The organism is Phyllobacterium sp. CL33Tsu, from assembly GCF_900113985.1.
Taxonomy (GTDB): Bacteria; Pseudomonadota; Alphaproteobacteria; order Rhizobiales; family Rhizobiaceae; genus Phyllobacterium; species Phyllobacterium pellucidum.
The window spans coordinates 1,598,796-1,654,136 of sequence record NZ_FORJ01000001.1 but is presented as its reverse complement, the minus strand read 5'-3'; the positions used below and the strand labels follow the sequence as shown (position 1 = coordinate 1,654,136).

General features: G+C 59.1%; 56 protein-coding genes (2 of these 56 running past the window's edge). 30 read left to right on the top strand and 26 right to left on the bottom strand.

Going from position 1 to position 55,341, the window contains the following annotated elements; translation table 11 throughout:
• Positions 1–415, bottom strand: partial view of a GNAT family N-acetyltransferase gene (locus BM074_RS08040; protein ID WP_091947836.1) — the 5' portion only. Its footprint begins 95 nt before the window's first position; 415 of the gene's 510 nt are visible here — the first part of the coding sequence; it begins with the start codon at positions 413–415; its stop codon lies off the left edge, out of view.
• A 529-nt stretch (positions 416–944) separates the two neighbouring features.
• On the opposite strand from BM074_RS08040, the gene BM074_RS08035 reads away from it, so the two are divergent.
• The 3 genes from BM074_RS08035 (at position 945) to BM074_RS08025 (ending at position 2,714) form a co-directional block, all read left to right on the top strand.
• On the top strand, positions 945–1,649 hold the full coding sequence (locus BM074_RS08035) for a DUF899 domain-containing protein (protein ID WP_027231114.1): 705 nt from the start codon (positions 945–947) through the stop codon (positions 1,647–1,649).
• 123 nt (positions 1,650–1,772) lie between these two features.
• A complete protein-coding gene (locus BM074_RS08030) occupies positions 1,773–2,189 on the top strand; it encodes an HD domain-containing protein (protein ID WP_091920970.1) in 417 nt (138 codons plus the stop codon).
• A 213-nt stretch (positions 2,190–2,402) separates the two neighbouring features.
• The gene (locus tag BM074_RS08025) at positions 2,403–2,714 is read left to right on the top strand and encodes a PepSY domain-containing protein (RefSeq protein WP_091920968.1); all 312 of its coding nucleotides are present in this window, start codon (positions 2,403–2,405) and stop codon (positions 2,712–2,714) included.
• 62 nt (positions 2,715–2,776) lie between these two features.
• Here BM074_RS08025 and BM074_RS08020 read toward each other — a convergent pair whose 3' ends face one another.
• A complete protein-coding gene (locus BM074_RS08020; RefSeq protein ID WP_027231111.1) occupies positions 2,777–3,064 on the bottom strand; it encodes a DUF6074 family protein in 288 nt (95 codons plus the stop codon).
• 261 nt (positions 3,065–3,325) lie between these two features.
• On the opposite strand from BM074_RS08020, the gene BM074_RS08015 reads away from it, so the two are divergent.
• The 3 genes from BM074_RS08015 (at position 3,326) to BM074_RS08005 (ending at position 6,048) form a co-directional block, all read left to right on the top strand.
• Positions 3,326–3,754 (top strand): hypothetical protein, encoded by a 429-nt coding sequence (locus tag BM074_RS08015; protein ID WP_091920966.1) that lies wholly within the window; start codon positions 3,326–3,328, stop codon positions 3,752–3,754.
• Between the two features lie 74 nt (positions 3,755–3,828).
• Positions 3,829–4,674: an SDR family NAD(P)-dependent oxidoreductase gene (locus BM074_RS08010; protein WP_091920964.1), complete on the top strand. Its 846-nt coding sequence runs from the start codon at positions 3,829–3,831 to the stop codon at positions 4,672–4,674.
• A gap of 123 nt (positions 4,675–4,797) precedes the next feature.
• Entirely contained in the window at positions 4,798–6,048 is a 1,251-nt protein-coding gene (locus BM074_RS08005) for an aminopeptidase (protein ID WP_091920962.1), read from the top strand.
• Between the two features lie 113 nt (positions 6,049–6,161).
• Here BM074_RS08005 and BM074_RS08000 read toward each other — a convergent pair whose 3' ends face one another.
• Positions 6,162–7,265: a saccharopine dehydrogenase family protein gene (locus BM074_RS08000; protein ID WP_091920960.1), complete on the bottom strand. Its 1,104-nt coding sequence runs from the start codon at positions 7,263–7,265 to the stop codon at positions 6,162–6,164.
• Between the two features lie 122 nt (positions 7,266–7,387).
• Here BM074_RS08000 and BM074_RS07995 point away from each other — a divergent pair, with 122 nt between their 5' ends.
• The 4 genes from BM074_RS07995 to BM074_RS07980 all read left to right on the top strand — a co-directional run bounded on the left by BM074_RS07995 (position 7,388) and on the right by BM074_RS07980 (position 13,382).
• Positions 7,388–7,816 (top strand): Lrp/AsnC family transcriptional regulator, encoded by a 429-nt coding sequence (locus tag BM074_RS07995; protein ID WP_091920958.1) that lies wholly within the window; start codon positions 7,388–7,390, stop codon positions 7,814–7,816.
• An 85-nt stretch (positions 7,817–7,901) separates the two neighbouring features.
• Positions 7,902–8,690 (top strand): ImuA family protein, encoded by a 789-nt coding sequence (locus tag BM074_RS07990; protein ID WP_091920956.1) that lies wholly within the window; start codon positions 7,902–7,904, stop codon positions 8,688–8,690.
• A gap of 13 nt (positions 8,691–8,703) precedes the next feature.
• A complete protein-coding gene (locus tag BM074_RS07985) occupies positions 8,704–10,146 on the top strand; it encodes a Y-family DNA polymerase (RefSeq protein WP_091921562.1) in 1,443 nt (480 codons plus the stop codon).
• Positions 10,143–13,382 (top strand): error-prone DNA polymerase, encoded by a 3,240-nt coding sequence (locus BM074_RS07980; RefSeq protein WP_091920954.1) that lies wholly within the window; start codon positions 10,143–10,145, stop codon positions 13,380–13,382. Before BM074_RS07985 ends, BM074_RS07980 begins: the two co-directional genes overlap by 4 nt.
• 8 nt (positions 13,383–13,390) lie before the next feature.
• Here BM074_RS07980 and BM074_RS07975 read toward each other — a convergent pair whose 3' ends face one another.
• From BM074_RS07975 to BM074_RS07965, 3 genes are all read right to left on the bottom strand, one after another.
• Entirely contained in the window at positions 13,391–13,633 is a 243-nt protein-coding gene (locus BM074_RS07975) for a DUF768 domain-containing protein (RefSeq protein WP_027231103.1), read from the bottom strand.
• A gap of 146 nt (positions 13,634–13,779) precedes the next feature.
• Positions 13,780–13,971, bottom strand: coding sequence for a CsbD family protein (locus tag BM074_RS07970; RefSeq protein ID WP_027231102.1), 192 nt, complete (start codon positions 13,969–13,971; stop codon positions 13,780–13,782).
• A gap of 254 nt (positions 13,972–14,225) precedes the next feature.
• Positions 14,226–16,229: an AI-2E family transporter gene (locus BM074_RS07965; protein ID WP_091920952.1), complete on the bottom strand. Its 2,004-nt coding sequence runs from the start codon at positions 16,227–16,229 to the stop codon at positions 14,226–14,228.
• A gap of 185 nt (positions 16,230–16,414) precedes the next feature.
• Between BM074_RS07965 and BM074_RS07960 the strand changes: the two genes are divergently transcribed.
• From BM074_RS07960 to BM074_RS07950, 3 genes are all read left to right on the top strand, one after another.
• The gene (locus BM074_RS07960) at positions 16,415–16,573 is read left to right on the top strand and encodes a DUF3309 family protein (protein ID WP_036813626.1); all 159 of its coding nucleotides are present in this window, start codon (positions 16,415–16,417) and stop codon (positions 16,571–16,573) included.
• Between the two features lie 254 nt (positions 16,574–16,827).
• Entirely contained in the window at positions 16,828–17,166 is a 339-nt protein-coding gene (locus BM074_RS07955; protein WP_091920951.1) for an ElaB/YgaM/YqjD family protein, read from the top strand.
• A gap of 1 nt (position 17,167) precedes the next feature.
• Positions 17,168–17,635 (top strand): hypothetical protein, encoded by a 468-nt coding sequence (locus BM074_RS07950; RefSeq protein WP_091920949.1) that lies wholly within the window; start codon positions 17,168–17,170, stop codon positions 17,633–17,635.
• Here the strand turns inward: BM074_RS07950 and BM074_RS07945 are convergent.
• A complete protein-coding gene (locus BM074_RS07945) occupies positions 17,615–19,135 on the bottom strand; it encodes an HWE histidine kinase domain-containing protein (protein WP_091920947.1) in 1,521 nt (506 codons plus the stop codon). The genes BM074_RS07950 and BM074_RS07945 overlap by 21 nt on opposite strands.
• 164 nt (positions 19,136–19,299) lie before the next feature.
• Between BM074_RS07945 and BM074_RS07940 the strand changes: the two genes are divergently transcribed.
• Positions 19,300–19,521: a hypothetical protein gene (locus BM074_RS07940; protein ID WP_091920945.1), complete on the top strand. Its 222-nt coding sequence runs from the start codon at positions 19,300–19,302 to the stop codon at positions 19,519–19,521.
• Between the two features lie 32 nt (positions 19,522–19,553).
• Here the strand turns inward: BM074_RS07940 and BM074_RS07935 are convergent, their stop codons facing one another.
• Entirely contained in the window at positions 19,554–20,306 is a 753-nt protein-coding gene (locus BM074_RS07935) for a Crp/Fnr family transcriptional regulator (protein ID WP_091921560.1), read from the bottom strand.
• A 136-nt stretch (positions 20,307–20,442) separates the two neighbouring features.
• Here BM074_RS07935 and BM074_RS07930 point away from each other — a divergent pair, with 136 nt between their 5' ends.
• Positions 20,443–20,859, top strand: coding sequence for a response regulator (locus tag BM074_RS07930; protein ID WP_091920943.1), 417 nt, complete (start codon positions 20,443–20,445; stop codon positions 20,857–20,859).
• Here BM074_RS07930 and BM074_RS07925 read toward each other — a convergent pair.
• Together BM074_RS07925 and BM074_RS07920 are read right to left on the bottom strand one after the other, a co-directional pair.
• Complete coding sequence (locus BM074_RS07925) at positions 20,842–21,393, bottom strand: RNA polymerase sigma factor (RefSeq protein ID WP_027231094.1); 552 nt, start codon at positions 21,391–21,393, stop codon at positions 20,842–20,844. The genes BM074_RS07930 and BM074_RS07925 overlap by 18 nt on opposite strands.
• 11 nt (positions 21,394–21,404) lie before the next feature.
• Complete coding sequence (locus tag BM074_RS07920; RefSeq protein ID WP_036813618.1) at positions 21,405–21,608, bottom strand: NepR family anti-sigma factor; 204 nt, start codon at positions 21,606–21,608, stop codon at positions 21,405–21,407.
• Positions 21,609–21,796: 188 nt separating this feature from the next.
• Between BM074_RS07920 and BM074_RS07915 the strand changes: the two genes are divergently transcribed.
• From BM074_RS07915 to BM074_RS07905, 3 genes are all read left to right on the top strand, one after another.
• On the top strand, positions 21,797–22,591 hold the full coding sequence (locus tag BM074_RS07915; RefSeq protein ID WP_027231092.1) for a response regulator: 795 nt from the start codon (positions 21,797–21,799) through the stop codon (positions 22,589–22,591).
• A gap of 74 nt (positions 22,592–22,665) precedes the next feature.
• Positions 22,666–22,830 carry a DUF1328 domain-containing protein gene (locus BM074_RS07910; RefSeq protein WP_027231091.1) on the top strand — a complete coding sequence of 55 codons (165 nt, stop codon included), beginning with the start codon at positions 22,666–22,668 and terminating at the stop codon, positions 22,828–22,830.
• A 140-nt stretch (positions 22,831–22,970) separates the two neighbouring features.
• The gene (locus tag BM074_RS07905) at positions 22,971–24,452 is read left to right on the top strand and encodes a glycosyltransferase family 39 protein (protein WP_175498929.1); all 1,482 of its coding nucleotides are present in this window, start codon (positions 22,971–22,973) and stop codon (positions 24,450–24,452) included.
• Here BM074_RS07905 and BM074_RS07900 read toward each other — a convergent pair.
• Positions 24,394–25,113 (bottom strand): glycosyltransferase family 2 protein, encoded by a 720-nt coding sequence (locus BM074_RS07900; protein WP_027231089.1) that lies wholly within the window; start codon positions 25,111–25,113, stop codon positions 24,394–24,396. The genes BM074_RS07905 and BM074_RS07900 overlap by 59 nt on opposite strands.
• A gap of 263 nt (positions 25,114–25,376) precedes the next feature.
• On the opposite strand from BM074_RS07900, the gene BM074_RS07895 reads away from it, so the two are divergent.
• The 4 genes from BM074_RS07895 to BM074_RS07880 all read left to right on the top strand — a co-directional run bounded on the left by BM074_RS07895 (position 25,377) and on the right by BM074_RS07880 (position 29,855).
• Positions 25,377–26,747 carry a murein hydrolase activator EnvC family protein gene (locus BM074_RS07895; protein ID WP_027231088.1) on the top strand — a complete coding sequence of 457 codons (1,371 nt, stop codon included), beginning with the start codon at positions 25,377–25,379 and terminating at the stop codon, positions 26,745–26,747.
• Positions 26,737–28,062, top strand: coding sequence for a S41 family peptidase (locus BM074_RS07890; protein ID WP_027231087.1), 1,326 nt, complete (start codon positions 26,737–26,739; stop codon positions 28,060–28,062). Before BM074_RS07895 ends, BM074_RS07890 begins: the two co-directional genes overlap by 11 nt.
• Positions 28,063–28,254: 192 nt before the next feature.
• Entirely contained in the window at positions 28,255–29,304 is a 1,050-nt protein-coding gene (locus BM074_RS07885) for a divergent polysaccharide deacetylase family protein (protein WP_244532749.1), read from the top strand.
• A 32-nt stretch (positions 29,305–29,336) separates the two neighbouring features.
• Positions 29,337–29,855: an RNA pyrophosphohydrolase gene (locus BM074_RS07880; protein WP_091920938.1), complete on the top strand. Its 519-nt coding sequence runs from the start codon at positions 29,337–29,339 to the stop codon at positions 29,853–29,855.
• Between the two features lie 65 nt (positions 29,856–29,920).
• On the opposite strand, the gene BM074_RS07875 is transcribed toward BM074_RS07880, so the two are convergent.
• The 7 genes from BM074_RS07875 to BM074_RS07845 form a co-directional block, all read right to left on the bottom strand.
• Positions 29,921–30,328 (bottom strand): F0F1 ATP synthase subunit epsilon, encoded by a 408-nt coding sequence (locus tag BM074_RS07875; protein WP_027231084.1) that lies wholly within the window; start codon positions 30,326–30,328, stop codon positions 29,921–29,923.
• A gap of 73 nt (positions 30,329–30,401) precedes the next feature.
• Positions 30,402–31,997 (bottom strand): F0F1 ATP synthase subunit beta, encoded by a 1,596-nt coding sequence (gene atpD / locus BM074_RS07870; RefSeq protein WP_027231083.1) that lies wholly within the window; start codon positions 31,995–31,997, stop codon positions 30,402–30,404.
• An 18-nt stretch (positions 31,998–32,015) separates the two neighbouring features.
• A complete protein-coding gene (locus BM074_RS07865; protein ID WP_027231082.1) occupies positions 32,016–32,894 on the bottom strand; it encodes a F0F1 ATP synthase subunit gamma in 879 nt (292 codons plus the stop codon).
• A gap of 22 nt (positions 32,895–32,916) precedes the next feature.
• Entirely contained in the window at positions 32,917–34,446 is a 1,530-nt protein-coding gene (gene atpA / locus BM074_RS07860; protein ID WP_027231081.1) for a F0F1 ATP synthase subunit alpha, read from the bottom strand.
• The gene (locus tag BM074_RS07855; RefSeq protein WP_027231080.1) at positions 34,446–35,006 is read right to left on the bottom strand and encodes a F0F1 ATP synthase subunit delta; all 561 of its coding nucleotides are present in this window, start codon (positions 35,004–35,006) and stop codon (positions 34,446–34,448) included. The genes atpA and BM074_RS07855 overlap by 1 nt, the downstream gene beginning before the upstream one ends.
• A 246-nt stretch (positions 35,007–35,252) precedes the next feature.
• Entirely contained in the window at positions 35,253–35,642 is a 390-nt protein-coding gene (locus BM074_RS07850) for an AGROH133_08824 family phage infection protein (protein WP_091920936.1), read from the bottom strand.
• A gap of 44 nt (positions 35,643–35,686) precedes the next feature.
• Complete coding sequence (locus BM074_RS07845; protein WP_091920935.1) at positions 35,687–37,870, bottom strand: primosomal protein N'; 2,184 nt, start codon at positions 37,868–37,870, stop codon at positions 35,687–35,689.
• 104 nt (positions 37,871–37,974) lie between these two features.
• Here BM074_RS07845 and fsa point away from each other — a divergent pair, with 104 nt between their 5' ends.
• Positions 37,975–38,628, top strand: coding sequence for a fructose-6-phosphate aldolase (fsa, locus tag BM074_RS07840; protein ID WP_027231077.1), 654 nt, complete (start codon positions 37,975–37,977; stop codon positions 38,626–38,628).
• A 144-nt stretch (positions 38,629–38,772) separates the two neighbouring features.
• On the opposite strand, the gene lptE is transcribed toward fsa, so the two are convergent.
• A complete protein-coding gene (gene lptE / locus BM074_RS07835; RefSeq protein WP_027231076.1) occupies positions 38,773–39,357 on the bottom strand; it encodes an LPS assembly lipoprotein LptE in 585 nt (194 codons plus the stop codon).
• The gene (gene leuS, locus BM074_RS07830; protein ID WP_091920933.1) at positions 39,344–41,962 is read right to left on the bottom strand and encodes a leucine--tRNA ligase; all 2,619 of its coding nucleotides are present in this window, start codon (positions 41,960–41,962) and stop codon (positions 39,344–39,346) included. Before leuS ends, lptE begins: the two co-directional genes overlap by 14 nt.
• Before the next feature lie 131 nt (positions 41,963–42,093).
• Here leuS and BM074_RS07825 point away from each other — a divergent pair, with 131 nt between their 5' ends.
• Positions 42,094–42,756: a YggS family pyridoxal phosphate-dependent enzyme gene (locus tag BM074_RS07825; RefSeq protein WP_091920931.1), complete on the top strand. Its 663-nt coding sequence runs from the start codon at positions 42,094–42,096 to the stop codon at positions 42,754–42,756.
• Here BM074_RS07825 and BM074_RS07820 read toward each other — a convergent pair whose 3' ends face one another.
• Positions 42,757–43,293, bottom strand: coding sequence for a YcbK family protein (locus BM074_RS07820; protein WP_091920929.1), 537 nt, complete (start codon positions 43,291–43,293; stop codon positions 42,757–42,759).
• Between the two features lie 294 nt (positions 43,294–43,587).
• On the opposite strand from BM074_RS07820, the gene acs reads away from it, so the two are divergent.
• On the top strand, positions 43,588–45,540 hold the full coding sequence (acs, locus tag BM074_RS07815) for an acetate--CoA ligase (RefSeq protein WP_091920927.1): 1,953 nt from the start codon (positions 43,588–43,590) through the stop codon (positions 45,538–45,540).
• A gap of 35 nt (positions 45,541–45,575) precedes the next feature.
• Here acs and BM074_RS07810 read toward each other — a convergent pair whose 3' ends face one another.
• The 3 genes from BM074_RS07810 to BM074_RS07800 all read right to left on the bottom strand — a co-directional run bounded on the left by BM074_RS07810 (position 45,576) and on the right by BM074_RS07800 (position 47,766).
• Positions 45,576–46,841, bottom strand: a complete 1,266-nt coding sequence (locus BM074_RS07810) for an SAM-dependent methyltransferase (RefSeq protein WP_027231072.1) — start codon at positions 46,839–46,841, stop codon at positions 45,576–45,578.
• Positions 46,842–47,186: 345 nt separating this feature from the next.
• A complete protein-coding gene (locus BM074_RS07805) occupies positions 47,187–47,474 on the bottom strand; it encodes an addiction module antidote protein (protein WP_210186473.1) in 288 nt (95 codons plus the stop codon).
• Positions 47,455–47,766, bottom strand: a complete 312-nt coding sequence (locus BM074_RS07800; RefSeq protein ID WP_091920923.1) for a type II toxin-antitoxin system RelE/ParE family toxin — start codon at positions 47,764–47,766, stop codon at positions 47,455–47,457. The genes BM074_RS07805 and BM074_RS07800 overlap by 20 nt, the downstream gene beginning before the upstream one ends.
• 187 nt (positions 47,767–47,953) lie before the next feature.
• Here BM074_RS07800 and BM074_RS07795 point away from each other — a divergent pair, with 187 nt between their 5' ends.
• On the top strand, positions 47,954–49,354 hold the full coding sequence (locus BM074_RS07795; protein ID WP_244532748.1) for an MATE family efflux transporter: 1,401 nt from the start codon (positions 47,954–47,956) through the stop codon (positions 49,352–49,354).
• On the opposite strand, the gene BM074_RS07790 is transcribed toward BM074_RS07795, so the two are convergent.
• Positions 49,351–49,584, bottom strand: coding sequence for a DUF1674 domain-containing protein (locus BM074_RS07790; protein ID WP_091921556.1), 234 nt, complete (start codon positions 49,582–49,584; stop codon positions 49,351–49,353). The two genes, BM074_RS07795 and BM074_RS07790, sit on opposite strands and share 4 nt — an antisense overlap.
• A gap of 124 nt (positions 49,585–49,708) precedes the next feature.
• Between BM074_RS07790 and htpX the strand changes: the two genes are divergently transcribed.
• Genes htpX through BM074_RS07775 form a run of 3 tightly spaced genes read left to right on the top strand, consistent with a single transcriptional unit; the run spans position 49,709 to position 53,826 of the window.
• Positions 49,709–50,683, top strand: a complete 975-nt coding sequence (gene htpX / locus BM074_RS07785) for a zinc metalloprotease HtpX (protein WP_091920921.1) — start codon at positions 49,709–49,711, stop codon at positions 50,681–50,683.
• Entirely contained in the window at positions 50,680–52,062 is a 1,383-nt protein-coding gene (locus BM074_RS07780) for an RsmB/NOP family class I SAM-dependent RNA methyltransferase (protein WP_091920920.1), read from the top strand. Before htpX ends, BM074_RS07780 begins: the two co-directional genes overlap by 4 nt.
• A 60-nt stretch (positions 52,063–52,122) precedes the next feature.
• Positions 52,123–53,826 (top strand): heparinase II/III family protein, encoded by a 1,704-nt coding sequence (locus tag BM074_RS07775; protein WP_027231066.1) that lies wholly within the window; start codon positions 52,123–52,125, stop codon positions 53,824–53,826.
• Here the strand turns inward: BM074_RS07775 and BM074_RS07770 are convergent.
• Entirely contained in the window at positions 53,823–55,049 is a 1,227-nt protein-coding gene (locus BM074_RS07770) for an aminotransferase-like domain-containing protein (RefSeq protein ID WP_027231065.1), read from the bottom strand. The two genes, BM074_RS07775 and BM074_RS07770, sit on opposite strands and share 4 nt — an antisense overlap.
• A 241-nt stretch (positions 55,050–55,290) precedes the next feature.
• Between BM074_RS07770 and purH the strand changes: the two genes are divergently transcribed.
• Positions 55,291–55,341: the start of a bifunctional phosphoribosylaminoimidazolecarboxamide formyltransferase/IMP cyclohydrolase gene (gene purH, locus BM074_RS07765; RefSeq protein WP_027231064.1), read on the top strand. It continues 1,566 nt past the right edge of the window; 51 of the gene's 1,617 nt are visible here — the first part of the coding sequence; it begins with the start codon at positions 55,291–55,293; the stop codon falls past the right edge of the window.

Sequence of the window (55,341 nt, the reverse complement as noted above, 5' to 3'; positions counted from 1 at the left end):
CAATTGCCTCGTTCATGTAGGTGGCAGTCACAAGTCGCGCTGTGGTCGCGCCCTGTTCCCGCATGGCATTCATCACGGTCGTCATAAGCGCGAGCCCGACGCGTTTGCCACGCAGCTGCGGCTTTACATATAGTTTGTGAACTTCTCCGACGCCGTCACCTTCATCGGTACAGCCCACGCAACCGACGGCCTCGCCGCCAATATGGGCAATGAAGAAATCCGCGCCGTCTTCTGAAAATTTCGCCATGAGGTCCTGCGGTGAAGCGCCGAAATAAGCGGCGACGACCTCGTGGAACGGCATGCCGGCGCCGGAATTGATATCTGTATCCCATGCTCCGAGCGCGCTGACGAACTCCCTTGCGACTTCGAAGTCGGAAATGTCCCGCGCCCGCCTGATCGTTATGTCTGCATCCATCCGTTTTCTCCTGGGAGAGAAGTTATCACGGCCTGCGAAAATCGAAACAGGATCAATTTGGCTGTCCGGCATCCTGGGCTTGCCGTTATACGCCTCCTACGCAGGCATGGATCCTCGGGACAAGGGCCCGAGGATGACGGCGGTGGGTGGATGAAGGTAGTGCCTATTGACCCGCTCTCACCAACGACGTGGTCATATCGCCCCCCGGTTCCCCACGAGATTATAACGCCGCGGGACTGTTTCCAGTGACTTAGACATCAACGACGGATGTGGAATGTGAGCACTTTGATTCCCGACTTCTCCGTTTTTCGTCGCCGTCCTAGGCCTCTGAGCGTCATCCCCGCCCCGTCCCTGCCGTCCCCCTTCGTGCCCTTCCTGCCCGGAACAGATGCGGGCGATCAATGTTTGCCATTTGTGAAATATGTTGATATCAACGTTATTGGGCGGAAACTTCAGCACGGCGGAATGGCATCTGATGCCAGAACTGCCGCAATCCACGCGCAAGGCGCCAACTTCAGAGGATCGAGCCATGAGCATATCCCATTCGCTTACTCCCGCAGCCGAACTCGCCAGCCGCAATGGCGTACGCTATCCCAACGAGAGCGCCGCCTACCGCCAGGCACGCGATGCCCTTCTGGCGGAAGAGATTGAACTGAGGCGCCATATCGAACGCGTCGCCGAACAGCGGCGGGCCTTGCCGCCGGGCGGCGAGGTTGCAAAGGACTATCGCTTTGACAGCGAGGACGGACCCGTCAGCTTTGCCGATTTGTTCAGTGGCAAGCAGACGCTTGTCGTCTACAACTACATGTTCGGACCTGAGCGTGAACGTCCTTGCCCCATGTGCACCTCGCTGCTGAGTGCCTGGGACGGCGAAGCTCGCGATGTCGAACAGCGCGTTGCGCTGGCGGTCGTTGCTCGCTCGCCCATCGAACGCCTTGTTGCCTTCAAAAAGGAGCGCGGCTGGCAGGCTTTGAAGCTCTATTCCGATACCAGTGGTGCGTTCAGCCGCGACTATCATGCCTGGCCGCCGGAAGGCGGGGATGACGCGGCCTTCAATGTCTTCACGCGGCGCGACGGAACGATCCGCCATTTCTGGGGTGGCGAGATGGGCTTCGTTACTGCGGATCCCGGACAGGATCCGCGCGGCGCGCCGGACCTGATGCCGATCTGGACAATCCTTGACTGCACCCCGGAGGGTCGAGGTTCGGACTGGTATCCGAAGTTGAACTACTAGAGCGGGCGGAAAACGCATCGCTCAAATGCGTTCTCTCACAGTGTAATTACAGGGTTTCACGGGTGGAACAGTTACACTCCCGGGCAGTTATGATCTTCATCACAAACGTCCGGGAGTTCTGAAATGCCATCCCTCGAGCAAGCCATATCCATTGCTGCGAGTGCCCATGCTGGTTACCGCACTGAAAATGATGAGCCCTATATTTTGCACCCGCTTCGGGTGATGCTTGGCCTCCACGATGAGGACGAGCGAATCGTCGCTGTTCTCCACGACGTTGTCGAGAAAACCGGTTGGACACTCGACAATCTGCGCAATGAAGGTTTTTCCGAACAGATTATCGCAGCAGTTGACGCGGTGACGCGCCGCCACAACGAGGATTACTTCGATTTCGTGCAGCGTATGCGCAACAACGATCTCGGCAGGCGGGTCAAGATCATGGATTTGAAGGATAATATCGCCAAGGTCAGGAACGATCGCCGATCATCGCAAGCCGAGGAAAAGCTGGCGAAATATGAAGATGCCCTCGTCCGGCTTCAGTGAGCATTTCTGTTATTCAGCCGCCTGCCGGTCGTCGGGGACATATTTCTGACCGTTTTGTGCAGTGCACCTTGCCGCCCCGACCGGCGCCTCTACTACCCGAGGGATTTTTGCGCGGTGGTAGGTTCGTCGCACATGAATGCAAGGAACCACCCCGCAACTTGAACGTTGACTCGCTGAATGGGCGGAACATTCAACAACTGTGAGGGAAGAGTTATGAGAAAACTGTTGATCATTGGAGCGACCGCCTTGGTCGCGCTCACGTCCGCGCCACAGGCATTTGCGCAATCTATCGTAATTGGCCCCGATGGCGTCCGACTGGCTGAGCCGCAGAGGGAACCGGCCTATCGTTCGCGGGAAATTTCCGAACGTGATGCAGTTCGAATCGCGCGAAGCGAGGGTGTTCGCGACGTAGACGATGTAAGGCGCAGAGGTTCGCGCTTCGTCGTGGAAGGCATAGACCGCCGCGGTGACGATATCCGTGTCGATATCGACCGTCGCACAGGTGACGTTGTTGCCGTCAGGTAATCTTAAACAATGAAAATTAAAAGCCCGCCATCGGAATTGGCGGGCTTTTGCTTGTCGGAGATTCAATAGGCCGTTTCGCCGTTGGCGTCGTCAAAGTAAGATAGGCGCGCAAGCTCGCGTTCAACGGCCGAGAAGAAGGCGCCGACCTGTTCGTCCTGCTCCTCCTCGGCGATGCCGATTTTGCTGAGGTGTCTGAAGAGCGTTTCTGCCACCTGGTTTCGATAGGCACCGGCCTGCCGGTCCGAGACCTTTTCGGCGATCCTTGCCGCCACTTCGCGAATCTTCGCCGCCCTCCGCGTAAGCGGAAATGCGATGACCCGGCACGGCGTGGTGGCTTCGGCTTCAAACATGCTCATATTCTTCCCGGTTCCCGCAGGCGCGGTTGGCAATCGATTCGCCTGACGATAGGGGAAATTGTCCTAACAATTTGTTTCCGCAGGCCTTTGGGCCCCTCTCCGATCTCTGTTGGACTGGTTACGTCACGTCCTGTGGGGCAATAGCAGCGGGAACAGTCTGTGCGTAACGGCCTCAAAATGTTGCCCGTCATGGCATGCGGGCCTATCAAGTGAGGGACAAGTGATTCGTTTTCGTTACGGCGCAGACAGTGAGACATGGCACTTAGCAACGCGGAGAGACAGCGGCGGCACCGCGAGCGGCAAAAGCAGAAACTTGCCGCCGCTGCGCCGGATCTGGCAACGCAGTATGAGAACGTCGGTGCAGATCTTCGTGAAAAGCTCTATGCCCTCATCGATGCGGAAAACGCGCATCGCGAACGTTACATAACGGCCCTCTCGCTGGAGCGCATCGACTTCAGCAGGGTCATTCTCGATATCGCTCTCAATGAAGATCGCTCCGGCATTGCCGATACGGCGAGGATTGTCCTCCTGCAGGCGCTGTGCATGGGCGAAAGTACCGAAAAAGAGATTATCGAAGCGCTCCGGCAAAAAGCGCTGGAGGCCGCGCATCAGTCCCATGGCTATGATTCGCAGGATCAGATAGGCCCGCTTGCGCACTATATGCGCGTGCCGAACTTCGGCTGACCGAATGGTTTTACTTCCGTGTCTGGCGTCTGCTAGATTCAGGCTTCGACGCGATCTCATTGGAGGGAAAAGACATGGCGCATCCGGCTTTTTTACCATCCAACGTTGCAGTTATAACAGGAGGCGCATCAGGCATAGGGTTTGCGGCGGCCAGGCGCTTCGCCAGGATGGGTCTCAAAGTCGCAATTGCCGACCTTGCCGGGGAAAAGCTCGAGACGGCCCGCGCCACGTTGGCGACCGAGGCCGGAAGTGAGAATGTCTTGGCCGTTGCGACGGATGTCACGAATGTGCCAGAGCTCGAGCACCTGAGAGAGGCGGTCGACGCCAAATTCGGCGGGGCCGATATTCTGATGAACAATGCCGGCATCCAGCCCGGCAGCAGCGTCTTCGATGCAAAAAACTGGGACAGCATCCTCGCCGTCAACCTCTTTGGCATCATCCGCGGCAGCCAGGTTTTCGGCCCTTCGATGATAAAGCGGCAGAAGCCCGGGCTCATCATCAATACGGGGTCCAAGCAGGGGATCACCACCCCGCCCGGCGATCCGGCCTACAATGTCTCCAAATCCGGCGTCAAAACCTTCACCGAGGCCCTAGAGCACGAGTTACGCAACACAAAGGACTGTCACGTAACGGCACATCTTTTCATTCCCGGATTCGTCTATACGCCGCTCGCCGCAGGCGGTCGAACAGAGAAACCAGCGGGCGCATGGACAGCCGAACAGACCGTCGATTTCATGCTCGAGCGCGTATCCGCCGGCGATTTCTACATTCTTTGTCCCGATAACGACGTGACCCGCGCCTTGGATGAAAAGCGCATATTCTGGGCCGCGCACGACATGATCGAGAACCGCCCGCCGCTTTCGCGCTGGCATCCGGACTATCAGGACAAGTTCACCGCATTTCTGAGGGACACTGACTGATCAGCACAACAGCGCGATCACAGACGGGTTCATGCTGACTGAACTTAATTCGGATCCGTGCCTTGATGCGGCCGTTGGTCCGGTTCTATGCTGGAGCATCGTTTTGATCAGCATGGATTTCCAATGACCTCATCCCCCAAAATCCCGTCCGTCGATCCCGTCAAGCTTGACCGTCTGGCGGAAGTTTCCGTCAAGATCGGCCTGCAGCTGCAGCCGGGGCAGGATCTCTTGATCACCGCGCCGCTTGCGGCGGTGCCTCTCGTGCGCCGCATCACCGAACATGCCTATAAGGCCGGCGCCGGCCTCGTGACGGCGCTTTACAACGATGAAGAAACGACCCTGATGCGCTATCGCAACGCGCCGGACGACAGCTTCGACCGCTCTGCAGGCTGGCTCTATGAAGGCATGGCCAAGGCTTTCTCAGAAAATACCGCGCGGCTCGCCGTGGCCGGCGATAATCCCATGCTGCTTTCTGCCGAGGATCCGGAGAAGGTCGCCCGCGCCAACCGAGCGCAATCGCGCGCCTATCAGCCGGCGCTGGAAAAGATTGCCGGGTTCGACATCAACTGGAACATTGTTTCCTATCCCAACCCCTCCTGGGCCAGGCAGGTCTTCCCGGATCAGGATCCGGACGTTGCGGTCGCGATGCTCGCGGATGCGATTTTCGCCGCATCGCGTGTCGATGTCGAGGATCCGGTCAGCGCCTGGCGCGATCACAACGCCGCCCTGCACCGGCGCACGGCGTGGCTCAACGCCCATGCCTTTTCCGCATTGCATTTCAAGGGCCCGGGCACCGATCTGACCGTCGGGCTCGCCGACGAGCACGAGTGGCATGGCGGCGCTTCGGTTGCCAAGAACGGCATCACCTGCAACCCCAACATTCCGACCGAAGAAGTGTTCACAACCCCGCATGCCCTGCGCGTCGATGGTCACGTATCGAGCACCAAGCCACTCTCGCATCAGGGAACATTGATAGAGAACATCAAGGTTCGCTTCGAAGGCGGCAAGATCGTCGAGGCGAAGGCAACGCGCGGCGAAGAAGTGTTCAACAAGGTGCTTGGCACGGACGAAGGCGCGCGGCGCCTCGGCGAAGTCGCTCTCGTGCCGAATTCGTCACCGATCTCGGCCTCAGGCCTCCTGTTCTTCAACACGCTGTTCGATGAAAACGCCGCCAGCCACATCGCGCTCGGCCAGTGCTATTCGAAGTGCTTCATCAATGGCGACAGGTTGACGCCGGATGAAGTCGCGGCCCGGGGCGGAAACAAAAGCCTCATCCATATCGACTGGATGATCGGTTCGGGCGAGATCGATGTCGACGGCATCAACAAGGACGGATCCGCCGTGCCGGTCATGCGCAAGGGCGAATGGGTCTAAGTAGCGTTTAACGCTGCAGCAAGACGGCAAATCAGTGAGACCCCACCTTTATACAGAACAAGAGGAGCTGGCCGGGGCCAACTCCTCTTTTCTCAGTTCTAGCGCCGAGGTATTTACGCGACGAGACGTCCTGCCGATTCGGCCTGGGCGTACGCCCTGCCGAAGCGGTTGGCGAGGAAAGTGTCGAGCGCGATGTCTTCCTGGCGGATGAAGCCCTGCTGCGGCAGTTCGCCCTTAGCCAGCATGTCGAGCACGGCGCAGATGGCCGATGCCGTCGTGATCTGGATGCCGCTGTAAAGCTGCGCGCCGATATGGTTGCTGTAGACCTTATTGGCATAGGTTTCCTGCAGGAGACGGCCCTTCTTGCGGCCGCTGACGGTGACGAAGATGACGACGACGTCCTGCAGGGTGGACGGCAGCGCATTCTCAAGAATGTCCTTCAGCACATCGCGGCGATCGCGCAGGCCGAGATCGTTCAACAGCGCCTTCATGATGGCCGCATGTCCGGGATAGCGAATGGTGCGATAGTTGAGGGTGCGCACCTTGCCGAGCAGCGATTCGCACAGAGTGCCGAGACCGCCCGAGGTATTGAACGCCTCGTAAGTGACGCCGTCGAGGGAAAATTCCTCGCGCTCTTCCAGCGCCGGAACTTCGATCAACTCGCCATCGACGATGGCTTCGCAAGGCTCGCAATATTCGTTGATAACGCCGTCCGTGCTCCAGGTCAGATTGTAGTTGAGCGCGTTGGACGGATATTGCGGCAATGCGCCGACGCGCATGCGCACGCTTTCAAGCGAGTCGAAACGCTTGGCGAGGTCGTTGGCCACGATAGAGATGAAGCCTGGCGCAAGACCGCACTGCGGGATGAAAGCAGTCTTTGCCGTTGCCGAAAGCTGCCTGACAATGCGGGTGCTGGCGACGTCTTCAGTGAGGTCGAGATAATGAACGCCGGACTTGGCAGCTGCCTCGGCAATGCGCGTGGTAAGGTGGAACGGCGCAGCGCTCAATACAGCGAATTTTCCTGCAAGAACCCCTTCAAGCGCGCCGGCTTCATCGATTTCGATGCATTTCGTTGCAACGTTCGCCGATACGTCGAGCCCATCGAGCTGGGCTTGCGAGCGGTCAACGACGGTGACGCTGTAATCTCCGGTATTGGCGAGGAGATTGGCGATTGTTCCGCCGATTTTGCCTGCACCTACGACAACGATATTTTTCATATGATTCCCCAATGGACAAAATAGCCTCGCGCGAATGTCGCAGGCTTGTTCGGCGGAATGAAGTATGTAAACTGACGATATGACATGCTATTTTTTAGCATTTCGACGAATGGATTAGTAATATGCTGACAGACGCCGATCATGCCCTGCTCTCCCTGCTGCGCGAGAATGCAAGGGCTTCCACCGCCGATCTCGCCCGCAAGCTCGGCGTTTCGCGCACGACGGTGCAAAGCCGCATCGAACGACTGGAAAAGCGCGGAATGATCCGCGGCTATGGCGTGCAGCTTTCGCCGGAATATGAGCAGAATCTCGTCAAGGCGCATGTACTCGTCACTGCCTTGCCAAAGCTTGCCGTCAAGGTGGAGGCGGCCCTAAAAAAGATTGCTTGGGTGAGGACGCTGCATTCAGTCAGCGGACAATTCGACATGATCGTCATCGTCGAAGCGCCTTCGATCCAGGAGCTCGACCGGCTGCTGGACGAGATCGGCGCGCTTGAGGGCGTCGAACGCACCATGTCGTCGATTATTCTTTCGACGCGCATCGATCGTTGAGAACGTAAACTCAGGCAACTGCTTGACTCTCACCGCCATTGGATTCCATAATAGAACATATCGTGAACATTCAGGGGTTGAGTAGGTGGCGACAACCGTCGATCTTACGGCGTTGCGGCGTGATATTGCGTCTTTGAGCGCGGGCATTTCGCCTGCCGCCAAGCGCTCTGCCTTTGCCTTCGGCATCGAAACGCTCGACCGGGTGTTCCGCCATGGAATCGAGCGGGGCGCCGTCCATGAAGTCTTTGCCGATGAGGCCGGCGACGCTGGTGCGGCAACAGGCTTCGTCATCGCTCTTGCCCTGCGCGCTGCCTCCGACCAAAGCCTCATCTTGTGGCTTGAAGAGGATTTTGCGGCCCAGGAACATGGGTTTCCCTATGCGCCCGGACTCAGGCACATCGGTCTCGACCCGCAACGCCTCGTCATCGTGCGCTGTGCCACGCCGCAGGATGTGCTGAAGGCGGCTGCGGATAGCCTGGGCATTCGCGGAACAGGTGCGGTGATTATCGCGCCGTGGAGCAATCCGAAGTGTCTCGACCTTACGGCCTCGCGAAAATTGCTGCTTTCGGCTCAGCAGACGAATGTGCCTGCCTTTCTCCTGCGGCTCGGCGCTCAGCCCGCCGAAAATGCCGCGACTACGCGCTGGCTTATCCGTTCCGCCGCATCGCAATCGAGCGGAGCAAATGCCCCCGGCCATCCGGTGTTCGATGCGACGCTCATTCGCAACCGGCAGGGCATGACCGGCCATTGGATCCTGCAATGGGAGAGTGAAGACCATGTGTTCCGACAGATCGAACCGCTTTCTGGCAATGTGGTTCCCGCACCTGCCTACCGACCGCCTCAAACGCGAAAGTCCGGCACGCGCTCTTACTGACCAGCATCTGATCGTGGTGGACAAGATTGCCAATGCCTTAAGGCTGACGGCTGTAGACGAACAAGCAGCCAAGGCCGGCCTTTACAAGGGCATGGCCCTGACCGATGCCCGCGCGCAATTCGACAAGCTCGACATCGCCTTCGCCTCGCCGCGCAAGGATGGCGAGCTTTTGGAAAAGCTTGCCGACTGGTGCGACCGTTATACGCCGCTGGTTGCACTCGATGCGCCGCATGGGCTTATTCTGGACATGACCGGGTGCATCCACCTTTTCGGCGATGAACCCACATTGCTTGAGGACGTTCACCGGCAATTGCAGCGGTATGGCATGATCGTGAAGACGGCCTTTGCCGGGAATGCGGCAGCGGCAAGCGCGCTCGCCCGGCATTCTGCGGGCGGCATCGTCGAGCCCTCAGACCAGAGCCGGAGGCTTTATGCGCTTCCTCTCGTCAGCCTCGATCTCGAAGACGCACATCTTGCCGGTCTCAGGCGTGCCGGCTTGCGCACCGTCGGTGATCTCGATGTTTTGCCTCGTGCAGCCCTGACAGCCCGCTTCGGAAATGGTGTGGTTGCGGGTCTCGATGCCCTGTTTGGCCGGCAGATGAAGCCTATTTCGCCGCGCCGCATCGTACCCGTCTGCATGGTGGAAAGGCGCATGGCCGAGCCCTTGATTGCGATGGAAGCTGTCGAGCTTGTGCTTGTTCAGCTGGCAGACGAGCTGTTCATCCGCCTGGGGCAGCGCGTCGAAGGCGCGCGCGAAATCGAGGCGAGTTTTTTCCGTACTGACGGCAATGTGCGCCGGCTGCGCATCGAGGCAGGAAGACCCTTGACCGATACGAAAACCCTGATGCGCCTGATGAAGGAGCGCTTGTCTACACTTGCCGAGCCGCTCGATGCCGGCTTCGGCTTTGACATGATCCGCCTCGGTGCCCTGCGCACGGACCGTACCCGGCATCAGCAGAAAAGTCTCGATGACCGCGAGCAGGAAACCGAAGAGGTAGAAAGGTTGATCGACCGGCTTTCCATCCGCCTCGGCAATAGCCGCGTCCTGCGGCCAACCCCTGTCGACACCCATATTCCGGAGCGAACGGTCGCTCTCGAGCCCGCATCAAAGACCAAGCGCGAAAGCAATGGCGAATGGACGGCGCAGCCTCAAGGCGATCCGCCGGAGCGGCCGGTCAGGCTCTTCCAGCCGCCTGAACACATCGAGGCGACCTTCGAGGTGCCGGATTCGCCGCCGGCGCAATTCATCTGGCGCCGCGTCAGGCACAATGTCGTTCTCGCCGAAGGCCCGGAACGCATCGCTCCGGAATGGTGGCGTGAGCATTCCGGTGCGCTGACAAGGGACTATTACCGGCTGGAGGATAGTTCCGGCAAACGCTTCTGGGTCTTCAGGGAAGGCTTGCTCGAGCGCGGCACTCCTAACCCGCGCTGGTATCTGCATGGGCTTTTCGCATGAATTATGCCGAGCTTGCCGTCACCAGCAATTTTTCCTTTCTGGAAGGCGCGTCGCAGCCGGAGGAACTGGTCAAGGCCGCCGCCCTTCTTGGCCTTGACGGCCTTGGCATTGCCGACCGCAATACGCTTGCCGGGGTCGTCCGCGCCTATTCTGCGCACAGGGATTTGCAGAAAGCTGCGGGAATCAATCTCAAGCTTTTCATTGGATGCAGACTGGTTTTCATCGACGATACGCCGGATTTGCTGGTCTATCCCCGCGACCGCCCGGCCTATGGCCAGCTTTGCCGGCTTTTGAGCGAGGGCAAGGATCGAGCGAAGATAAAGGGCGAATGCCATCTCCGTTTCGAGGATTTTCAGTTTCGGGCGAGGGACTTCCAGATCATCGTCATGCCGGCCCGCGGCAGCAGGGACCTAACGCCGTTCCTCAAGACACTTGCGCTGGCGGCTCCAGGTTCAGTCTGGCTTGGCCTTGCCATGCCGCATCAAGGCGCGGACAGGCGCTATGGTGAAAGGCTGGCCCGCATGGCAGCCAAGGCGGATATTCCCCTTCTGGCAGTCAACAATGTCCTTTATCACACGCCCTCCCGTCGCCCGCTGCAGGATGTCCTCACCTGCATCCGCGAGCATGTGACGATCGATGAGGCGGGCAGGCGGCTCGAAAGGAACGCCGAGCGGCATATGAAATCGCCGCAAGAGATGCAGCGGCTTTTCCGGCATTTTCCTGGCGCCCTGCCTGAAACCCGTCGCTTCATCGAGCCTATCCGCTTCTCTCTCGATGAGTTGAAATACAACTATCCGGACGAACCCGTACCGCCAGGCAAGACGCCCCAGCAGCATCTCGTCGACGAGACCTGGAAGGGTGCGGCAAAGCGCTATCCGGAAGGTGTTCCCGGCAAGGTAAGCGAACTCCTTGAAAAGGAACTCGCCCTCATTGGCCAGCTCAATTACGCGCCCTATTTCCTGACCGTCTACGACATCGTCACCTTCGCCCGATCGCAGAATATCCTGTGTCAGGGACGCGGCTCTTCGGCAAATTCGGCGGTTTGCTATTGCCTCGGTATTACCGCGGTCGATCCCGTCAAGATCAACCTCCTGTTCGAGCGGTTCCTTTCGGCCGAGCGCAAGGAACCTCCCGATATAGACGTAGACTTTGAGCACGAGCGGCGTGAAGAGGTGATGCAGTGGGTCTATGAACGCTATGGGCGCCATCGCGCCGCCATCGTCGCCACCGTCATCAGCTATCGCCCGCGCAGTGCCATTCGCGATGTCGGCAAGGCTCTGGGACTGACGGAGGACGTCACCGCAGCGCTTGCCAATACGGTCTGGGGCAGTTGGGGTTCTGCGGTCGAAAAGCAGGAGGTGCGGCAGGCTGGTCTCGATCCTGACAATGTGATGATCCGCCGCGCGGTCCGGCTTGCAACCGAACTCATTGGCTTTCCCCGCCACCTTTCCCAGCATGTCGGCGGCTTCGTGCTGACGCAGGAGCGGCTCGACGAGACCGTGCCGATCGGCCCCGCCGCCATGGCCGAGCGGTCTTTCATCGAATGGGACAAGGACGATATCGACGCGCTCAACATCATGAAGGTCGATGTGCTTTCGCTCGGCATGCTGACCTGCATCCGTAAGGCGTTCGACCTCATTCATCTTCATGGCGGCGATCGGTTCGAACTGGCAACCGTCCCCGAGGAGGACGAGAAGGTCTACGACATGCTCTGCAATGCCGATTCCCTTGGCGTGTTCCAGGTGGAAAGCCGGGCCCAGATGAACATGCTGCCACGCCTGAAGCCCAGAAAATTCTACGATCTGGTTATCGAGGTCGCCATTGTCCGTCCAGGCCCGATCCAGGGCGACATGGTGCATCCCTATCTTCGCCGCCGCAACAAGATCGAGCCTGTCTTCTATCCCGCCCCTTCGCCTGAGCATGGCGACAAGGACGAATTGCGCAACGTTCTGGGAAAGACCCTCGGCGTGCCGCTCTTTCAGGAGCAGGCGATGCGCATAGCCATCGAAGCTGCAAAGTTCACGCCCGACGAAGCCAATCAGTTGCGCCGTGCCATGGCGACCTTCCGCCGTGTGGGCACGATCAACCAGATGGAGCAGAAGATGGTGGATGGCATGGTCCGCCGCGGCTACGAGCGCAGCTTTGCCGAAAATTGCTTCAATCAGATCAAGGGATTTGGCGAATACGGCTTTCCCGAAAGCCATGCTGCAAGCTTTGCCATCCTCGTCTACATTTCCTCTTGGATCAAATGCTATCATCCGGCAGCCTTTGCTGCTGCGCTTTTAAATTCGCAGCCCATGGGCTTTTACGCGCCGGCGCAGATCGTTCGCGATGCCCGCGAGCATGGCGTGGAAATCCGGGCTGCCGACATCAATTTCAGCAGTTGGGACAATACGCTCGAAAAGACGGGTAAGGGCCTCGCCACGCGCTTGGGATTGCGTCAGATCGGTGGTTTTTCCAAGGATTGGGCAAATATCATCGTGGCCAAACGCCGCTCGGCCTATACCAATATCGAAGAGTTTCGTCGCCTGACGCGGCTCGAGAGAAGAGCCTATGTCCTCCTTGCCGATGCCGATGCGTTCCGTTCGCTCGGCATTGCCCGACGCGAGGCGCTTTGGGCGGTGCGGCGCCTGCCGAACGACGAGACTTTGCCGCTTTTTCAGGCGGCCGACAGCAACGAACTTCCGGAGGAAGCAGAGACCAGGCTGCCTTCAATGAAACTTTCCGAACATGTCGTTGCGGATTACGAATCGACGCGGCTTTCCCTCAAGGGCCACCCCATGCAGTTTCTTCGCGAGATGTTTGCACGCGAGAACGTCCTGACCTGCAGGCAGGCCAACAATCTCGGCAATAATCGCCGCGTCAAGGTTGCGGGTGTCGTCACAGTCCGGCAGCGGCCGGGAAGCGCCAAGGGTGTTGTCTTCATGACCATCGAGGATGAGACGGGCATCGCCAATATTGTCGTGTGGAAGAAGATGCTGGAGAAGTACCGCCGTGAAGTGATGGGCGCCCGGCTGATCCTTATCGAGGGCACTGTTCAGAGCGCCGAAAACGTCGTCCATGTCGTGGCAACCAGGCTTACCGACCGAACCAACGCGCTTTACCTTCTATCCGAACAACTCGCAACGCTGCCCGTCTCGCATAGCGATGAAGTTGCGCATCCTGTTTCAGAAGAATCGCGGGGCCGTCATCCGCGCAATGTACGCATCTTGCCGAAATCGCGGGATTTTCATTAGTCGATCGCTTAGGCCTGCTTGCTTTCCTTGGCGAGGGCCGCGCGATCAATGGCGGTGATCATGCAGATCTCAAGATCGCCCAGACCATCCTTTATCTCTGCGAACGAAATGCCCGCAGCTTCCGCATCCGCCGCACATTTCTCTGCCAGCTGTTTGGGCCGCCGGTCATGATGCGCCATGTCCGCCGGCTTGCTTGCATCCACGTTGGTCGAGATCCAGTCATTGACAAAATCGATCGCTCTCTGGCTCATCCAATCCTCCTTACCTCTTCCCAACACCGTCCAGCTTGCCTTCAAAATATGCCCTTATCCGCCATATATCCAGTGCGATGATGGGCCCATGAAAGCATTTGGCCGGCTTCAACGAGCCGGCCAAAATTAAAAAAGCGATGAATACGTCAAGCTTTGTCGACAACCTTTTTGACCGCGTCCTTGGCCTTGCCCTTGGCTACCTGAGCATCGCCCTTAAGCTCCTGGGCCTTGCCTTCGGCTTCCATCTTGCGTGATCCTGACACCTTGCCTGCAGCCTGTTTAAGATTGCCTGCAGCCTTGTTGGCCGTGCCCGAAACTTTATCGCTGGTGCTACCCATCATGTGCTCCTTGAAATTTGCATTTACCCCAGTAGAACGGCGGGACCTTATAAAGGTTCCGCGACTGAGATATTCAATTACTTGAAAACATTCGATAATATTCCAAAATAGTGTGACCCGGCGCCCACGGGGGAACAGGCACCGGGTCCTTACGCTACTGGCTGGGGTTGGCCAGCAACCTCGAAACGTGTCAGCCTTGTCTTGGTTCCAAGCCCGAAATCTTCCAGTGACGTCTCCTGACAAAACGTGACCTTTCACGCACTGATCAGCTCCAGCGCATCCTCCACGGACGACGCAAAATGGCAGTTGCGCGTCGACCCGACGATCTTCTCACCATCGACATTCTCGGGATCTTCCGACCAGAAGCTGATGACGATCTTGACGCGCCCGTTCCTGCGCCGGATGCGGCGGACCAGATACCGCGCATGGGCCACCGACGAGACATTGAGATAGCAGATATGAATGACACTGACGCCCGTAAGGTCGAGCTTACCGATGCTGCCCGACGCGAGTTCGTCGTGGGAAATATCGCGCACCTCGAAGCCACGCCGTTCCAGGATATCGCCAAGGATGACGGCTGCCGCATCGTCGAATTCGCCGCGCCCCCCTGCGGAAATGGCGACGCGCGCTTCTTCTTCGGGTGGCGGCTCCTTGGCTTTGGCTTTGGCTGCCTTTGGCTTGGTGCCCGGCCGATCAGCATTCTTTTCAGTCTCTTCCGGCTTGCCGTTTTCTTCCTCTTCCTCCTCGTCGTCGTGATGTTCCGAGAGATTTTCAACGAGAAGAACGGTTCCCTGAGCTACGCGGCTGCGGCGGGTCGAATCAAGGACGCCTCTCGCCCGGTCGTTCTCGGCGAGGAACAGCGCCGGGATCGCGACCGAAGCATAGTATTCCTCGATCGTGGAAGACTGCAGAAACTCCTCCGCCCTTTCCGTTGCTTCATCCGGATCGCCGGAAAGAAGCCTTTGGTAAAGCTGTTGCGGTGGTGAAAGGACAGGCTCGTTGCCGAGAAGGACGTCTAGAAATTCGAACTTTGGAACATGCCTGCCGAGAACGACAAGGCAGACCGTGAGCGGCGTTGAAAGGATTAGTCCGATTGGCCCCCAGATCCAGGTCCAGACGATCGCGGCCATGAGGATGGCAACCGGCGACAGACCCGTTCTTGATCCATAGAGCAACGGCTCCATGACATTGCTGCTGACAAGTTCAAGGACAATGAACAGCGCGCCGGTCCAGAACAACAGCATCCAGCCGGGATCGACCGCCAGCGACAGAATAAGGGGAAAGGCGGCGGCCATGATCGGACCGATATAGGGAACGAAGCGCAAGACGATCGCGAGCATACCCCACAGCATCGGATTGGGGATGCCGATAACCCAGAGCCCGATGCCAATCGGAACGCCGAAACTGATATTGATGATCAGCTGCATCAAAAGATATTGGCCAACACGTTTTCCGGCGTCGTGGAGCGCAGTCGTCGTTCGGTGGATATCGCTGGCACCGACGAGCTTGATGAAGCGATCGCGTAGATCCTCGCGGCGCATCAACATGAAGATGACGACGACGATGATGATGCCAACCGTGGCAAGGGGCTGGATGAGCGGGCCCGCGAAAGTCTGGAGCAGGCTCAGGGGGTCGGGTGGCGGATACTTGATCTCCACGGGAACCGGCTTGTTCGGATCATTGCCCTGCAGCGGGGATCCACCGGCCGCCTGGTTGTTCTCGACATTCTGCGGCCGCTCGTGCTGCGGCTCGGGCTTCTTCTCCGGCTCTACGGCAAAACGCTCGACCTCGTCCGAGCGGCCGATTTCATCGTTGAACCGCTTCAGCATCCTGGCGCCGCGGTCGAAAATACTGTTGCCGGATTGCGCTTCCTTCACCGTGCGGATCTTGGCTTCTATATTGTACTGGTAGCTTGGAAGGTTCTGCGCCAGCACCGTCAGCTGACTGACGACGATGCTGACAAAGATGAATATGGCGAGGAACGCCATGGCGACAACGCTAATGACCGCAAAGGCCTTGGGAATGCCGGAACGATGCAGCTTCGTTACCATTGGTGAAAGGGCGAAGGTCAGGAGCAGCGCCATTGCCAGCGGCACGAAAACATCGCGTGCGAAATAAAGCGCAGCGACAATGGCAATTGCGACGACAACCGGCGGAAACTGCTGTTGGGGATCTGCTGCTTCGGGCGCTGGAACCGGACGTAAACTGATCCGCTCGACCGCGCGCGAAACCTTTGCCCCGCTATCCTCAGACGGCATAAGAATCCCCCAATCTGAGGTTCATGAATGGCACGCTCCCGTTACAACCCGGATTAGAAACGAAGCCGGCTCAAATTGGTTGCATATTCAACACCTAGTTCCACTCCCTGCAACCTCAACAGGAACCAAATTTCATTTCGCGTGTTTTTGCACTGAACGATTTGCCACTCACAGGGAGACGCGGAATGTCACTAGGGACACTGTTAATCATTATTCTCATTCTCGCATTGATCGGCGTCTTTCCGAGTTGGCCGCATGCGAGAAGCTGGGGTTACGGGCCTTCGGGTCTGCTCGGCATTGTCCTGGTCGTCGTTCTCATATTGCTCTTGATGGGCAGGATTTAACGTTTAGCAAGGAGATTTCAGACATGATGCGTGGTGCATTACTCTGGCTTATAGGTTTGCCACTTCCGATCATCCTCATACTTTGGTTGCTCGGCTATCTTTCTTAAACAATTCCTCATTTAGCGCCGGCCGTCTGGCCGGCGTCTTGTTATCCATCTTCGGCTTGCCAGCTTGCGATGCGCTCGCAAGCGTGGAACAAATGTCGCCACGCGACGTTTCCCGCAGCATATGCCATTTTCTAAAGGAGTTTTCCCATGGCCTCTGTTTCCTCGAAGGTTCGCAAGGCGGTTGACGATGCGACCGAATCCAATCCCGATCTGCAGGCACAGGTGGCTGCGCTTCGGGAAGACATTGCGAACATCACGGCGACACTCGGCAAGATCGGCAAGAATAGAGCCCAGGATGCACGGAGAAGCGCGGCAAGTTCGTTCGAATCCGCGAAATTGCGCGGCGAGGAGACCTTCGAAGACCTGCGGCTGCAGGCGCGTGAACTGGAAGACCAGATCGTCGAGACGGTGCGGGAAAAACCCTTGACCACACTCGCAGTCGCAGCCGGCGTGGGTTTCCTTCTCGCGCTTATCGCTCGCCGCTGACATGCTGAAGCTGCTGGCCCCACTTTTAACCAGCCTGGCGGCTGGAGAGGTCGGCTTGGTCGTCAGCCGAGCCAAACAGAGCGCCATCTTCGCCGCAATCATCGCGGTTCTGGTCACGATTGGCGCCGTTTTCCTGTTGGTGGCGGCGCAGATCAGCTTGGCAGAACATTACGGCCCGTTATATGCGGCCCTGATCATCGCGGGTTCAGCCTTTGGCCTCGCGATCATCGCGTATATTGCAATGAAAATCGCCTCTTCCTCGGCACGACGCCGCCAGGAAGAACGCGCCAAAGTAGATACATCGACCGTATTGACCATCGCGGCCCTGGCCGTGGCTCCAGCGCTGCTTCGTTCGAGAGCGTTGCTGATGCTCACGGTCCCGCTTGTAGCATTTACTGGCCTGTCTCTCGCAGGCAAGAAGAAAAAGCGTCGCCCCCGCAACGACCCATCAGCCGGCGGCGGGATCTGACTGATCCCCGATCGGCATTGAGACGATTGCCTCTATGCCGGTCTCCGGATAGCTCAGCCGCACACTGCTCGACAGCACCTTATCCAAACTGCGTTCGATCAATTTCAAACCCAACCCTCGGGTGTTCGGCGCCGTTACGCGCGGGCCATTGGATTCCGTCCAGCGGATGACGATGCGCGACTCATGCAGCCCGACTTCCAGTTGCCAGACGATGCGCACATGACCGGTGGCGACCGACAGTGCGCCATGTTTTACGGCGTTGGTGGCAAGCTCATGCAAGGCGATCCCGAGCCCGAGGGCATGATCAGGAGGCAGCATGATATCTTCGCCCACGAGTTCAATCTGGCCAATATCGAAGATCGCGTAAGGCTCCACCTGTTTCGTGATGAGATCGACGAGACTGATCCCGCTCCACTCGCGATCCGACAACAATGTGTGAGCCTCGGAGATTGCGCGCAGACGGCCTGAGAAGGCTTCCATGAATTCTGCCGGATCGGATGTGCGGCTTAGCGTCTGCCTTGCCAGCGATTGCAGCATGGCGAGCGTGTTCTTGACCCGGTGATTCAGTTCACGCAGGAGAAAGCGCGTCTTTTCCGACGCCGTCTTGGTTTTGGTGATATCGATATTGACGCCGACAGCGACGACAGGCTTGCCGGACGAGTCACGCTCGAAAATGCGGCCGCGGCCAAGCAGCCACTGGCCCGACGAAGCGACGCGAAACTCGCCGACATAATCCTGATTCTGCGCCAGTGCCCGCGTGAAGGCCGACTTCATGGCAGGGAAATCATCGGGATGCATAGCCCGAAACACATCCTCGCCGCTCACGGTACGATCCGAATCGAGTCCGAGCATTTCATAGGCCATGCGATTGCCTGTGAACCGGCCGTTTCGCAGATCCCAAACCCAGCTTCCGACATTTCCCACTTCGAGCGCCATGGCATTGCGATCATCATCCCGATGCAGCGTAGCGACGCGTTCATCTCCCTGCCGCGAGTCACGCTTGAGCTCGATTAGTGACCCGGCCACCTTGGCGAGGCTTGCAAGTTGCTCCTGCTGCGCGGCCGTAAACTCCGTCCGTGTTTCGTCCGACATGACGCTGACGGCGCCAATGCATTCATCCGAGACGCAGATCGGCGCCACAGCAATGAATCTGAGGTGCGGCGCGTGGGTAACGCAATGAAGTTCGGAAAAACGGACATCCTGTGCTGCGTTGAGAATGACGAGACAACTGGCTTCCGGAATCGTCAAAGCCGCAGCTTCGAACGTCCACATGTTGGCCCGTCCAAGCGTTCCCTTATGCGCAAGAACCTTACTCTGTCGTTCATCTACAAGCGAGATTTGAGCAGCTGCCGCGCCTGACGTGGAAAGCGCAAGTGCAGCTATGTTATCAAAATCCGAGTCGTTCTCAATTGCCAACGGCGTCAGGCTCGAAAGGACATCGAGCCGGGCAGGCTCGGACATTGCCTGAAAAAGGTTTTCTGAAATTGGCGGTGATTTCATATCTCTATGAGGCACTCCACACCCCGCTCCCCACACTAATCGTTACTACATCATGGTCCATCAACGCCACCCTTTAAGCATGGTTCCAGACGGGAACAAATAATCGGCCTCCCCGTTTTGGTTGAGTGTTCAATGATTTTGTTGGGCATAAAATGGAGAGACCCATGCTCGAAGCGAACGATATTCTCACCGATGCGGGATTGAGTAGGGAACAGAAAATTGCACGGCTCAAGGAACTTTTGAGCGAAGCAAGGGGCTTGCAAAGAGCGGCCACTGAGGGCGGCATGGACCCGGATGACGGTGTGACGCGCAACCTTCGCGATATTGAACTGGCTCTCGACCAATTGAATGCGGAGCAGCCGGAAGCCGGCGCCGCCACGCTTTAGCGATTGCAGCGTAACCGACGGCTCCTAACTCGTTAGATGAACGGCCTCGGGATCGAAGACAGCCCTGACCATTTCGAGATTTGGAGCAGTGTTGTCTCGTCGAGCACGTCACAGCCGCGGTCAAGCCAGCGCAAGGCACCGCGACCTGCCAGTTTTTTCAAGGTTTTGTTGGTATGAACGATGGAGAGCCCTAACGTATCGGCGACATGTTGTTGCCGGAGCGGCATGACCAGGGTATCGCCTTTCACCAATCCGACGCTTTTGGCGCGTTGAAAAAGGAAGGCGAAGAGATAGGCCGCCCGCTCGAGCGCAGTACGCCTACCTACGCTCAGCAATATCTCATCCAGCATCTGCTCCTCGCGCGATGCTATCCATGTGATGTCGTAAGCAAGGCTTGGGAAATTAGCAAATAAAGTCGGGAGCTTGTCGCGCTGGAAAACGCACAGGATCATAGGCGACAGTGCCTCGATCGAATGAGACATCTCCCGCATAAGCGATCCTTGCAAGCCAATGAGATCACCAGGAAGAACATAGTTCAGGATCTGCCGGCGGCCGTCCTCGAGCATCTTGTAGCGAAAGCCCCATCCGGATAGGACCGTGAAAAGATGCGCGCTGTTGGCTCCCTCGACAAGCACGGTGGTCCCGGTATCGGCCACGAGTTCGCCCGTCTTGAAGGTCGATAAAAAATCTATCTCATCCTTTTGATGCGGCTGCAGGTGCGCAAAACCCTGCAAAGGGCATTTGTCGCACGGGTATTGCCGTGCTGTCGATGCGGCTGTGTTCATGCCCATATCCCCGTTCGGATTTACGCTACCACGATGCCGGTAAATTGCGCGTGCGATCTTTGCAATCGGCATGTCTTAGTTAAATGACACATGTCATCACTCCGCTCATAACGGCTCCCCGAAAAGGAGCAATGAGATGGAAATGACCGGCATGCGGATTCTGGTCCTGGAAGATGAATATCTGATAGGGTTGGATCTTGAACGCATAGCAGAAGAATCTGGGGCGCAGTCGGTACAACTTATTGCAACTGTTGGTGAATTGCAGGCTCAGATCGCCAACGAGACCGACTATGATCTGGCTATTCTTGAGGTTCAGGCGCGAGGAGTCTCGTCGCTTGATTCGGCTGCCGAAATGCAACGCCGCGGCCTGCCGATCGTTTTCACCACGGCCTATGACAGCCAGGCCAACGGTGTTCCAGGTTTTCCGGATATTCCCGTTGTCGCCAAGCCCTATGGAAAAGCGCAGATCCTCCAGGCAGTCGCCAAGGCGCTGGCCAATTCCCAGCACAATCCCGCCTCGCGCCGAAACGGCGCCTCAGGCGAATTTGTTTGATGTGACCTGCGTCGCGATTGAATCCGGACCATAATCGACCTCGCCCTGAACTTCGAGAAGTTCCTGCAATCGCGTCCGTGCACGGCTAACCCGGCTCTTGATCGTCCCGACGGCGCAACCGCAAATATCGGCTGCCTCCTCGTAGGAGAATCCGGAGGCGCCGACGAGAATGATAGCTTCACGCTGATCGTCGGGGAGTTTGTCGAGGGCCTTGCGAAAATCCTGGAGGTCCAGCGATCCGTACTGCGCCGGATGGACCGAGAGCTGTTCGGTGAACGTGCCATCGGAATCCTGCACCTCACGGCCACGCTTGCGCATCTGGCTGTAGAATTCGTTGCGCAGGATGGTAAACAGCCAGGCCTTGATGTTGGTGCCGGGCTCAAAGGAGTCCTGCTTGGCCCAGGCCTTCATGATCGTATCCTGCACAAGGTCATCGGCCCTGTCGGGATTGCCAATGAGCGATACGGCGAATGCGCGCAGCTTTGGCAGCGACGCAATCAAGTCTCTCTTAAAATCAGTCGATTCGTGGACCATTCACCAGCCTGCTATTCAGGGGTTTGCGCGTGGTTGCGTTCAGCCTCGTCAAGCTTCTCGAGCAAGTCCAGAAAACGAGCCGGAATCTCTTCCTCCTGTACGGATGCATAAAGCGCACGTAGCTTCAATCCAATCTCAGTCTCGGCATTCCTTATATCGCGGCGACGGACCCGCGCTTTTTCAGGCGCGTCAATTGAGGATTTTCTTGCGTTCATTCGTAGGATCTTTGCTGTTGGCGCAGAGCGAATTCGGATTCATCCAATAAGTTAAGCACATTAGCAGTGATAATTCTTCACGAGAGGAAAAGTTCCGTTGTCGGGAACTTTTTTTTTGCGAATGTGTTTCTGTTCGTCGCTTATATCAGGCCGGCTCATCATATTCACCGGAGAACAGGGAACTCACTATGTCATTATCCACCCGGATAGCCCCACACTTGCCTTACCTTCGCCGATTTGCGCGTGCCATCACCGGCTCGCAGTCATCGGGCGATGCCTACGTCGCAGCGACCCTTGAAATTCTCATTGCCGACGTTTCCTTGTTCCCGAGTGCCGGGTCGGACCGTGTCAGCCTTTATAAGCTGCTGGTCAAACATTTTAATTCGGTCAATGTTCGCCCACTGGAACTGCAGTCGGAATATGGATGGGAAAAACATGCGGCCGCCAACCTCACGTCGATAGCGCCAAAGGCACGCCAGGCTTTCCTGCTGATCAGTCTCGAAGGCTTCAGCAAGGCCGAGACCATGGAGATTCTCGATGTCGATGAGGGCGAACTCTACGAGCTTCTCGATGAGGCATCGGTCGGCATCTCCAAGCAAATTGCTACCGACATCCTCATTATTGAAGACGAACCGCTGATCGCCATGGATATCGAGCATATGGTTGACAGCCTCGGCCACCGCGTGGTCGGCATTGCCCGAACCAAAGACGAAGCCGTTTCGCTCTACGCTTCAACCAAGCCGAGCATGATTCTTGCCGATATTCAGTTGGCCGATGGAAGTTCGGGCATTGATGCCGTCAACAACATCCTCAGCCAGGATGCGGTTCCGGTCATTTTCATCACCGCATTCCCCGAACGTTTGTTGACCGGAGAGCGTCCCGAGCCGACGTTCCTTGTTACCAAGCCGTTCAACCCAGACATGGTCAAGGCGCTGATCACCCAGGCTCTCTTCTTCAAGGAAAGCAGCAAAGCTAAAGCATAACGACAACGCTACGCAGCAGGGAACCAAATCTTGTTCAATCCGTTACACCCCCGACGAGATAGGGAGAACGCTAAATGCTTTACTATGCTGTAATTTTTCTGATCATTGCGCTTGTCGCCGGTGCGTTGGGATTTGGTGGTATTGCCGGTGCTTCCGCCGGTATAGCCCAGATAATCTTCTACGTGTTCCTGGCACTGCTTTTGATCTCGCTCATCGCAAGCATCATCAGGCGCGCCTAAGTTTCGCCTGAGTAGCGCCAAAGCCGCCGGCCACAAGCCGGCGGTTTTCTTTTGCGTGACAGCTCCGAAAATCTCGTCCGAAAACTTGCGGGAACCGCAATTCCTGTAGTACTCACGGCTGCATGACACGTGAAGCGCGATTGTTCCGGCGAAAATTCGATCTTGCCTGGCTCGATGGCGCACCGATCAAATGGTCCAAGCTCGCCAAGCGCGTTCCCGCCGCGATCGTCGTCTACATTACCGCCCTCATTCTCCTCCGCCTTTCCCTCTCCCGCTTCATGGAAATCGACGAGGCGCAATTCGTCGGCGAAGTCTATCTCGCCTGGAATTACGGCAACTCTCATCCGCCCCTCTATAACTGGCTCGTTCGTCTGGCTTTGGAAATCACGCAGTGGAACTGGGTCTTTTCGGTTGCGCTAGTCAGGCTATTTCTCCTTGGTCTCTACCATTGGCTTTGCTTCGACGCCGCTCGCCGACTTGCGGGGGATCGCGCCGGTATTCTGGCAATCACCGCCTCGGCCTTCCTGCCTCAGATCGTCTGGATGTCGATCCAGACCACGGCTCATACGATTCTCGTCATGGTTGCTGCCATAGGCATCGTCCATGCCTTTGCCATAATAAGGGCGGGGCGCGGGGCGGTCGGTTTTGCCTGGTTCGGCTTTTGGGCCGCGGCAGGCGCCCTTGCGAAGTATAATTTCTTTATATTCCTTGTCAGTTTTCTGATCGCGGCCGCTCTGACCCCCGGTATTCGCCGCCAGCTGTTCCGGCGCCAAATCTGGCTGTCAGCGGCCATTTTTGTCGTAAGTTTTGCCCCGGTCGTCATTGCCTCGCTGCGCGCTCCTCTGTCGGCAACCGCCGGGCGGATGGAAAAGCTCGCGAGTTCGATCGATTACCTGTTGGTGTTCGATGTGCCGCACCTCGGGATCGACGGATTGCTGAGCCTCGGCATGTCCACGGCGCTGTGGGCGGGGCCGGCCCTTGTCATCTTCATCATCGGCAGAACCCGTGATCATCCGCGTCCCGCACCCGACGGCGATGCGGAGGTGCGCGTCCTGCTCCTGCGCACGGTGCTGATCGGTCTCGCCGCCTTCGCAACGCTGGTGCTTGCCGGCGATTATCATTCGGTGGCCGAGCGATACATGGCGCCGATCCTGGCGCCGACCGCTATACTGCTTGCGCTCTACCTGCCGCAGGTTCTGGGAGCCCGCAACCTTCTTGCGATTGCCGGTTTCGTCTACATCCTTGCGCCAGTCGCCGTCGCATATATCGCCTTGTTTGAAACGCCCCGCTTCACCTTTCCGTTTGATGCGGTAGCCCTTTCCATCCGCGCGCAGGATCCAACACCAGCGCGCATTATCTCAAACCGGCAAGATGATGCCGCCAATGTTGCGGTGCAACTGCATTGGCCGCCGGAACAAGGGTCGGCGAAAGATGTCGTCCTGGTCTGGCATGGGGATGAACCCGCACCGTCTTCTGCAGACCTTCCAGCCGATGCCATGCTCCTCGGGCCTGCCGTGCGGGTCACTGCGCCGGTCAGGAACTTCAGCGGTCAGCTCCGAACCTTTAATTTCCAGCGTTATTCAGTCGCGCCACAGACCCAGGTTCCGAATAGCGGCGGATAAGCCAGAACACGCCGACTGTATCGAGGAAGGCGACCGCAGCCCGGTCGAAGAACCCGTACTTGGAAACACCCGAGCGCCGGGGCCGATCCTCAACATCCACCTCGACGACCGGCAGCCCCGCCCGGCGGGTCAGGGCCGGCAGGAAACGATGCATATTGTCGAAATATGGCAGACCCTGCGCAAGGTCCCGCGGCAGGACCTTGAAACCACAGGCTGTGTCCTTGCAGTCGTCCTTCAGCAAACGCCGGCGCACGAAATTGGCAAATTTGGAGGTGAGGAGTTTCACAACGCCATCATTGCGCCGTTTGCGAATACCGGCAAAAAGAGCCGGCTCCGCGTTGGAAATGCGCGGCCAGAGCCGGGCCAGATCCTTCGGGTCGTTTTGGCCGTCACCGTCGAGGGTTGCGACCCACCGACCGGAGGCTGCGCGAAATCCCGTGACAAGCGCCCGCGACTTCCCGGTGCGCCTTTCGTGGCGCAGCGCATAGGCGCGGTTCCCCGCCGCCAGCGCCTCTTCAGCCGAACCGTCCGAGGATCCATCATCAATGACGATGATCTCATAATCCGGTCCGCTCGCCAGCGCCGCGTCAATCTCCTTGATCAGCGCGCCGATGTTTCCGGCTTCATTGTGCACAGGAATGATAATTGTCAGATCAGTCATCACGCGAGCCATTGTGGACCGGCGAGCACGTTCAGCGAACCGCGTCGGTGGCATTCACATAGAGTGTTTCCCTTGCGATGAGAAGCGGTTACGTGACTTCTTCTATGCCGGCCCCGCCGACGCCGGCGCATCGCCGCAATTCCGCCATGCCTTTTTTGCTACAAAATGCGCAGCTTTCGACGCGGCTGGTTTATGGTTAATACTTCATTAATCGAAGTCTCCCTAGAGTCGGGAACAAACCATACGCATGTTCCGGTCCGAGAATGATTTTTGAGGCATCAAAGGCAGTTTTCCACCCGCGCAGGCTTGGCCTGACGTGTTCGGCGCTTTTTGCCTTCGCGCTCTGCTGCACCGCGCCTGCCCGCGGCCAGGAGACCCCGCCAGCTCCGACGTCGCCGGCCGCCGAGTCGCTCGACGCGCGGCGGCTTCAGTCGCTCAAGGAGCTTGAGGATCTCACCAGCCAGATCTCGCTTTCCTCGGAACGCGTCACGGCCCTCGACAATGAAATTGCCGGGCTGAAGAAGGACCAGACGACAATCACCGCGGCGTTGATTCAGTCAGCGCAAACCGAGAAGAAGCTGACACAGGACATAGCGGGCTTCACCAACAAGCTGGCCGATCTGCGCGGTCAGGAAGACAGCGTGCGCACCTCATTGAGACAGCGGCGTGGCGCGCTGGCGGAAGTGCTTGCAGCACTCCAGCGCATGGGCCTCAGCCCCCCGCCAGCCCTGCTCGTTCGTCCCGATGATGCCCTCGCCTCGGTTCGAAGCGCCGTCCTGCTTGGCGCTGTTGTCCCGGAAATGCGCCAGCAGACCGAAGTCCTTATCGCCGACCTGAAAGAACTCGACCGGGTGAAAAACTCGATTGCGGAAGAGCAGACGCGCCTGACAGCTGCTCTTTCAAGCCAGGCCGAGGAAAAGAAGCGGCTCGACCTTCTGCTGGCGGAAAAGCAGAAGTTGCAGACGACGTCCGAAGAAACACGCATGGCCGAACAGGCAAGGTCGGAGGAACTGGCGAAGCGCGCGACATCGCTGCGCGATCTCATTGCCTCGCTTGAAAAGGACATGCAGGAGGTCCAGAAAGCCGCCAGCGCCGCCAGCGCCCAGGAACAGCAGAAGCTCCAGGCAAGCCAGCAGCGCGCCGACGATTTTGCCGCCAACCAGAACCGCCTTTCGGCCCAGGTCAACTTTGCGTCTTTAAAAAGCCATCTGGCCCTGCCAGCAGCGGGGAAACTTGTTAAGCATTTTGGCGATGACGATGGCCTTGGCGGCGTCCTGCAAGGTGACACGCTCGAGACCCTCCCGGGGGCGACCATAACGGCGCCGATGGACGCTGTCGTCCTTTATGCCGGCGCATTTCGTTCCTATGGTCAGCTCTTGATACTTGATGCCGGGAATGGATATCATGTCGTCTTGGCGGGCATGAAGAAAATCAATGTCTCCCAAAATCAGTTTGTTCTGGCGGGAGAGCCGGTCGGTGTGATGAACGAGCAACTAGTTGCCAGTACGGCACCCGTTCCGATGGGAAATGGAGCTCCAATGCTTTACATTGAGTTCCGAAAGGATACAAAACCTATTAATCCCGCCCCCTGGTGGGCGGATCGGCTTGCTGGAAGGACCGCAAATGATACGTAGGCTAACGCTTCTCATGGCTGGCGCACTGATGGGTGCAACAGCGATGGTCGTTGTGCAGGGTGCTCTGCCCACAACCGCTGCAGAAGCTGCGGGCACCGACACCTACAAACAGCTTTCAATTTTTGGTGATATCTTCGAGCGTGTACGCGCCCAATATGTCACTCCGCCGGATGACAAGAAGCTCGTCGAAAGCGCCATCAACGGCATGCTGACCTCGCTTGATCCGCATTCATCATACATGAATGCCGAGCAGGCGCAGGACATGCGCGTTCAGACCAAGGGCGAATTCGGCGGCCTCGGCATCGAGGTCACCATGGAGAACGAACTCGTAAAGGTTATCGCCCCCATCGAGGACACCCCGGCCGCCAAGGCTGGCGTTCTTGCCGGCGATTATATCTCGCAGATTGACGGTACTGATGTTCGCGGCCTGACGCTGACCGACGCGGTCGACAAGATGCGCGGCGAAGTGAACACGCCTATCGAACTGACCCTCATCCGCCAGGGCGCCGATAAGCCGATCAAGCTCACGATCGTCCGCGACGTGGTCAAGGTGAAGGCGGTCAAGTACCGCGTTGAGAACGATGTCGGCTATGTCCGCGTCATCTCGTTCACCGAGCAGACCTTTGATGACTTGCAGAAGGCGATCAAGGACATCCAGAGCAAGGTTCCGAACGACAAGCTGAAGGGCTTCGTCCTCGACCTGCGCCTCAACCCAGGCGGCCTGCTCGATCAGGCTGTCGCGGTCTCCGATGCCTTCCTCGACAAGGGCGAGGTGGTCTCGACCCGTGGCCGCGATCCACAGGATATCACCCGGTTCGATGCCCGCCCGGGCGATCTCACCAACGGCAAGCCGCTGATCGTTCTCATCAACGGCGGTTCGGCAAGCGCGTCCGAGATCGTCGCCGGTGCGTTGCAGGATCACCGTCGCGGCACCGTGCTCGGCACCCGCTCGTTCGGCAAGGGTTCGGTCCAGACTATCATCCCGCTCGGCGAAAATGGCGCGCTTCGCTTGACGACGGCGCTGTATTACACGCCGGCCGGCAAGTCGATCCAGGGCAAGGGCATCGTTCCCGATATCGCCGTCGAGCAGCCGCTGCCCGATGAACTCAAGGGCCAGGATATCACCCGCGGTGAATCCGATCTCAAGGGCCATATCAAGGGCGTGCAGGAAGATGCCGAAGGTTCGGGCTCCATCGCCTATGTGCCGCCGGATCCGAAGGATGACCTTCAGTTGATCCAGGCGCTGAAGCTCCTGCGCGGCGAACAGGCCAATGCGGCCTTCCCGGCCGACCCCAAGAAGGGCGTGCCAAACTAGTATGACGACATATGGGGCCAGGCGATCAGCAAGCAGTCTGGCCCCATATTCTCACCGCCAATATTTCCTCTCTTTCCTCCATCTCTCCGGCCCTCACGCGTGAACGTCGACCTCAACCGGCCGCTGGGAAAAAACAGCAAACGGCCAAGACAATCCGGCAATCTAACACCAGGACGCTGGCTACCGCCTCTTTTGGTAGCCACCTGTATCGTCGGACTATCTTCCCTGATTTCGTTCACCAGCCATCAGGGCTTCCGCAATCCCGCGCCGGAACCCGAGAAGCCGCAGGTCGCTGAGGTACCTCCGCCGCCCGCCCCGCCAAGTGCTGCTCCTGCGCCGCCGCAGACTGCGAACAATCTTTCCGGCAAGGTCATCTCTCCCGAAGGAGGGCCGAAGGTGATCGTGGTCGGCGATCCAAACAAGCGCACGCAGGACCCGCGCACGGCACACATTCCCGAACAGGACTTGATCGAGCAGTCGCCGCAAGGCCCTCTCCCGACTATCGCGCCTGACGGCAGGCGTCCGCTCGACGTCTATGCCCGGCCCTGGTCTGGTGCACGCGGCGCGCGTGTCGCAATCGTGATCGGCGGGCTTGGGCTTTCGCAGACCGGTTCGCAGAATGCCATTCGCGCATTGCCCGGTGAGGTGACTTTGGCCTTCTCTCCAGAGGGCAACAGCCTCGGCCGGTGGATGCAGGCGGCCCGCCAGGACGGCCATGAAATCCTGATGCAGATCCCGCTCGAACCCTTCGACTATCCGCGCGTCAATCCCGGCCGCAACACGCTGACGGTGGATGCAGCGGCGCCGGCGACGCTTGAAAACCTGCACAAGACGATGGGGCGTATTACCAATTATACCGGCGTTATGAACTATATGGGCGCTCGCTTCACCGCCGACGCCAACGCCATGACGCCTGTCATCCAGGATGTGGCGAGGCGCGGCCTGCTTTACCTCGATGATGGTACGTCTGCACGCAGTACGGCTGACGCGATCGCAGGACAGCAGGGCGCGCCCTTCGCGGCATCCGATGTCCTTATCGATGCGTCGCAGGATCGTGGCAGCATCTTGAAAAAGCTCGATGAACTCGAGCGCATCGCCCGTGCCAAGGGCAGCGCCATCGCCACCGGTTCTGCCTTTGATGTCACGGTTGAGGCGGTAACCTCATGGGTCAATGAAGCGAAGGCACGTGGCATCGAAATCGTTCCCATCTCGGCCCTTGTCCGCGATCCCCAAAACGGCTAGCAGGGCGGCAGCAAGCATTTGGAGATTTCGCCATGAGCAAGAAGCCGGTCGATCCACAATCCCTGCCTTACCGGCCCTGTGTCGGCATCATGGTTCTCAACAAGGAGGGCCTCGTCTGGGCTGGCCATCGCATCATGATACCGGGCGATGAAATGGATGGTGCAACGCAACTCTGGCAGATGCCGCAAGGCGGCATCGACAAGGGCGAGGACCCGGAGCCCGCTGCCCTGCGCGAACTCTACGAAGAAACCGGCATGAAGAGCGTTTCATTGCTGGCGGAAGCGCCAAACTGGATCAATTACGAGCTGCCGCCGCATCTCGTCGGCATCGCGCTCAAGGGCAAATACCGCGGGCAGACGCAGAAGTGGTTCGCCTACCGCTTTGAAGGTGACCCAAGCGAAATCGCCATCAACCCGCCTCCGGGTGGCCATACCGCCGAATTCGATGAATGGGCCTGGAAACCCATGACGCAATTGCCCGATCTCATCGTGCCTTTCAAGCGTAAGGTCTATGAAGAGGTCGTTGCCGCATTCCGGCATCTGGCAGCCTAGGATCCCTAAAGAAAAAGCGGGCACTTGGCCCGCTTCTACACTTACAAATCGAAGCGGATACCGCCTCAGGCGGCTTTGATGGCTTCCTCGAGCGTCGTCAGCTGGCCCAGAAGATCTTCCAGGCGGGCGCGTTCTTCGCGCGTCGTCGCATCCTCGAAATCTTCCTTCGCGTCCTTGATCCGGCGCTGCAATTCATCGGCCTTTATATCGGTGACGTGCACCGCCGACTCCGCGAGGAGGGTGCATCCATCGGGCGTCACATCAACGAAACCGCCGAAGACAACATAGCTGTCCGGCTTGCCGTCCGCCATCTTTACGGTGACAACGCCGGGCTTCACGGTTGCCATCAGCGGCGCATGGTGCGCCATGACCGTCATGTAGCCTTCCGTGCCCGGAACCACGACTTCAATGACCTGTTCCGAGAGGAGCAGGCGCTCTGGCGATACGAGTTCGAACTGGAAGGCTTCTGCCATGATATTCACTCAATTCCCGTGGTCTTGATCGAGATGGACAAGGGCGGGCCGGAGCCCGCCATCAGTCTCTGGATCAGGCAGCTTCCGCTGCCAGGCGCTGTGCCTTCTCGATGGCTTCATCGATCGAGCCAACCATATAGAAGGCAGCTTCCGGCAGGTGATCGTAGTCGCCGTTGCAAAGGCCCTTGAAGCCCTTGATCGTGTCGGCGAGATCGACCAGCTTGCCCGGCGAACCGGTGAAGACTTCAGCAACGAAGAACGGCTGCGACAGGAAGCGCTCGATCTTGCGGGCGCGGGCAACAACCAACTTGTCGTCTTCGGAAAGTTCGTCCATGCCAAGGATGGCGATGATGTCCTGGAGCGACTTGTAGCGCTGCAGGATCGACTGAACCTGACGAGCAGTCTGGTAGTGCTCTTCGCCGACGATGATCGGATCGAGCATGCGCGATGTCGAGTCGAGCGGATCCACGGCCGGGTAGATACCCTTTTCCGAGATGGCGCGGTTAAGAACCGTCGTCGCGTCAAGGTGGGCGAAGGATGTTGCCGGCGCCGGATCGGTCAAATCGTCGGCGGGGACGTAAATCGCCTGAACCGACGTGATCGAGCCCTTATGGGTCGTGGTAATGCGTTCCTGCATCGCGCCCATGTCGGTCGCAAGCGTCGGCTGGTAACCCACGGCGGACGGGATACGTCCGAGCAGGGCCGACACTTCAGAACCCGCCTGGGTGAAGCGGAAGATGTTGTCCACGAAGAACAGAACGTCCTGGCCCTGGTCGCGGAAATGCTCGGCCACCGTCAGGCCCGAAAGGGCAACGCGGGCGCGCGCACCTGGCGGCTCGTTCATCTGGCCATAGACCAGCGCGGCCTTGGAGCCGGCACCGCCGCCTTCCTTGTTCACGCCGGATTCGATCATTTCGTGGTAAAGGTCGTTGCCTTCACGCGTACGCTCGCCAACACCGGCGAACACCGAATAACCACCGTGCGCCTTGGCGACGTTGTTGATCAGTTCCATGATGAGAACGGTCTTGCCGACGCCTGCACCGCCGAAGAGGCCGATCTTGCCGCCGCGAGCATAGGGAGCGAGGAGATCGACTACCTTGATGCCCGTCACGAGGATCTGGGCTTCGGTCGACTGCTCGACATATTCCGGTGCCGACTGGTGGATGGCGCGGGTCACCTTGGTGTTGATGGGACCTGCCTCATCGACGGGCTCGCCGATGACGTTCATGATACGGCCGAGCGTCTCGTCGCCGACGGGAACCATGATCGGCGAACCGGTGTCATAGACCGGCTGGCCGCGGACGAGACCTTCGGTCGAGTCCATGGCGATCGTGCGAACGGTGTTTTCGCCGAGGTGCTGCGCCACTTCGAGAACCAGGCGGTTGCCAAGGTTGTCGGTTTCGAGCGCGTTGAGAATCAATGGCAGGTTGCCATCTTCAAACGCAACGTCGACGACGGCGCCAATGACCTGGCTGACGCGGCCAGCTGCGCCGCTGGCCTTCAGCGTCGCCTTCGGTGCGGCGGCCTTGGGAGCAGCTGTCTTTGCTGCGGGCTTCGCAGCGGCTTCCGCCTTTGCGGCCGCCGCCTTTGGTGCAGCTGCCTTTGCGGGCTTAGCTGCTGACGCAGCCGGCTTGGCTGCGGGTGTCTTCGGGGTCGCTGCTTTTGCCATCGATCCTTACCTTCGCGATTAGAGCGCTTCCGCGCCCGAAATGATTTCGATCAGTTCCTTGGTGATCTGGGCCTGACGCTGGCGGTTGTACGACATCGTCAGCTTGTTGATCATGTCGCCGGCATTGCGGGTTGCATTGTCCATGGCGGACATGCGCGCACCCTGCTCCGACGCCGCGTTTTCAAGGAGAGCGCGGAAAACCTGGACGGAAATATTGCGCGGAATGAGGTCACCCAGAATGGATGCCGGATCCGGCTCATATTCGTAGACTGCGTCGCCTGCGCTTTCCGGTTCAACTTCGCTGATGGAGTTGGCCGGTATGAGCTGCTGGGCGGTCGGGATCTGCGCGATCACCGACTTGAATTCCGAATAGAACAGCGTTGCCACATCGAAGCCGCCCTCGTTGTAGAGCGCGATGATCTTGTGGCCGATTGCATCGGCATTGGCAAAGCCGACCTGCTTCACTTCGCGAAGATCGACGTGGTCGATGATATGGCGACCGAGATCACGGCGCAGAATGTCAGCGCCCTTCTTGCCGACCGTCAGGATCTTGACGGTCTTTCCGTCGGCGATCAGCCGGCGGGCATGATCGCGCGCCAGACGCACGATCTGCGCATTGAAGCCACCACAAAGGCCGCGTTCGGAAGTGCACACGACGAGCAGATGCACATCGTCCTTGCCGGTTCCGCTCATCAGCACCGGCGCATCGGCACCGTCGACGTTGGAGGCGATGTTCGCCAGCACCGCAGCCATGCGCTGCGAGTAGGGGCGAGCCGCCAACGCAGCGTCCTGCGCACGACGCAGCTTCGCCGCGGCGACCATCTGCATCGCCTTGGTGATCTTCTGCGTCGCCTTGACCGAGGCGATCCGGTTTCTCAGATCCTTTAACGAAGGCATCCGTTCATCCCGTCAATGAAGTTTAAGCGAAAGACTTGGCAAAGGCATCGACTGCTGCCTTGAGCTTGCCCTTGGTGTCGTCGCTGATCTGCTTCTCCTTGGCGATCGTCTCGAGAATGTCCTTGTTCTCGGTACGCAGCCAGGTGAGGAGGCCGTGCTCGAACTTGCCGACCTGATTGACGGCAAGCTTGTCGAGATAGCCATTGACGCCGGCAAAGATCACCGCAACCTGCTCTTCCGTCTTCAGCGGCGAGAATTGCGGCTGCTTCAGGAGTTCGGTCAGGCGTGCACCGCGGTTGAGAAGGCGCTGCGTCGAAGCATCGAGGTCGGAGCCGAACTGCGCGAACGCCGCCATTTCGCGGTACTGCGCAAGCTCACCCTTGATCGAACCTGCAACTTGCTTCATCGCCTTGATCTGTGCGGCCGAACCAACGCGGGAAACCGAGAGGCCGACGTTAACGGCCGGGCGGATACCCTGGTAGAAGAGGTTCGTTTCCAGGAAGATCTGGCCGTCGGTGATCGAGATCACGTTGGTCGGAATATAGGCCGAAACGTCGTTCGCCTGGGTCTCGATGACGGGGAGCGCGGTCAGCGAACCGGCACCGTTTTCGTCATTGAGCTTGGCCGAACGCTCGAGCAGGCGGGAATGGAGATAGAAAACGTCGCCGGGATAAGCTTCGCGGCCCGGCGGGCGGCGCAGCAGCAGCGACATCTGGCGGTAGGCGACGGCCTGCTTCGACAGATCGTCATAGCCGATCAGCGCGTGCATGCCATTGTCGCGGAAATATTCGCCCATCGTGCAGCCCGCAAATGGAGCGAGGTACTGCATCGGTGCCGGATCGGAGGCAGTTGCAGCAACGACGATCGAATATTCGAGAGCGCCACGCTCTTCGAGGATCTTCACGAACTGCGCAACGGTCGAACGCTTCTGCCCGATGGCGACATAGACGCAATAGAGCTTGTCCGTCTCATTGCCGGCATCGTGAGCCGGCTTCTGATTAAGGAACGTGTCGAGAATGATCGCGGTCTTGCCGGTCTGGCGGTCGCCGATGACGAGCTCGCGCTGGCCGCGACCAACCGGGATGAGTGCGTCGATGGCCTTGAGGCCGGTCGACATCGGCTCATGCACCGATTTGCGCGGGATGATGCCCGGCGCCTTGACGTCGACGCGGGAACGCTGCGTCGCCTTGATCGGACCCTTGCCGTCGATCGGATTGCCGAGCGCGTCAACAACGCGGCCGAGCAATTCCTTGCCGACGGGAACGTCAACGATGGCGCCGGTACGCTTGACGGTGTCGCCTTCCTTGATGTCACGATCGGAGCCGAAAATAACGACGCCGACATTGTCGCTTTCAAGGTTCAGGGCCATGCCACGGGTGCCGCCCGGGAACTCGACCATCTCACCGGCCTGAACATTGTCCAGACCATAGACGCGGGCGATACCGTCACCGACGGACAGAACCTGGCCGACTTCGGAGACTTCTGCCTCCTGGCCGAAATTCTCGATTTGCTTTTTCAGGATTGCGGAAATTTCCGCGGCGCGGATGTCCATCAGCCGACCTCTTTCAGTGCAAGCTTAAGCGAAGAAAGTTTTGTGCGAAGTGAAGTGTCGATCTGGCGCGACCCCATCTTGACGACGAGGCCTCCGAGGATCGACGGATCAACGGTGACATTGATTGTCACGTCCTTGCCGGCGACGCTTTTCAGCGTGGCCTTCAATTCATTTTCCTGCGCTGCCGTAAGGGCATGCGCGGAAGTAACGTCCGCTGCGATTTCACCGCGATGGGCGGCGGCAATCTGGCGGAACGACTGGATCATGGATGGTACGGCGAAGAGGCGGCGATTTTGCGCGGCGACGCGCAAGAAATTGCCGACCAGCCCGCCGATCTTGGCCTCGGCCAGGATCGCGGAGATCGCGCGCACCTGATCGCCGGACGAGAATACCGGGCTTGCTACCAGGCGCTTCAGATCGGGACTGCCATTGACCAGAGCCTCGAAGCGATCGAGATTCTTTTCGACCTCGGCAAGCGAATTCGCTTCCAGCGCAAGTTCGAACAACGAACCCGCGTAACGCTGGGCAACACCGGAAATGAGCGACGTAGTTTCTGCCACGAACGACAAGCTCTCTGGTTTGAAGCCAAAAATCAGGAAACCGGAAGGAAGTTTTCGGTCAAATCTTTGGCATTATTGATTTTTTTACCGCCTTGGGTGAAGCCCTGAAGCTGCCTTAGACGTGATTTGAATGCCGTCTAGCATAGGAAGACAGGACTCGCAACACGCGAATCCGCTAAATGAGGAGGCAGAATCGCCGCAGCTTCGGATAATTATGAGTAACCAATTCCACTAATGCTCGGCGGCTCAGGCGACAAAGCCGAAGGCAAATAGAAGCGGACCCGCCGCAAGCAGCAGTTCGATGACGACCCAGGCCCAGTTGTACGGCTTGTTGCCGCCGTCGGACATCATCGAAATCAGCCGGCCGAAGACCGTGAAGCCCCATGAAACGCCGAGCGCGATCCAGAGAAAAGGTTGTGCAAATACAAGGGCGCTAAGTCCAAGTCCGAGGTAGAATCCGGCGAATGTCGCACGGATTTCGGAAAGCGCCTCGGGGCGTTCCGGCTTCGTCTGCAAGCGCATTATCCTCATGGCAACGCGCGGCGCAAAGAACAGGACCAGCCCGAAGACGACGGTGATGGCCGCCGACAGCCATGCCATCCATTCGCCCTGACTTGCCGGCCAATAGAGTTCCATGATCCCCTGCCCCTTCCGCCGAAGCGTTAACCGCGATGCAGATCTTATAGAAAGCTTTGCGGATCGATATCAACCTGCACCCGCGTCGATCCCCGTTCTTTTGGCCCATCCGCCAGCATGACGCGGATGAAGCCCTGAATATCCGACTTGCGTGTGCCGTGGACGAGGAGACGGAACCGATGCCGCCCGCGCACAAGGGCAAGCGACGCCTCCGCCGGTCCGAGGACGCTGATCTGATCCGATGCCGGTGCTGCCCGGCGCAAGGCCCGCGCATGCGTCTCCGCTTCCTGGCGCGTCGCTGCAGAAATGATCAGTGAGCCGAGCCGGCCGAAGGGCGGCAGGCTCGAGCGCTCGCGCTCTTCGATCTCCCGCTCGTAAAAGGCTTTCGCATCGCCCGAAACGATGGCTCGCATCACCGGATGATCCGGCTGGTAGGTCTGCAGAAGGCCAAGGCTTTTCTTGCCCGTGCGTCCGGCACGGCCTGTCACCTGGCTCAATAGCTGGAACGTGCGCTCGGCGGCGCGCGGGTCGCCATTGGCGAGCCCGAGATCGGCATCGACGACGCCGACCAGGGTCATGTTCGGGAAATTGTGACCCTTGGCAACGAGCTGCGTGCCGATGACGATGTCCGCCTCACCCTTGGCTATCGCGTCGAGCTCAAGCCGCAGGCGCTTGACGCCCATGAGATCGGACGACAGCACGATGATGCGGGCGTCCGGAAAGGTCTTCTCCACTTCCTCGGCGATCCGCTCGACGCCCGGCCCGCAGGCGACGAGGTGATCGAGCGTTCCGCAGGAGGGACAGGCTTCCGGGCGCGCCTCATGGTGTCCGCATTGGTGGCAAACGAGTTGGCCGCGAAAGCGGTGCTCGACCAGCCAGCTCGAACAATCCGGGCACTGGAAGCGGTGGCCGCACACCCGGCACAGCGTCAACGGTGCATAGCCTCGCCGGTTGAGGAAGAGCAGCGACTGTTCCTTGCGCTGCAATGTCTGATTTACCGCTTCAACGAGCGCGGGCGAGAGAAACCCGCCCGGTCGTGGTGGCGACCTGCGCATGTCGATGGACTTCAGATCCGGCATTGCCGCCTCGGCATAGCGCCCGGAAAGGCGGATGCGTTTGTACCGACCCTGATTGGCGTTGACCTGGCTTTCGATCGACGGCGTGGCCGATGCAAGTACGACCGGGAAGGCGCCGATATGGCCGCGCACCACCGCCATGTCGCGGGCATTGTAGCAGACGCGATCTTCCTGCTTGTAGGCAGGATCGTGCTCCTCGTCGACGACGATCAGCCCAAGTTCCTGGAATGGCAGGAACAACGCTGACCGCGCGCCGGCAACGACACGCACCTGGCCCTCCATGACCTGTCGCCAGACCCGCTCGCGCATGCGCGGCGCAAGATCGGAATGCCACTCCGCCGGCTTGGTGCCGAAGCGATCATGGAAGCGATCGAGAAACTGCTGCGTCAGCGCAATTTCCGGAAGCAGGATCAGGACCTGCTTGCCCTGATCGATGGCTTTGGCCACCGCCTCGAAATAGACTTCGGTCTTGCCGGAGCCGGTCACACCGTCAAGCAGCGACACCGAGAAACTTGCGGACGCCACGGCTTCAACGAGTTGGTCCGCCGCCTCGCTTTGATCGCCCGAAAGCGACGCCTTGGCATAGTCTACATCGGGAGCGGCAACGACGGGGCGCGCCGGGATCATGACCTGTTCGAATACGCCTTGCGCCACCAGACCGTCGACTACGGTTGCGGAGACGCCTGCCGCGTGGGCAAGCCCCGTGCGCGTCCATGCCATGCCGCCTTCGGCAAGCTCGAGCACGCGGGCCCGGGCCCCGGTCATGCGGTCAGGTTCACGGCCGGCAAAGCGCAAGCCCGGCACCGGCGGCTCGGGATCGAAAGCTGCGGGCACGCGCAGTACCATGCGCGCCACCATGCCGGGTGGCGACAGCGTATAATCGGCGGCCCAGCGCATGAAGCGCAGCATGCCGTCGTCCACAGGCGGACAATCGAAGAGCTCGGATATGGGCCGCAGTTTCTTCGCGTCGATGCTGTCAGTCGTGCCGTCCGTGACAATGCCCGCAACTTCGCGCGGACCGAGCGGCACCCGGACGATTGACCCGGCCCTGACGTCCATTCCGTCCGGGACGGCATAGCTGTAGGGCCGCTCTGCCGGCATCGGCACAAGCACGGGAACGGTTTTTTGCGGGATGAACGAATCCTGACTCATATATACGTGACCTTGGCGCGCCTTTCGGATAAAGAAAAGTCACTTTCCGGGAGATAGAATTGATCTCTCATTTAGACACCCGCATATCAGGAAGGAATGTTCCCATGAAATTCTTTGTCGATACCGCCGACGTGAAGGAAATCCGCGAGCTCAACGATCTCGGATTGCTCGATGGCGTAACCACCAATCCTTCGCTGATCCTCAAGTCCGGTGGCAGCATCATCGAAGTGACCAAGGAAATTTGCAGCATCGTCAACGGCCCGGTATCCGCCGAGGTCGCGGCAACCGAGTATGAGCAGATGATGAAGGAGGCCGCAGTGCTCTCCCGCATCGCCGACAACATCTGCATCAAGGTCCCGCTCACCCTCGATGGCCTCAAGGCCTGCAAGGCCCTGCGCTCCGATGGCCATCTCGTCAATGTGACGCTGTGCTTCTCCGCCAACCAGGCACTTCTTGCCGCCAAGGCCGGCGCCACGTTCATCTCCCCATTCATTGGCCGCATCGACGATACCGGCATCAATGGAATGGAACTGATTTCCGAGATCCGAACCATCTACGACAATTACGATTACCAGACGCAGATCCTGGCCGCCTCGATCCGCACCGTGAACCATGTCAAGGAAGCGGCTCTGATCGGTGCCGACGTCGCGACGGTTCCGCCAGCAACTCTGAAGGCATTGGTCAAGCACCCGCTGACCGACAAGGGCCTTGAGACTTTCCTTGCCGATTGGAAGAAGACGGGCCAGTCGATCGCCTGATCAGGTCGCCTTGTTCAATGACGCCCGCCTGTTGCAAGACCGGCGGGCGTTTTCTTGTGCTCCTGCGCGGCGCGCATCCGGCTAGGGGCAGGAATCATGAACGGTACGCCCGGCCGTCGCCGAGCGAGGTCATGCGCAGTATGACTATTGGTTCTTCGTCAGATCCTGGGCAACGCTGAGCTGAATCGCCTGCGCAACTTCCGCCGCCGCACGATTATAAGCATCGCGATAAGCTCGCTGAACGGCAAACTGCTGTCTTGGCGCATCATAACCTGCATTTACAAGACGGCTGCCGCGGCCGATGACCTGACCGTCCGACACGCGCGTCAGAACGTAGTTGCCAGTCATGCGAATGGAGCCTGCGGTCGGCTGGCCCGATTTATCATTGGTCGCATTCTGGATCAGCGCCAGCGAAATGTTCTGGGATGCAATGGCGAGTTGGAGCGTATAGGCGACATGCGTCGGCTCGCCCGCACCGCCACCGAAGAGGAAGATCAGGTTGTTGCGTACTTCCTGGGTGACGCGATCGCCCGCCGGATTGACCGACACGGTCGCGAGCCGGGAGCGGACGCTGCCCGAGACGCCGGCGGCCGTGCTGCCGACCGGACCGGGATCGGAGTAGAGCGGCCGCACCTGGCAACCGCCTGCAATCAATGCCAAGCCGAGAACGCAGAAGGGAAGCAGCCGCTTGACGACGGAACCCGGCTGAAAACGATCAGGCAACGACATTGATGATCCTCTGCGGTACGATAATGACCTTCTTCGGTGAATTGCCATTCAGCGCGGCCTTGACGAAATCAAGCGCGAGGGTGGCCTTTTCGACCGCCAATTGATCCGCATCGCGGGCAATTGTCAAATCGCCGCGCTTCTTGCCATTGATCTGAACCGGCATGGTCACATCGTTCTCGACGATCAACGTCTCGTTGTATGACGGCCACGGTTGATGAGCCACAAGATCTGCGCCGCCGAGTGCCTTCCAGCACTCCTCGGCAAGGTGCGGCATCATCGGCGCGATCATTGCAATCAACATGGTCGTCGCTTCGCGGCTTGCTGCGATCGTCACCATGTCAGCCTCGCCCGCCGCCACCTTCTGCAGATAAGGCGCCAAGGTGTTGACGAGCTCGTAAAGGCGCGCGACGGCCTTGTTGAAGTTCAGCTTCTCGATATCTTCTCCGACAGCCTTGACAGTCCGGTGCGCCGCTTTCGAAATCGCCAAAGCCTCGCCCTCGGTCCCGGCTGCGGCATCGACCGTCTTCAACGTCTCGGCCGCTTCCGAAATCAGGCGCCAGACGCGCTGAACGAAGCGATGCGCTCCCTCGACGCCGGATTCAGTCCAGATCACATCGCGTTCCGGTGGCGAATCCGACAGCATGAACCAGCGCGCGGTATCCGCGCCGTAGGAAGCGATGATGTCATCCGGATCGACCACGTTTTTCTTCGATTTCGACATCTTCTCGATCGAGCCTATCTCGACCTCTTCGCCTGTAGCAATCAGCGTTGCGCGGCGCGCGCCATCCGTCTCTTCGACCCGAACGTCAGCTGGCGTGACCCAGCCGTCCTTGCCCTTGTAGGTCTCGTGGACGACCATGCCTTGCGTGAACATGCCCTTGAACGGTTCACTGATATCGAGATGACCGGCCACCTTCATGGCCCGTGTGAAGAAACGCGAATAGAGCAGGTGCAGGATCGCGTGCTCGATGCCGCCAATATACTGATCGACGGGCAGCCAGTGATTCGCGACCTTGGGCTCGGTCGGCTCCTCGGCCCAAGGAGCGGTGAAGCGCGCGAAATACCATGACGAGTCGACGAAGGTATCCATCGTGTCGGTCTCGCGTCGTGCGGGCTTGCCGCATTGCGGGCAGTTGACGTGCCGCCAGGTCGGATGACGATCGAGCGGATTGCCCGGCCGGTCGAATTCGACGTCGTCCGGCAGCTTGACCGGCAGGTCGGCCTTCGGCACCGGGACAACGCCACAATCATCGCAATGGATCATCGGGATCGGACAACCCCAGTAACGCTGCCGGGAAATACCCCAGTCGCGCAGGCGGAAATTGATCTTGCGCTCGCCCTGCGGGCGGTTGCCGACCGTCTGCTTTTCCAACCGCCGCGCCACCTCGTCGAAAGCTTCGGCCGGCGACATCCCGTCAAGGAAGCGCGAATTGATCATGACGCCGTCATCGACATAGGCGGTTTCGGTGATCTGGAACGTGGCCGCGTCGGCGTCCATCGGCATAACCACCGGCACGACCGGCAGGCCATACTTGTTGGCAAAGTCGAGGTCGCGCTGGTCACCGGACGGACAACCGAAGATCGCGCCGGTGCCATAGTCCATCAAGACGAAATTCGCGACGTAGACCGGCAGCTTCCATTCCGGATCGAACGGATGCGTGACGCGCAAGCCGGTGTCGAAGCCCTTCTTCTCGGCGGTTTCGAGCGCAACGACCGAGGTGCCCGCATGGCGGCATTCCTCGTTGAACTGCGCCAGCGCCGCATTGTTTTCGGCGGCTTTCTTCGCCAGCGGATGGTCGGCGGCAATGGCAATGAAGGACGCGCCGAACAGCGTATCGGGCCGCGTCGTGTAGACCTCGACCTCGCTCTCGCCTTCGACGTGCGACTGCTTGTCCAACGCCCAGCGGATCAGCATGCCCTCAGACTTGCCGATCCAGTTGCGCTGCATCAGGCGCACCTTTTCCGGCCACTGGTCGAGGCCATCGAGGGCGCCCAGCAGTTCCTCGTTGAAGTCGGTGATCTTGAAGAACCACTGTGTCAGCTCACGCTGCTCGACAAGAGCGCCGGAGCGCCAGCCGCGACCGTCGATGACCTGCTCGTTGGCAAGGACCGTCATGTCCTCAGGGTCCCAGTTGACCTTGGACGACTTGCGCGTCACCAGGCCCTTCTCGACGAAATCGAGGAACAGCATCTGCTGGCGGTGATAATATTCGACATCGCAGGTGGCGAACTCCCGCGACCAGTCAAGCGAGAGGCCCATGGACTTGAGCTGATCGCGCATCGTCGCGATGTTCTGGTAGGTCCAGGTCTTCGGATGAACCTTGTTCTGCATGGCGGCGTTTTCGGCCGGCATGCCGAAAGCATCCCAGCCCATTGGATGCAGCACATTGAATCCCTTGGCCCGCTTGTAACGTGCAACGACATCGCCCATCGCATAGTTGCGCACATGGCCCATATGGATGCGGCCCGAGGGGTACGGAAACATTTCGAGGACGTAGTAAGGATCGCGAGGATCGTCATTGTTCGTCTCGAAGAGCTTGGCGTCGTTCCAAACTCTCTGCCAATGCTTCTCGGCTACACGGGGATTATAGCGTTCGGTTGCCATGAACGGGATTCTCTTGCAAAGGATAGTGATGCGGGGACCTTCACCATGGATTGGTGGGACCGTCAACCACTTGAAGCTGAAGGAGCCCGTGAAATCGGGCCGTCAGGCGATAAATAGGACTGAACCAGCCAATGCCCAATGCCGTCGATCAACTTTTTGCCGTCAGGGACGCTATTCACAAGGCTGAAGCGGAAGCGGGTCGCCCGGAAGACGCCGTCACGCTTGTCGCCGTGTCGAAAACCTTCGGCGAGGAAGCAATCCGTCCCGTGCTCGAATCCGGTCAGCGCGTCTTTGGCGAAAACCGCGTCCAGGAGGCGCAAGCGAAGTGGCCGGCCCTGCGCGGTGAATTTCTGGATATCGAACTCCACCTGATCGGGCCGCTCCAATCCAACAAGGCCGAGCAGGCGGTGGCGCTTTTCGACGTGATCGAGACGGTCGACCGCGAAAAGATCGCCGAGGCCCTTGCCAAGGAAATGCAAAAGCAAAACCGCTTTCCCAAACTCTATGTCCAGGTGAACACCGGTTCTGAACCGCAGAAGGCGGGCATAGATCCAAAAGAGGCGGTAGCATTTGTCAAGCATTGCCGCGAAGTTCGCGGCCTCCAGATCGAGGGCCTGATGTGCATTCCGCCGGCCGATGAGAATCCCGGCCCGCACTTTGCCCTGCTTGAAAAGATCGCCCGGCAGGCCGGAGTCGACAAGCTTTCCATGGGCATGTCCGGTGACTACGAACTCGCCATCGGCTTCGGCGCGACATCAGTCAGGGTCGGTTCCGCGATTTTCGGAACTCGGTAATTACCAGCTGCGGCGCGGTCCGGTATCGATGTGATAATAGCCGGCCGGATAGCGTTTCAACCCGCCGACGTCACCGCTGGACGACAGATGACTCATGAGGCCGGACGAGCCGCCGTGGACCCGGAAATCCACCGCCTGACAGCTCAGGTGGTAGGATTGGTCCTTGCCGCCAACGCGATTGTTGCGCGTGCGTGTGCGCACGGTCGAGTTCACCGTGATCGGCCCATACTTGGCGGAAACGCGGCTCAGCACGTTCTTCAGCCTTTCGGGAACGCATTTCGACGGCGCCTTGTAGTTGATATAGGCCTTGCCGCGCGGCATGGCCGCCAATACCAGCGGACTGATCTTGTCGAATACCGAATCCTTGAGCAAATGCGCATGCTCCTCGCCGAAAAGCTTTGCGCCGATACGGTCCTGCGGATTGGATGGCGCGGGGAGCGTGCCGGCGCCTGCCGGAATGGCAATGCTCAAAGCGGCTAGGGTGAACCATGTGAATTTTGCGCGTGACGCAACGCTGCGCAAGACAGTTATTCGCATTCCTCGATCCTTGGTGCGGCGCCGGAAACAACAATTCTTTGGCGCTGATAGTTTGTCCTCCCCAAGTCAAGGCAGCGACCCTATAAGCCGAAATGTGGTCAAAATGGACCGATTTCGCGATAAAACGCGACCGAAAACGATATTGGCCGCTACAGAATGCGACCGAACGCCATTGCCTCAGGGCCAACTCTGATATTTACGCATTGATTTGCTTGGTGGTAATGAACCTGTGCGCCTCCCGCCCGGGGAGGTATCCGGGTGGAGGCCCGATATTTAAGATTCTGGAGGAAATTGATGTCCGAGAAGGTTTATCCGGTGCTGGCAAGCGCGAAGAAAAACGCGCTCATCGACAATGATACCTATCTCAGCTGGTACAAGCAGAGCATCAAGGACCCCGAAAAGTTCTGGGCCAAGCACGGAAAGCGCATCGACTGGTTCAAGCCCTTCACCAAGGTCAAGAACACCTCGTTCGAGGGCAAGGTTTCGATCAAATGGTTCGAGGATGGCGTTACCAACGTTTCCTATAACTGCATCGACCGCCACCTCAAAAAGCGCGGCAATCAGGTCGCGATCATCTGGGAAGGCGACAATCCCTATCTCGACAAGAAGATCACCTATAATGAGCTTTACGAGCAGGTCTGCCGCCTTGCCAATGTCCTGAAGAAACACGGCGTCAAGAAGGGCGACCGGGTGACGATCTACATGCCGATGATCCCGGAAGCGTCCTATGCGATGCTGGCCTGCGCGCGCATCGGCGCGATCCACTCCGTCGTCTTCGGCGGCTTCTCCCCGGATGCGCTCGCTGGCCGTATCGTCGACTGCGAATCCACATTCGTGATCACGGCCGATGAGGGCATGCGCGGCGGCAAGCCGGTGCCTCTTAAGGAAAATACCGATAAGGCGATCGACATTGCGGCGCGCCACCACGTCATGGTGAAGAACGTACTCGTCGTACGCCGGACCGGCGGCAAGACCGGCTGGGCCAGCAATCGCGACCTCTGGTATCACGATGAGATTGCCAGCGTTAAGGCGGAATGCAAACCTGAAAAGATGAAGGCTGAGGATCCGCTTTTCATCCTTTACACCTCTGGCTCGACCGGCAAGCCCAAGGGCGTGCTGCACACGACCGGCGGCTACCTGGTCTATGCCTCGATGACGCACGAATATGTCTTCGACTACCATGACGGCGACATCTACTGGTGCACCGCCGATGTGGGCTGGGTAACCGGCCATTCCTACATTGTCTACGGTCCGCTCGCCAACGGCGCGACGACGCTGATGTTCGAGGGCGTGCCCAACTACCCTTCGGTATCGCGGTTCTGGGAAGTCATCGACAAGCACAAGGTCAACATCTTCTACACCGCCCCCACCGCTATCCGCGCGCTGATGAGCGCCGGTGACGAACCGGTCAAGAAGACATCGCGCAAATCGCTGCGCATCCTCGGCTCGGTTGGAGAGCCGATCAATCCGGAAGCCTGGGAATGGTATTATCAGGTGGTGGGCGACAAGCGCAGTCCTGTCGTCGATACCTGGTGGCAGACGGAAACCGGCGGCATCCTCATCACGCCGCTGCCCGGCGCAACGCCGCTCAAGCCGGGCTCGGCCACAAGGCCGTTCTTTGGCGTGCAACCGCAACTGGTCGATAATGAGGGTGACGTGCTCGAAGGCGCGGCCGATGGCAACCTCTGCATCACGGACTCCTGGCCGGGGCAGATGCGCACGGTCTATGGCGATCACAAGCGCTTCATCGAAACCTATTTCTCCACCTATAAGGGCAAGTACTTTACCGGCGATGGCTGCCGGCGGGACAAGGATAGCTACTATTGGATCACCGGGCGCGTCGATGACGTTCTCAACGTCTCGGGGCATCGCATGGGAACGGCCGAGGTAGAGTCCGCGCTTGTCTCCCATGATACGGTCTCGGAAGCGGCCGTGGTCGGCTATCCGCACGACCTCAAAGGCCAAGGCATATATTGCTATGTAACGCTCATGTCCGGACTCGAGGGTAGCGACGATTTGCGCGCCGAGCTGGTCAAGCATGTGCGCAAGGAGATCGGCCCGATCGCCACGCCAGACAAGATACAGTTTGCGCCGGGCCTGCCGAAGACCCGTTCCGGCAAGATCATGCGCCGCATCCTGCGCAAGATCGCAGAAGATGATTTTGGCGCGCTCGGCGACACCTCAACGCTTGCCGACCCGGCCGTCGTTGATGACCTGATCGCCAATCGCCAAAACCGCAAGGGCTGAAAATAGTGTCTTCCCCTAAGGGGGGACACCCTCCTTCAGCGATAAAGATCGGCGCGTGTCTGCGGCACGGCAGAGATTCCGCGCTTGCGGCGTGACGCCAGCGTCTGATTGATCTGTACGGTGCCACGCTCGAACGCAAGGGCGCAGCCGGTGAGGTACAGCAGCCACAACCGCGCTTTGGGAGCGCCGACTTCCGCGATCGCCTCATCGAAGCGCGCATGGAGACGGTCGGCCCACATGCGGCAAGTGCGGCCATAATGCTCACGCAGATTCTCGACGTCGTGGACCTCGAAACCGTAGCCTTCGAGGTTCTCGACCGTCATGCCGAGATGGTCGAGTTCGCCGCCCGGGAAGATGTATTTGACCAGGGCGAGGTGTTCGGCGCTCTTGCGCCCGAAGGTCTTCTTGTTGCGCTTCATGCGCCGTGTGATCGCGTGGTGGAGATAAAGGCCACCCGGCCTCAGTAATCGGTGCACGCTGGAAAAATAGGTGTCGTAGTGGGCAATGCCCACCGCCTCGAACATGCCGATCGAGGAAATCTTGTCGAACTGCCCCTCGAGATGCTCATAGGATTTCACGTGAATCGTGATCTTGTCCTCAAGGCCTTCCGCCTTGATCCGCTCGCGGGCAAGGGCCGTCTGCGCCTCCGACAAAGATACGCCCGTGCCGGTCACGCCATAGTTCTTTGCCGCATAAATCAGCATGGCCCCCCAGCCGCAGCCTATGTCGAGCAGGCGATCGCCGGGCTTGAGGCGCAGCTTGCGGCAGATCAATTCGAGCTTGTCAGCCTGCGCCTGGTCGATGCTATTGGCCCAGTCGGTGAAATAGGCGCAGGTATAGACCATGCGCTCATCGAGAAAGAGCTGATAGAAGGCGTTCGACACGTCGTAGTGGTGGGTAATCGCTTCCTTGTTGGACCCGCTGACGTAAGGATTCTTGCCGCCAAGCCCGGAACTGCCGCCTTTTGCTCCGCTCAGCAAAAGCGAAGGCACATCCTTCAAGAGCTGCCACTTTGGCAGGCTTTTCAGCCGGTGCTTGAACTTTCCCTTGGGACCGCGCTCGACGAGATCGAACAGCGTGCCGTTCCTGATGTCGATCTGGCCCGACACCCACAACTCGACGACAGAGCCGATATTGGGTTTGAGAGCGATCTGGCGCACGGCCATAGGATCATTGATGGCAAGTATAGGACCATCAAAATCACCGATGCGGGTTCCGTCCCAAAGTTCAATCGCAAATTGCGGTTCGATGACGTCGACCACCGTGCGGATGATCCGCGCCGCCTTGTCTTCAGCTGCCATTCTCTGCCCCCGGGCACGGGGCGCAGCAAGTTGCGCGTCGCGTGCGTTGCATTCAGTCTGCTTGGCTTATGACTGCCTGAGCCTCTTTGCAACCCATGCACACATGGCCTTGCTTTTTTCTCTTGAAACGTGGGTCATGACACCCCATTCTCCAATTGTGTTCAACGAATGAAAAGGAGGTGATCCGATGTCTCGTGATTTCGCAATCTGCCACAAGGCGTCTGATGCTTTCCATCGGGGATTGTCTCTCCGTTGAATAAGCGCCCGGCGAAAGCCGGGAAAGGCCAAAGACAGCTTTGTGCCAGACGGAATTGCGGGGCCACCCTTCGGGGTGGCCCTTTCCGTTTAAGTCGCCCGTTTGCCACTCAGTTGAAAGCCGACTGCCTTCAACACGGCTATCGTTGTGGCCAGTGTAGGGTTTCCACTTTCACTCAGTGAGCGGTAAAGTTGTTCCCGGGACAATCCAGTCTCGCGTGCGATCGTTGCCATGCCCTTCGATCTTGCGACTACCCCGATGGCCTTCGCAATGTAGGCAGAATCGCCAGTTTCAAATGCGTCGGCAAGAAATAACTCTATTGCCTCGTCAGATTTGAGTGCGTCGGCAGGATTGTAGTCATAGAGCTTCGTCATCATCCCTCCAATCTATTGCCAATCGCCGAGCCTCGCGGATGTCCCGATCTTGCGTCTGCTTGTCACCGCCACAAAGAAGGATGACAATCTGTTCGCCGTGACGCCGGAAATAAACCCGGTATCCCGGTCCATAGTGAATTCTCAGTTCGCTTACGCCACCACCTACAAATGCAATGTCGCCCCCAAGCCCATTGGCCAAGCGGAAGAGGCGGGCAGCGATGACCGCCCTCGCCCTCTGGTCTTTCAGCTTGCTTTCCCACTTACGATAAACGGAGGTCTGTTTCAGTCTTATCATGAAAATGTAGTTTTTAAATTACAAATGTCAATATGATCGACAATAACGCCCGGAAGGGAAGCCAACCACCAATGCCAGGTTGCAGGTGCCCCCTTTGCTCTTGCCGAAATTTGATGATACCAAGAATCTGCCTGAAATCGGTGCATCCTGCCTCAATGCGAGGCAAATTCCTCTGAAAGACCAAGACATGTCGGTTGCCCTAGCCCAAAACGCCGCGTCCCGGCGCGCGTGGCGTGAAGAAATTATTGCGATGCTGGCGTTGAGCTGGCCGATGATTCTTACCAATCTCGCGCAAACAGCGATGACGGCAACCGACGTCATGATGATGGGCTGGGTCGGCGCGGATACGCTCGCAGCCGGCGCCCTCGGCACCAACCTCTACTATATGCCGATGATCTTCGGTCTCGGGCTGATGCTTGCCACCTCGCCGATGATGGCCAAGGAACTCGGCCGCAATCGCTTTTCAGTGCGCGAGGTTCGCCGCACGGTGCGGCAAGGCCTTTGGCTCGCCGTCACCATATCGATTCCGATCTGGTTCGCGTTGTGGCACACCGGACCGATTCTCATTGCCATGGGGCAAAATCCGGCCCTTGCCGATACCGCCGAAGCCTACGTTCGTTCGCTGCAGTGGGCGGTCCTGCCGTTCTACGGCTATATCGTATTGCGGTCCTTTATCGCGGCGCTCGAACGTCCCGGCTGGGCGCTGTTCGTTGCCCTCTTCTGCGTCGGCTTCAATGCCCTTGCCAATTGGTGCCTGATCTTCGGACATCTGGGATTCCCCAAGCTTGGGATCGTCGGTTCGGGCATCGCGACCTCCCTGTCGTCGCTGATGATGTTCGTCGGCCTCGTCGTCATCATCATGCGTGATCGCCAGTTCCGCCGTTACCATCTGTTCGGTCGCTTCTGGCGTGCCGACTGGCCACGCTATGGCGAACTGCTCCGCCTTGGCCTGCCGATCGCCGCGATCATGAGTTTTGAAGTTACAATCTTCAATGCAGCGGCTTTCCTGATGGGAATTCTCGGTGCGGATTACCTTGCGGCGCATGCGATTGCCATCCAGATTGCCGCCATTGCATTCATGGTGCCGATGGGCTTTGGCCAGGCGGCAACGGTCCGCGTGGGCCGGGCCTACGGGGCACAGGATGGTGACGGAATCAGGCGCGCCGGCTGGGTCGCCTTCATCGGCGGAACCGGCTTCATGGTGCTCACCGCGATGCTGATGTTGTTTGCGCCATACCAGCTTATCAGCGCCTTCATCGATCTGCACGACCCATCAAACGCCGAGGTCATATCGCTCGCCGTCTCGTTCCTGGCGTTTGCAGCGCTCTTCCAGATTTTCGACGGCGGTCAGGCGGTCGCGAGCGGGATGCTGCGTGGCCTGCATGACACGACAGTACCGATGATCTATGCGGCCATTGCCTATTGGGGCATAGGCTTGCCGCTCTCAATTGCCTTTGGCTTCTGGCTGGACATGAAGGGCGCCGGCATTTGGCTCGGCCTCGTCTGCGGCCTTGCCGCCGCGGCAATTCTGTTGCTCAGCCGTTGGCTCCGGCGTGAACAACTTGGAATTGAAGTTATCCGCCATTAGAAGTCGATCGTGCGGCCCTTGATTTCCCAATCGCCGTAGCGGGCAGGATCCTTGCCGCCCCGTCCGCCGATTTCGCGCGGTTTCTCGGCGGCATCCTTTTCCGCCTGCCGGCGCGCTTCCGCTTCCTTGAGGGCGCGCTGGGCCGCCGGCGGCAGTTGGTCGAAGGCGGGATGCCGGCGCTTGTCGTCATCGTCGGCGTGCGGCGTTTTTGCTGTCTCTTCGTCCGTCATGTGACACTCGTCATTGAAGCTTGCTGTATAAAGCACCATCATATAGCGGAAGATGGCGAACAAAAGGAATGACCTTGCCAGCCATGGACTCTAACGCTTCATTTCCGAGGGGAGGAATGCAACCATGAACATCATGCGCACTGCAATGCTGCTTGCCTTCATGACCGCCCTGTTCATGGCCGTTGGCTATCTCATCGGCGGCTCCGGCGGCATGATGATCGCGCTCGTGATGGCCGCCGGCATGAACCTTTTCAGCTACTGGAATTCGGACAAGATGGTGCTGCGCATGCATCACGCCATTGAGGTCGATGAGCGCACCGCACCCGAATATTACGGCGTTGTCCGCGATCTTGCAGCGCGTGCCAACCTGCCCATGCCGAAGGTGTATCTCATCGAGGCGGATCAGCCCAACGCCTTTGCCACTGGGCGCAACCCGCAGAATGCCGCTGTCGCCGCCAGTACCGGTCTCTTGCAGCGCCTGTCGCCGCAGGAGGTCGCGGCGGTGATGGCGCACGAACTCGCCCATGTCGAGCACCGCGATACGTTGACGATGACCATCACCGCGACACTCGCCGGTGCCATTTCGATGCTCGGCAATTTCGCCCTGTTCTTCGGCGGCGGCAACCGCGAGAATAATAACCCTCTCGGCTTCATTGGTATTTTGATCGCCATGATCGTCGCGCCGTTTGCCGCAATGATCGTGCAGATGGCGATCAGCCGGACACGGGAATACGCCGCCGACCGGCGCGGCGCACAGATCTGCGGCAATCCGCTGTGGCTCGCATCTGCCCTCAACAAGATTGCGCGCGGCGCGAAGCAGATTGTCAACGAGGATGCGGAGCGAAACCCAGCCTCGGCACCGCTTTTTATCATCAATCCCTTGAGCGGTCGTGGCGCCGACAATCTGTTTTCCACGCATCCAAACACCGAAAATCGCATTGCGGCGCTGGAGGCCATGGCCTCGGAATTCGCCCGGACCGAGGCGCCCGCGAAACCGGCGCGCGGTGTCGAACAGCCGCTCGACGATGAGGAACCGCGAGACGACCGTCCGACGCCGTGGGGCCGCAATGGCGCAAGCCGCAAAGGCCCTTGGGCATGAGCGCGGAACGGGCAGCGAAACGGAATTTCTCCAGAAAACAGCAAGTTACGGAATCTTTTGACGGGGAGGACAGGCCTGGCCTCGCCGCGCGTCAATGCGCAACACGTCTGCTGGGGGCTGTCATCGAGAAGCATACGTCGCTCGACGGCCTTACCGACAACAGTAACGGGCATCCCCAATATATGGCTCTCGACGACCGTGACCGCTCACTGGTGCGCGCCATTCTCGGGGCTGCGCTGCGCAATCGCGGCGCGATCGAAGCAGCTATCAGCCAGATGATTGACCGGCCGCTGCCGGAAAATGCGGTAGCCCTGAAGCATCTTTTGCACGTGGCGGCGGCACAAATCCTTTATCTCGACCTGCCCGATCGCGCCGCCGTCGATCTTGCCGTGACAGCGGCGAACGGCGATCCACGTAACCGGCGCTTTGCGTCGATGGTGAATGCCGTCCTGCGGCGCCTGTCGCGGGAAAAGGAGACGTTCGCCAATCGGGCCGCAGTCAATGTTCCTTCATGGTTCGAGGCAAGTCTCGTTGCCGCTTATGGCAAGGAAAAGGCAGGCGCCATCCTTGAAATCCAGGCAAAGGAGCCAGCCGTCGATCTCACGGTCAAGGGCGACCCACAAGTGTGGGCCGAGCGTCTTGGCGGTCTCGCCCTGCCAACGGGCTCGGTTCGGCTTGCCAACATTGAAGGCGCCCTGACCAGCCTCCCGGGCTTTGCCGAGGGGGAGTGGTGGGTGCAGGATACGGCGGCGAGCCTTCCGGCAAAGCTCTTTGGCGACATTACCGGAAAACGTGTTGCCGATCTTTGCGCCGCGCCCGGCGGCAAGACCGCACAGCTTGCTTTGGCTGGTGCCAATGTGACCGCGCTCGATCTGTCCGCCAATCGCCTGGAGCGGCTGCGCGCCAATCTCGAGCGCCTGCATTTCACCGCCGACACCGTCGAAGCAAATCTTGCGGCCTATGAACCGGCCGAGCCCTTCGATGCTGTCCTGCTCGACGCACCGTGCTCCTCGACGGGGACGGTACGACGCCATCCCGACGTTCCGTGGACTAAAAGTCCCGAAGAGATCGCCAAACTCGCCGCGCTTCAGGCCAAGCTCTTGGACCACGCCGTCACCCTCGTTCGGCCCGGCGGGATTATCGTGTTTTCTAACTGCTCTCTCGACCCCTCCGAAGGCGAAACGGTCGCAAAGCAATTGATTGCCAAGAACCCCGCCATCGAACTCGTTCCTGTCGTCGCCGAAGAGATCGGTGGCCTCGCAGACCTCATTACGAAAGAGGGTTTTGTGCGCTCTACGCCCGCGGATCTTCCCAATGACGATGCGGCGCTGTCCGGCATGGATGGCTTCTTTGCGGCTCGATTCCGGCGCAAATACTAAAATTTTAACTGTTTGACCGGATAGTTTAGGCTGTCGTCGACGATTCGAAGCAAAAATAATATGGTCGCGCTCAGCGAAACACCGCAATTGTGGGGACTAGCGACGGCGCAATTGTGGCGCCGTTTCCGCAGGCGCGTGCGCATGGGCCCGCTCTACCGCTGGCGCTTTACCGGCTTTACGCCCGAGCGCGTGCTTATTGCCCCGCAAGATCTGCGCCCGGCCGATCCGCAAATTGCCGAAGAGTTTTACCATGGTCGCTTTGCCTTGGCCGGCAAGGTCGTCGAAACCGGCGGCCGCTCGCCGTTCCTGGTCGAGCCACCCAATGCCGCCTGGCAGGCGGCTCTGCACAATTTCGGCTGGCTCCGCCACTTGCGTGCGGCAGGCACGGACCTTGCCACCGCCAACGCCCGCGCCCTCCTCAGCGACTGGATCACCACGCATGGCCGTTCGGTCGCGGGGCCGGCATGGGTGCCGGAGGTCACGGCACAGCGCATCATCGCCTGGCTGCAGCATTCGAGCCTCATTCTGGCAGGCGCAGACCTGCGCGCCTATCGCCAGTTCATGCGCTCGCTCGCTGTCCAGGTCCGCTACTTGCGGACGATGGCGGCTGTCATGGATGACGGCGAAGAGAAGCTGCGCGCCCGCATCGCGCTCGCGCTTGCGGCGCTTGCCCTGCCGGTAGCGTCGAGCACCAGCCGGTCGGCCCGTCGCAACCTCGAATATGAACTAACCCGCCAGATCCTCCCCGACGGCGGCCATATCTCGCGTAATCCCCTTATTATTCTCGAACTGCTCGCCGACCTTCTGCCGCTGCGCCAGACCTATGCCAGTGGCCAGGAGGCACCGCCCAAAGCGCTGATCGAAGCCATCGAGCGGATGCTGCCGGCGCTGCGTTTTTTCCGCCATCATGACGGCAGCCTTGCCCTGTTCAATGGGGTTGGGGCCACCATGCCGGAACGGGTCATTGCCGTGCTCCGCCATGACGATATCGGCGGCCTACCGCTCATTCACGCGCCGCATTCGGGCTATGAGCGGCTTTCCATGGATTCGACGACGATCATTGCCGACACCGGCCTCGCTCCGCCGGTCACTGCCTCGCGTGATGCCCACGCTGGCTGCTTGTCCTTCGAGATGTCATCGGGCCGCAACCGCTACATCGTCAATGCCGGCGTCGATCGCTATGGCCCGCCCGAATTTCGGCCGCTCGCCCGATCGACCGCCGCTCATTCGACGGCAACGCTCAACGACACGTCCTCCTGCCGCTTCAGCAATACCTCCGGACTCTCGAACATGATCGGAACGCCGATCATTGCCGGGCCCACCAGGGTAAATATCGAGCGTATAGAGCGGGAAGGCGCCGTCGGCTTCGTTGCCAACCACAATGGCTACGTTCGACCGTTCGGCATCTATCACGAACGTCAGATCGTGTTGTCGCACAATGGCAGCGTCATCGAAGGTATCGACAGCTTCTTTGCCGCCGGTCGCAATCCACTGCGTGATACTGGCGCCGAAAATGTCGTCGTGCGTTTTCACTTGCATCCCGCCGTCCACGTCTCTGTGGACGATAACGGCCTGATCATTCTTCAGGCGGAAAACGACGATATCTGGATGTTCTCGGCAACGGTGCAGCCCTTCGTCGAGGATTCACTGTTCTTTGCCGGGTTCCGCGGGCCCGTCAGGACCCGCCAGATCACGTTGTCCTTCAGTGCCGCCCAGCGGCCCGAAGTCGAGTGGCAGTTCACCCGCACAAGCCTCGGCGTTTAGAGTTCGGCCATCACCTGGCGAATAAGGCGTCCAAGACGGGCGATACCGGTATCGGCAACCTCTTCTGAAGCGAGCGAGAAGCTCAGGCGAATGGTATTTGCCCCGCTGCCGTCGGCGTGGAACGCCTGGCCTGGCACAAAGGCAACCCGCTCGGTTTCGATCGAACGGGCAAGGAGCTTCGCCCCGTCAATCCCTTCCGGCAAGGTGACCCAGATGAACATGCCGCCTTCAGGCTTCGTCCATGACACGCCTTCCGGCATATATCTTTCAAGCGCCGTCAGGACATGGTCGCGGCGCGCGCCATAGGTCGCGCGCAGGCGCTCTATCTGCGCGTCGTAAATATCGACGGCCGCATGATACATCGCCATCTGGTTGATTGTGGGACTGTGGAGGTCCGCCGCTTGCTTCATCAGAACTAGCTTGCGGATGACCGGCTTTGCTGCACAGACGAAACCGAGCCGCAATCCGGGCGACAGCGTCTTCGAGAACGTTCCGCAATAGATCGTGCGCGTTGCATCGATATCGCCCTTGCGCGCAATGTCGAGCGCGAGGATCGGCGGAACCGGCTCACCGTCATAGCGCAGCCCCTGATAGGCGGCGTCTTCGATGATGGGAATGTCGAGTTCGTCGGCAAGGTCGAGCAGGCGTTCACGACCGGCGCGATCCAGGGTTTCGCCGGCGGGATTGGAGAAATCCGGGTTGATATAGGCGAATTTCGGGCGTCCGCCATTGCGAGCCGCCGTGTCCTGGTAACCCGCAGGCGTCATATTGCCCAACTCGGGCGTCAGCTGATCGTACTGAGGTTCGTATGCATTGAATGCCTGCAGTGCACCGAGATAGGTGGGGCTCGTCACCAAAGCGGTATCGGACGGCGAAAGGAAGAGCTTGCCAAGGTAGTCCAGGGCCTGCTGCGATCCCGATGTGATGACGATGTTATCGATATCGCAGACAATGCCGAGCGCCGCTAGGCGTTTTGCGATCCACTCGCGCAAGGGCGCATAGCCTTCGCTGACCGAATATTGCAGCGCCGGGCCTGCCTGTCCGTCTGCGAGCGCCCGTTCGTAGGCTTTGCGAAATGCCTCGGTCGGGAACAACGCCGGATCCGGAATACCACCGGCAAAGGAAATGATGTCCGGCTGATCGAGCAGTTTCAGGAGTTCACGGATTTCCGAAGCGCGCATCCGGTTTGCACGCGTTGCGTATCTGGCTTCCCAGTTGCTCATTTTCTACTCGCTTGATTGCCTCTCGTGCCTGTGCGCCCACCGTCCGGAAACTCCTCCTCGAACGTCGCATAAGCCCGGCGGATATGACGCCATCAAGCGAGATATGTCAATGTATCTGACCTAATTTCGCAGCAAGCCCGGCATAATTCCGGCAAATGCGCGATCCGAAGTAGGATTCCGCGAAGGCCTGTGTTAGAGCCGCCAAATCCACGCATCCACATTCTGCTAAGGACGAACTCCCATGGCCGTCGCCGCAAAATCATTTACACCGCCGAACCTTTTTCCCGTCCGT

Excerpts from the sequence above, each read along its gene's own strand:
- BM074_RS08035 (WP_027231114.1), top strand. The coding sequence starts at position 945 with ATGAGCATATCCCATTCGCTTACTCCCGCAGCCGAACTCGCCAGCCGC.
- BM074_RS08030 (WP_091920970.1), top strand. The coding sequence starts at position 1,773 with ATGCCATCCCTCGAGCAAGCCATATCCATTGCTGCGAGTGCCCATGCT.
- BM074_RS08025 (WP_091920968.1), top strand. The coding sequence starts at position 2,403 with ATGAGAAAACTGTTGATCATTGGAGCGACCGCCTTGGTCGCGCTCACG.
- BM074_RS08020 (WP_027231111.1), bottom strand. The coding sequence starts at position 3,064 with ATGTTTGAAGCCGAAGCCACCACGCCGTGCCGGGTCATCGCATTTCCG.
- BM074_RS08015 (WP_091920966.1), top strand. The coding sequence starts at position 3,326 with ATGGCACTTAGCAACGCGGAGAGACAGCGGCGGCACCGCGAGCGGCAA.
- BM074_RS08010 (WP_091920964.1), top strand. The coding sequence starts at position 3,829 with ATGGCGCATCCGGCTTTTTTACCATCCAACGTTGCAGTTATAACAGGA.
- BM074_RS08005 (WP_091920962.1), top strand. The coding sequence starts at position 4,798 with ATGACCTCATCCCCCAAAATCCCGTCCGTCGATCCCGTCAAGCTTGAC.
- BM074_RS08000 (WP_091920960.1), bottom strand. The coding sequence starts at position 7,265 with ATGAAAAATATCGTTGTCGTAGGTGCAGGCAAAATCGGCGGAACAATC.
- BM074_RS07995 (WP_091920958.1), top strand. The coding sequence starts at position 7,388 with ATGCTGACAGACGCCGATCATGCCCTGCTCTCCCTGCTGCGCGAGAAT.
- BM074_RS07980 (WP_091920954.1), top strand. The coding sequence starts at position 10,143 with ATGAATTATGCCGAGCTTGCCGTCACCAGCAATTTTTCCTTTCTGGAA.
- BM074_RS07975 (WP_027231103.1), bottom strand. The coding sequence starts at position 13,633 with ATGAGCCAGAGAGCGATCGATTTTGTCAATGACTGGATCTCGACCAAC.
- BM074_RS07970 (WP_027231102.1), bottom strand. The coding sequence starts at position 13,971 with ATGGGTAGCACCAGCGATAAAGTTTCGGGCACGGCCAACAAGGCTGCA.
- BM074_RS07965 (WP_091920952.1), bottom strand. The coding sequence starts at position 16,229 with ATGCCGTCTGAGGATAGCGGGGCAAAGGTTTCGCGCGCGGTCGAGCGG.
- BM074_RS07960 (WP_036813626.1), top strand. The coding sequence starts at position 16,415 with ATGTCACTAGGGACACTGTTAATCATTATTCTCATTCTCGCATTGATC.
- BM074_RS07955 (WP_091920951.1), top strand. The coding sequence starts at position 16,828 with ATGGCCTCTGTTTCCTCGAAGGTTCGCAAGGCGGTTGACGATGCGACC.
- BM074_RS07950 (WP_091920949.1), top strand. The coding sequence starts at position 17,168 with ATGCTGAAGCTGCTGGCCCCACTTTTAACCAGCCTGGCGGCTGGAGAG.
- BM074_RS07945 (WP_091920947.1), bottom strand. The coding sequence starts at position 19,135 with ATGAAATCACCGCCAATTTCAGAAAACCTTTTTCAGGCAATGTCCGAG.
- BM074_RS07940 (WP_091920945.1), top strand. The coding sequence starts at position 19,300 with ATGCTCGAAGCGAACGATATTCTCACCGATGCGGGATTGAGTAGGGAA.
- BM074_RS07935 (WP_091921560.1), bottom strand. The coding sequence starts at position 20,306 with ATGAACACAGCCGCATCGACAGCACGGCAATACCCGTGCGACAAATGC.
- BM074_RS07930 (WP_091920943.1), top strand. The coding sequence starts at position 20,443 with ATGGAAATGACCGGCATGCGGATTCTGGTCCTGGAAGATGAATATCTG.
- BM074_RS07925 (WP_027231094.1), bottom strand. The coding sequence starts at position 21,393 with ATGGTCCACGAATCGACTGATTTTAAGAGAGACTTGATTGCGTCGCTG.
- BM074_RS07920 (WP_036813618.1), bottom strand. The coding sequence starts at position 21,608 with ATGAACGCAAGAAAATCCTCAATTGACGCGCCTGAAAAAGCGCGGGTC.
- BM074_RS07915 (WP_027231092.1), top strand. The coding sequence starts at position 21,797 with ATGTCATTATCCACCCGGATAGCCCCACACTTGCCTTACCTTCGCCGA.
- BM074_RS07910 (WP_027231091.1), top strand. The coding sequence starts at position 22,666 with ATGCTTTACTATGCTGTAATTTTTCTGATCATTGCGCTTGTCGCCGGT.
- BM074_RS07900 (WP_027231089.1), bottom strand. The coding sequence starts at position 25,113 with ATGACTGATCTGACAATTATCATTCCTGTGCACAATGAAGCCGGAAAC.
- BM074_RS07895 (WP_027231088.1), top strand. The coding sequence starts at position 25,377 with ATGATTTTTGAGGCATCAAAGGCAGTTTTCCACCCGCGCAGGCTTGGC.
- BM074_RS07890 (WP_027231087.1), top strand. The coding sequence starts at position 26,737 with ATGATACGTAGGCTAACGCTTCTCATGGCTGGCGCACTGATGGGTGCA.
- BM074_RS07880 (WP_091920938.1), top strand. The coding sequence starts at position 29,337 with ATGAGCAAGAAGCCGGTCGATCCACAATCCCTGCCTTACCGGCCCTGT.
- BM074_RS07875 (WP_027231084.1), bottom strand. The coding sequence starts at position 30,328 with ATGGCAGAAGCCTTCCAGTTCGAACTCGTATCGCCAGAGCGCCTGCTC.
- atpD (WP_027231083.1), bottom strand. The coding sequence starts at position 31,997 with ATGGCAAAAGCAGCGACCCCGAAGACACCCGCAGCCAAGCCGGCTGCG.
- BM074_RS07865 (WP_027231082.1), bottom strand. The coding sequence starts at position 32,894 with ATGCCTTCGTTAAAGGATCTGAGAAACCGGATCGCCTCGGTCAAGGCG.
- atpA (WP_027231081.1), bottom strand. The coding sequence starts at position 34,446 with ATGGACATCCGCGCCGCGGAAATTTCCGCAATCCTGAAAAAGCAAATC.
- BM074_RS07850 (WP_091920936.1), bottom strand. The coding sequence starts at position 35,642 with ATGGAACTCTATTGGCCGGCAAGTCAGGGCGAATGGATGGCATGGCTG.
- BM074_RS07845 (WP_091920935.1), bottom strand. The coding sequence starts at position 37,870 with ATGAGTCAGGATTCGTTCATCCCGCAAAAAACCGTTCCCGTGCTTGTG.
- fsa (WP_027231077.1), top strand. The coding sequence starts at position 37,975 with ATGAAATTCTTTGTCGATACCGCCGACGTGAAGGAAATCCGCGAGCTC.
- lptE (WP_027231076.1), bottom strand. The coding sequence starts at position 39,357 with ATGTCGTTGCCTGATCGTTTTCAGCCGGGTTCCGTCGTCAAGCGGCTG.
- leuS (WP_091920933.1), bottom strand. The coding sequence starts at position 41,962 with ATGGCAACCGAACGCTATAATCCCCGTGTAGCCGAGAAGCATTGGCAG.
- BM074_RS07825 (WP_091920931.1), top strand. The coding sequence starts at position 42,094 with ATGCCCAATGCCGTCGATCAACTTTTTGCCGTCAGGGACGCTATTCAC.
- BM074_RS07820 (WP_091920929.1), bottom strand. The coding sequence starts at position 43,293 with ATGCGAATAACTGTCTTGCGCAGCGTTGCGTCACGCGCAAAATTCACA.
- acs (WP_091920927.1), top strand. The coding sequence starts at position 43,588 with ATGTCCGAGAAGGTTTATCCGGTGCTGGCAAGCGCGAAGAAAAACGCG.
- BM074_RS07810 (WP_027231072.1), bottom strand. The coding sequence starts at position 46,841 with ATGGCAGCTGAAGACAAGGCGGCGCGGATCATCCGCACGGTGGTCGAC.
- BM074_RS07805 (WP_210186473.1), bottom strand. The coding sequence starts at position 47,474 with ATGATGACGAAGCTCTATGACTACAATCCTGCCGACGCACTCAAATCT.
- BM074_RS07800 (WP_091920923.1), bottom strand. The coding sequence starts at position 47,766 with ATGATAAGACTGAAACAGACCTCCGTTTATCGTAAGTGGGAAAGCAAG.
- BM074_RS07795 (WP_244532748.1), top strand. The coding sequence starts at position 47,954 with ATGTCGGTTGCCCTAGCCCAAAACGCCGCGTCCCGGCGCGCGTGGCGT.
- BM074_RS07790 (WP_091921556.1), bottom strand. The coding sequence starts at position 49,584 with ATGACGGACGAAGAGACAGCAAAAACGCCGCACGCCGACGATGACGAC.
- htpX (WP_091920921.1), top strand. The coding sequence starts at position 49,709 with ATGAACATCATGCGCACTGCAATGCTGCTTGCCTTCATGACCGCCCTG.
- BM074_RS07780 (WP_091920920.1), top strand. The coding sequence starts at position 50,680 with ATGAGCGCGGAACGGGCAGCGAAACGGAATTTCTCCAGAAAACAGCAA.
- BM074_RS07775 (WP_027231066.1), top strand. The coding sequence starts at position 52,123 with ATGGTCGCGCTCAGCGAAACACCGCAATTGTGGGGACTAGCGACGGCG.
- BM074_RS07770 (WP_027231065.1), bottom strand. The coding sequence starts at position 55,049 with ATGAGCAACTGGGAAGCCAGATACGCAACGCGTGCAAACCGGATGCGC.